The organism is Alistipes indistinctus YIT 12060 (assembly GCF_025144995.1).
GTDB classification, from domain to species: domain Bacteria; phylum Bacteroidota; class Bacteroidia; order Bacteroidales; family Rikenellaceae; genus Alistipes_A; species Alistipes_A indistinctus.
Window position 1 is genome coordinate 2,764,198 of sequence record NZ_CP102250.1, and the last position, 57,671, is coordinate 2,821,868.

Here is a 57,671-nt window from a genome sequence, read left to right on the forward strand (position 1 = left end):
GGATCGATGCGTCGGGAATTTCTTTTCCTTTCGGAAAGCAAAGATAACGAAACGAAACGAAATATGCGAGAGGGCGGGCCAAAAAGAAAGATGGCGCAGCAATCCTTCGTTTTTTGTGTGCAGCGCGGAAAAATTTCCTATATTTGCCCCGAATTGGTTTTCTCCGTCTCTCCCGGGACGGGGAATGAAGAGGGAATCGGGTGTGAATCCCGGACTGTCCCGCAGCTGTGATGCTCCGTAACGTCCTGAACGTCTTTACCACTGGCCGAATCCGGGCCGGGAAGGTATCGGGACGGGAGCGAGTCAGAAGACCTGCCGGTTCGTTTTACGTTTTGGCGCCTCGTGGGTTAGGTGCTTTGACGCCCGTAAAGTATGCGATTTTTATAGAGTTGAGCCTGTTGGGGTTTGGTATGCTGATTGCCGCAGTTTCATCTGCCGGGATCGGTATATGCTGCCGTGGACGGCTTGTGAATTAAACTGAAAGTTATGATCAGGAAGATATTGGTTGCCAATCGCGGGGAGATCGCTCTGCGGGTGATGCGTTCCTGCCGGGAAATGGGGATCGTTTCCGTAGCGGTCTTTTCCGAGGCGGACCGGGCTTCGCGGCATGTTTTCTATGCCGATGAGGCTTATTGTATAGGGGGCGCCGCTTCGCAGGAGAGCTACCTGAACGGGGACCGGATTCTGGAGGTGGCCCGCGGATGCGGTGCCGACGCGATCCATCCCGGTTACGGTTTTTTGTCCGAAAACGCCTCTTTCGCCCGCAAGTGCGGTGAAGCGGGAATAATTTTTATCGGCCCCGCGGCCGAAACGATCGAGTTGATGGGCGATAAGATTTCGGCGCGCCGCACGATGATCGAAGCCGGGGTTCCCGTAGTGCCCGGCACGCAGCAAAATCTTGTGTCGGCTGACGAGGCCGTCGAGGTGTGCCGCCGGATCGGTTTTCCGGTGATGCTGAAGGCGTCGCAGGGCGGAGGCGGAAAGGGTATGCGGCTGGTGAGGCGGGAAGCGGACGTGCGCGAAGCTTTTGAGGCTGCCCGTTCCGAGGCGATGGCTTCGTTCGGCGACGATACCGTCTACATCGAACGGTTTGTCGAAGAGCCGCACCACATCGAATTCCAGGTGTTGGGAGACCGGTTCGGTCGTGTGATCCACTTGTGCGAGCGGGAGTGCTCCGTGCAGCGCCGCCACCAGAAAATCATCGAAGAGAGTCCTTCGCCCCTGATGACTGCGGAGCTGCGGGAGCGTATGGGGCGTGATGCCGTTGCTGCGGCCCGTGCGGTCGGTTATCTCGGAGCCGGAACGGTCGAATTCCTGGTGGACCGGGAGCGCAATTACTATTTCCTCGAGATGAACACGCGCCTGCAGGTCGAGCATCCGATCACCGAAGAGGTGTGCGGGGTCGATCTGGTCAAGGAGCAGATTTTTGTCGCCGACGGGAGGCCTTTGCGCCTTACCCAGCGCGATATTGTCCAGCGGGGCCACGCCATCGAGTGCCGGATTTGTGCCGAAGATGCCTCGGCGGGTTTTATGCCTTCTCCGGGGGTGATTTCCCAACTGACCGAACCGGGCGGGATCGGAGTCCGCCTTGACAGCTATATCTATGAGAAGTATGAGATTCCGGTGCATTACGATCCGATGATCGGCAAGCTGATCGTTTGGGCCACGACGCGTGAATTTGCGGTCGAACGGATGCGGCGGGCGCTGGATGAATACAAAATTACCGGTGTCAAAACCAACATTGCCTACCTGGGATCGATACTGGAACTTCCCGAGCTGGTCGGAGGGGATTACAATACGTCCGTGCTGGAAAAGAATGCCGACTGGCTCGCTTTGCAACAGGAGAGAGGAGATAGGGAAGAGATTGAGAATATGGCCATGATTACTGCTCTTATCAATTACATGGTCTCACTGGAGGAGGGTGGCGCCGGATCGCCTGCCGGCGCCGCCCTTTCCGGTTTTACGAGCCGTTGGCGCGAATTCGGCAAACGCAACGGCGTCAAGGGCATTTAAAAGCAAGCGTTATGGAGATAGAAATAGGAAACAGGAAAGCCGAAGTCGAATGGCTCGGCAAAAACGGGAACGATGTCCAGGTGTCGATAGACGGCCGGACGATCGGGGCGAATGTCGTGTTGACCGACAACGGTATCTGTTCGATCCTCTATCAGGGACGTTCGTACAATATGGAGGCGGTGAGTTTCGAAGGGGGCAGGCGTTATAAGGTCAAGTGCGGCTACGACTCGTACGATGTCCGGGTCATCGATGCGCAGGCGCGTTATCAGCAGGCGCGCAACGGCGGGGAAGCCAGGCAGGACGACAACCTGAGCGCGCCGATGCCGGGCAAGGTGGTGCGCGTGATGGTGCAGCCTGGTGACCGGGTTGCGGCCGGCGATACGCTCCTTGTTTTCGAGGCGATGAAAATGCAGAGCAACCTGAAAGTGACCGGGGATTGCACCGTCCGCGAGATACTTGTGGCCGAGGGCGAAACGGTCGCCGGAGGGGCGCTGTTGGTCAAACTGGATGTTTTGCAAAACGAATCGGATAACCATGGAAAAGAATAACGAACGGATATATCAGGAATTTGAACGCCGTAACCGCCAGGCGGAACTTGGCGGCGGCGAGGACAAGCTGCGCAAGCGGCATGAAGCAGGCCGGATGACAGCGCGCGAGCGGATTGAAATGTTGCTGGATAAGGGGACGTTTGTCGAATTGGATAAATTCGTCACGCACCGTTGTACCAATTACGGCATGGACCGGCAGAAAATTCCCGGCGACGGGATCGTGTCGGGCTACGGTAAAATCGACGGTCGTCAGGTATTCGTCTATGCCTATGATTTTACGGTGTTCGGCGGTTCGCTCAGCATTACGAACGCCAGCAAGATCGTCAAGGTGCAGACGATGGCGCTGAAAAATGGCGCGCCCGTCATCGCGCTGAACGACTCGGGCGGAGCCCGCATCCAGGAAGGAGTTGAGAGCCTGACCGGCTATTCGAACATCTTTTTCCAAAACACGATCGCTTCGGGTGTGGTGCCGCAGTTCTCGGCCATTCTCGGGCCGTGCGCGGGCGGTGCGTGCTACTCGCCGGCGCTTACCGATTTTATCTTTATGGTCCGGGACAAAAGCCATATGTTCGTGACCGGGCCCGACGTGGTGAAGGCCGTGACGCACGAAGAGGTGGATAAGGAGGAGCTGGGCGGGGCTTATACCCACAGCAGCCGCAGCGGAGTGGCCCATTTTATGGGAGAGAGCGAGGAAGAGGTGCTGATGGGTATCCGGGAGTTGTTGAGTTTTCTGCCGTCCAATAACCTCGAGGACGCCCCGGTCGTACACACGACGGATGATATCCGCCGCGAGGACGAACGGCTGCAAACGCTGATCCCGGCCGATCCCAATGTGCCGTATGACGTGAAGGAGGTGATCGGATCGGTGGTCGACGACCACTACTTTCTGGAAGTGATGCCCCATTTTGCCAAAAATGTCGTGATCGGATTCGCCCGCCTGGGAGGGCGTTCGGTGGGCATCGTGGCGAACCAGCCCGCATTTCTGGCGGGAGTACTCGACATCGACGCTTCGGATAAGGCAGCCCGGTTTATCCGTTTCTGCGACTGTTTCAATATTCCCCTTATTACGCTCGAGGATGTGCCCGGTTTCCTGCCGGGGACGACTCAGGAGCACGGAGGCATTATCCGGCACGGGGCCAAAATCGTTTACGCCTATGTCGAGGCTACTGTTCCCAAGATCACGCTGATTTTGCGCAAGGCTTACGGAGGTGCTTATATCGTCATGTCGAGCAAACAGACGGGATCGGACGTGAACCTGGCCTATCCGACCGCTGAGATTGCCGTAATGGGTGCCGAAGGGGCTGTGAATATTTTGTGCCGCGGTGCGGGGAAAGAACAGCGGCGCGAGGCGGTCGAGGAGTATGAGGAGCGTTTTGCCAATCCCTACCGCGCGGCTGAACTGGGCTATATCGACGAGATCATTCTGCCGAAGCAGACCCGTTTCAAATTGATTCAGGCACTCGAGATGGCCCATAACAAAATCCGGAGCAATCCACCCAAGAAGCACGGTAATATGCCTTTGTAATTTCGGGGAATTGCCGTATGTTTGTGCACTTTTAAAATATGTACTTTTGATTCGTAAACGATGGAGTGGTTGAATAGTCTGTTTTTCGGCAATGAATCGTTCTGGGGCGGCGGCGTCGCCCATTCGGTGCTGATCCTCGCGCTGGTTATTGCACTGGGGATCATGCTGGGCAAAATCAAGGTAGCCGGTATCTCGCTGGGCGTTACCTGGATCCTTTTTGTCGGCATCATCTTCAGCCACTTCGGGATGCGGCTCAACGAGCACCTGATCCACTTCATGAAGGAATTCGGCCTGATCCTGTTTGTCTATTCGATCGGCCTGCAGGTAGGACCCGGCTTTTTCTCGTCTTTCAAAAAAGGGGGTGTCCGGCTCAATTTGCTCGCCACGATGGTGGTGTGCGCGGGTGTGCTCGTGACCTGCGGGTTGTACGTGATCACCGGGCTGCCGGTCACGACGATGGTCGGCATCCTGTCGGGTGCCGTCACCAATACCCCGGGACTCGGCGCCGCACAGCAGGCTTACAGCGATATGACCGGTATCGATTCGCCCGATATCGCGTTGGGGTATGCGGTGGCCTATCCGCTCGGCGTGATCGGTATTATCCTGTCGATGATGGTGTTGCGGCGGGTGTTCCGGATCGATTTTGCCAAAGAGGAGAAAAAAGCGCTCGATACGATGGATGTGCAGCACGATTCGGTAGCGCAACCCCATTCGCTCAGCGTCGTGAATCCGGCGCTGGAAGACAAAAGCATTCGTGAACTGCAGGGGTTGGTCAACCGCGATTTCGTCATTTCGCGCATTCGTCGCCAGGGTGGAGAGATCGAGATTGCCGACGACGATACGTTGCTGCATGTCGGCGACCAGATTCTGGTGGTGACCACGCCGCGCGATGCGGCGGCGATCACGGCTTTTATCGGCCGGGATGTCCAGGTGGAGTGGGAGCAACTCGACAAGCGGCTTATTTCGCGCCGGATTCTGATTACGAAACCCGAGCTGAACGGCAAGTCTCTGGCCCAGCTCAAACTGCATGCGGGATTCGGGGTGAGCATCACGCGTGTCAACCGCGCGGGTGTCGACCTGATTGCGCAACCGTCGTTGCAGTTGCAGATGGGCGACCGTGTGACGGTCGTCGGAACCGAAGTCTCGATCGCGAATGTCGAGAAGGTGCTCGGCAACTCGATGAAACGGCTCAATGCGCCGAACCTGATTCCAATTTTTATCGGTATCGTGCTTGGTGTGATGCTCGGTAGCCTGCCGTTCACTTTTCCCGGGATTCCGCAGCCCGTGAAGCTCGGTCTGGCCGGAGGACCGCTTATCGTGTCGATCCTCATCAGCCGTTTCGGGCCGAAATTCAAGCTCGTAACCTATACGACCATGAGCGCGAACCTGATGCTGCGCGAGGTGGGTATTGCATTGTTCCTCGCCTGTGTCGGGCTCGGTGCGGGTGAGGAGTTCGTCGAGACGATTATCGACGGAGGCGGCTATGCGTGGATCGGCTACGGGGCGATTATCACGATCCTCCCGCTGCTGATCGTCGGTGTTATCGGGCGCCTTTGGTTTAAGGTAGATTACTTTACGCTGATCGGCGTGATGGCCGGTGCGACGACCGATCCTCCCGCACTCGCTTATTCCAACGACCTGGCCGGCAACGATATTCCTTCCGTGGGCTATGCGACGGTCTATCCACTCACAATGTTCCTGCGGGTACTGAGCGCCCAGTTGCTGATCCTGTTTCTGGCATAAAGGAGATCGGGGTGCCGATCATGTTCTTTATTGTATCTTTTCCCGAACAGATTATCCGGTTGATTTTCGAGCGTGGGGCGTTCGGACCCGACTCTACGGCAATGACCGCCGAACTGTTGTCGGTCTATAACGCCGGAATCGGCTCGGCTCTTGTCGTGTTCATGCTGCCCCTGTGGATGTGCAGCCGTCGGTGGTTGCGGCGGACGGAGACCGGGACGGCATTCCCAATGTATTGCTCGAAGCGATGGCCTCCGGACTGCCGGTCGTCTCGACACCCGTTTCGGGTATCCCCGAGGTGCTGAACGACCGGAACAGCGAATTGGTTGCCCCCGGCGATCCCGGTGCGATTGCCGCTACGATCGGACGTTTGGCGGCCGACGAAACCCGGCGCATGGAAGTGATCCGGAATGCACGGGAAACGGTTTTACAGTTCGATATGGACGAGCATATCCGTTTTTTGTTATCTTTGTTTGGCCGTTATCTCGGTTTGGAACATGCCGGTACGGATGTCTCAGCCGGAAGCGGGGGCGAATATCCTGCAGGCGACGGGAGGCTGGCGGTATCGATGCACAGCGATGATGTCGGGAAATGAGGATTGTTTGTTAATAATTGATTATCCGTATGTAGGTGCGATAATGTGGCGCAAGGTGTGAAAAAACGGATTCCGGTATTGTTCGGCGTAGAGAGTTTCAGTGGCGGCGTGTTGAGGCATGTCGTCGATCTGGCGTTGGCGTTGGATCCGGAAGAGTTCGAAGTGCACCTGATCACCTCTTCGCTCCGGACCGATCAGGAGGCTTCCGACAGCATAAAATTGTTGGAGCAACACGGGATCCGTGTGGTTTTGCTGCCTATCCGGCACGGGGCCGCCTTCCCGGGTGATTGCATGCAGATCGTTCGGATTGCCCGGTATATCCGCTGTCACCGGATCGCCATCGTTCATGCCCACAGTACCAAAGCGGGACTGTTGTTCCGGTTGGCCGCGTGGTGGAGCGGTACCCGGACGATCTATACCCCGCATTGTTATTATTTTCATGCCCGGACCGGGATGTGCCGCAGGATCATTTTGTCGGCGGAACGATTCCTGGCACGAAAGACGGATGCGGTGATCCTGGCCGAAAACGAACGGTGTGCCGCATTGGATGCCTCGGCGGTTAACGTTGCGCGTATCCGGGTGATCAACAATGCGATGGCCACGTTTCGGTATCAGACCTATTCCCGGGAGGAAACCCAACGGGCGTGGGAACTCCCTCAGCAGAATTATATTATCGGCGGAGTAGGGCGCCTTTGCCGCCAGAAGCAGTGGAGAGTACTGATCGAGGCGGCCGCCGAAGTGTTCCGCCATCGTGATGACGTGACTTTTCTGATAGCCGGGGAGGGTGAAGAGCGTGCTTCGCTCGAGAGAGCGATCCGGAAACGGCACCTGGAAGGAAAAGTCCGGTTGCTGGGGCATGTTTCCGATGTTTCAAAAACTTACTCCTGCCTGGATGTATTCGTTTCCACTTCGCTGTGGGAAGGGTTGCCTTATGCCTATTTGGAGGCGGATTGTTTCGGCCTCCCGATGATTCTTCCCCGTCTTCCTTATCTGGACCGGTTGTTTCAGGGGGAATCCTACCGTTATTTTCCTCCGGGGGACAGTTATGCTTTTGCGAATCAATTGCTTCTGCAACTGGAGGCGATGTCTGTGAACGGGAAAAAACCGGAGAAAATTGCAAAAATGTCACAACCGGACAAAGAGGCGTTCGACCGGTTTGTCAGCGCTCACCGGCAATTGTATCTGGAGTTGGCGGAACGTATCTGAAGTGCCTGAAAATCTGAAATGCCAGTGGGATTGATGCGGCTGCTCCGTCCTTGGTCGCTCGTATAACATACAACAGGGCAAAGTCTGTCGTTGGAATGACCTTATTTCCAATGTTAATAATTGTTTGCAATGTGTGTATTTTCATTCATAAGATTGACTAATTGTTAATTGTGCTGAAGTGCATACGCTGCAAAATGGGATAAAAGGCGGTAGAGGTTTGTAATATGGACAACGGAATTTTCGAATGAGTGAAATCTTGAGTATTGCCGGAAAATGCATATATTTACCCCCTCCCCATAAAACTTATCCGTTTGAAAATGCGAATCATTGTTGTTACTTGCTGCTTGGCAGTTGCTCTTATGGAGAGCGGTTTTGCCGGGACTAAATCAGAGAACCTAGTTCCTTCGACTCCTGTGTCGATGTCCGAAACTGCAGGTTCCTTGTCGAATGCTATGTCCCGGACGGGAATTTCCTACCGTCTGCAGGACAATCGGCTGAGTCTTTCCGATGGCCCTATTGTAATTCGGGATGCCGCTTTCGGGGCCGTTATCCTCGAGAATGGCCGTTCCCGCGTAATCTGCCCCCAGGATGAACCGATTGTCGAATCCGTTGTTTGTGAAACTCCGCTGGGCCGTGGCCTCGAGACCGTTTACAGTTGGACAATGCCCGAAGGGTATGGATTTAAATACAAAGTGACCCGGGTCGGAAGTGACCGTCTTACTGTGGCGGCCGAATTTGTGAACGGTTCGTTGCATCCGGTCTATTTACAGCGCTTCCTGTTGTTGGATACGCCGCGTGGCGGTTTTACCGTGCGGGGTGCCGCAGCCGACTGGATGCTGGCCACGACCGATGTGGAGGCGCGCCGCATGGGAACGCTCGAGCGGACGCTTCCTTCGGAAGATGCGCTTCGGGTAGAAAAGGCTTTTAACCGCGAATACCTGACGGCGAGCGGTGATTCGGTGAAAATGGCCGACGGGGCATGGCGCGGTTACCGCGACGATATGACACTCTATGCCGCCGGTGGTGAAGGCGTTTCGATGGCGGCCGTCGGCCTGGTGTCGGATGTCTATTTCCATGTCCGCACCGAAGGGACTTCGATGAAACTCGAAGTCTTCGGCGATATGAGCGAAGTGTTGGTCGAGCCGGGCGAGGTACGTCCTTCGGACGAAGTTTTGCTGTCGTTCTGCCCTTGGGGAGCCGCCCAGGAGGGCAAAGACCGCTGGCTGGCCGAGGTTGCGGGTGTAAACCTGACGAAAAAACCGGTTTACGGCTGGTGTAGCTGGTATCGGAGCATGCGTAACATTATGCAGGAAGATATTCTCGCAATGACCGATTATCTGGGAAAAAACAGGAACAAGCTGCCTATGGAGGTGTTCCAGATCGACGATGGCTGGCAGAAACAATATTACGATTGGAATGAGGCCGGGAAATTTTCGTTGGGTATGGATTCGCTGGCGAGGAGTATCCGTCAGGCGGGGATGGTTCCCGGCGTCTGGCTTTCGCCGGTAGCGCCCAATCCCGGCTGGGACCGTGGCGGATGGTTGTTCCCTGTTTCCTGGTATGCCAAAACCCGGACCGGAGTGCCCGACTGGGAGCGGCTCGATCCGACCAATCCCGATGTGGCGGCTTTTATTACCACTTCGCTGCGCAATATGTACCGCAAGGGTTACCGCTATTTCAAAATCGATTTCAATAACCTGCCGCTGATGGGGGTGCGCCTTTTCAATCCGAAGATGACGCGCCTGCAGGCGCAGCGCGAACTGTTCCGTCTTTACCGGGAGGCAATCGGTCCGGAGAGCTACCTGATGGCCTGCAATCCCGACCAACGTCTCTTCGTGGGTTATGCCGACGCGAACCGTATCGGCCCGGACTGTCTGCCTTTCGACGGTTTCACGCAGAAATGGGCCTCGGATGACATGCCCACGAATGCCTGGGGACTCTATTATCCGATTATGGCAATGGCCGGCAGGGGGTACCAAAACCGCATCACGACGATGGGCGATCCGGATGTCACTTACCTCGGCCAGACGGGCAAGGCCCGCCCTGCACAGTTACTGACTTACCACAGTTTTATCGGCCTTTACGGAGGGTTTGCCATGACTTCCGACCATTTGTACAAGCCGGAATTCGGCGGAGAGCAGAGTGTTCGCATGATGGAACAGCTCTATCCGGTTTCGCGGGAGGCGGGTCACGCCTTTTCGGGCGGATACGATATCTTCGGACGGGAATTCGGTTATGTTGCGGACCGTCCTTATGGCCGCAGTATCGATCTCATCCTGTGGAATCCGCAACATGACCGCAATGCCGATCTGACGATGCGGCATGTGCCGGTCGATACGCTCGGCGGCAGGTTCCACGTCTGGTCTTTCTGGGACGAGCGTTACGAAGGGGTACAGGACGGCAGTTATACGGTCCGTGATGTAGCTCCCTTCGAGCATAAATTGCTGCGATTGACGGCACTGTCGGACGGGCCGTGCCTGATCGGCTCGAATTTGCACATCAGCATGGGGGCAACCGAAGTGATTTCCCTGCGATGCGACGGCGACCGGCTCGTAGTTGAACTCGATCCCAATGCGGGGGCGCGCGACGGCAAATTGTTCTTCTATTCCGAGCAGCCCGTCAGCAGCGTTTCGTCGACTAACTCCGACGTTTTCGTTTGTAAGATCCAGGAGCACGTTTATGCTGTCACGCTGTCGGATCGGGAACGCGATAAGCGCGAAATCCTGACTTTGCAATTGGGCGGCAAGGAGGCGCCTTCCGAAAAGGATATCCGGAAAGACAAGCGGCTTGCAGGACGTTACCGACACGCTTCGTTCGACAGGGCCTGGTTGCGTTCCTGGTAGCTGCGTTTCAGGATTATTCAGAATTGTAACCGTCATGCCGGAGGGGTGTTTTGTCCGGCATGACGGTTTTGCTGGAAATCGTTACACTGGTTTGGGAATGGCGGGTTTTGTTTTTTATTCCGGTTTCTTCGGGAAAATTATCCGGTATCGCAATAACCCTTTTTGTGAGCAATTGCCCATGATCGACAAAATTCACGGGTACCCCGGTTATTCGATTCGTTTCCATTACGGAGTATTTGAGGTAAAGGCTGCCGAATATTGGTGTACCTTTACCGGCGGTTGTATTAAAAATATCTCTATCTTTGTTCATTAGTAACCGAAACAACCGTCGATGATTAAGCCGGGATATCTTTGTTTTGCTCTTTTTGCATTGATTGCGAGTTGTTTGCATGCCCAGCAGGCGCCGGTAGCGTCGCCCGGCACGGTATCGCTGGCAGAAATCCGGATTCGGGATCCGTTCATTCTTCCCGATTCAGCACAACGCATATATTATCTGTTCGGGACGAACTATCCCGATGCGGCGCCCGGTAAGGGAGGGTTCGACGTTTATACCAGCCGCGACCTGATCTCCTGGCAAGGACCGGAAGCCGTGTATCGCCCGGCATCCGGCATTTGGGGATGGAAAAATTTCTGGGCTCCGGAATGCCACACTTACCGGGGAAAATCCTATCTTTTCGTCACGATGTGGGAGGAGGCCGCTTCGCAGCGCGGCACTACGATTCTGCGGGCAGAGCGGCCGGCAGGACCTTACCGTGAATATGCCAAAGGTCGGGTTACGCCGGAGGAGTGGGGGGCGCTCGACGGAACGCTTTATCTCGACGGGCAGGGCGATCCGTGGATGGTTTTCTGCCACGAATGGGTACAGGTCGGCGACGGGACGATCGAAGCGGTACCGTTGCGTAAAGACCTGAGGGGGCCGGCGGGAAAACCCGTAACCCTATTTGCCGCCTCAGAGGCTCCCTGGGTTCGGGCATATGTCCCCGGTAAGTATGTGACCGACGGACCGTTCCTGTACCGCAACTCGCGGGGAGAGCTGCTGATGCTTTGGTCGTCGTTCGGCCAAGAGGGTTATGCGCTGGGTGTGGCACGCTCTTTAAGCGGTGAAGTGACCGGCCCGTGGGAGCATGTGTCCGAGCCTCTTTTCGCTCGCGATGGCGGTCATGGCATGTTGTTCCGTACTTTTGACGGACAGTTGGTGTTGAGCCTGCATCAGCCCAATAAGGGCCCGCTGGAGCGGACGCGACTTTTCCTGGTCGGCGAGCGGCCCGACGGTCTGCCTTATGTGGTCGGACGACTGACAGAGGAGGCCGTACCGACTGCTTGCGACGGTTCATAAAATGGGGGTAAACGCCGGAACAACCGGTTTCGTAAGGTTCAGGCGATGCTCTCGAAAGAAGATTGATACTACAAACCCAGATTAATAATCAATAGTAAAGCATATGACACAGGATGAACTTTTCAAGAAACTGATCGCCCACTGCAAGGAGTACGGGTTTATCTTCCCGTCGAGTGAAATTTACGACGGGCTGAGCGCCGTTTACGATTACGGGCAGATGGGCGTCGAACTGAAAAATAACATCAAAAAATATTGGTGGGATGCGATGACCAAACTCAACGAGAACATCGTAGGCATCGATGCGGCCATCTTCATGCACCCCAAAACCTGGGAGGCTTCGGGCCATGTGGGCGCATTCAACGATCCGCTGATCGACAACCGCGACTCGAAGAAACGTTACCGTGCCGATGTGCTGCTCGAGGATTTCCTCGCCAAACAGGATGAGAAGATCGAGAAAGAGGTGGAGAAAGCGCGCAAACGTTTCGGAGAAAGTTTCGACGAAAAACTTTTCCGCGAGACGAATCCGCGCGTGGTCGAGCACCGGGCCAAGCGCGATGCTGTCCATGAAAGGATGGTCGCAGCTTTGAACGACAACGACCTTGAGGAACTGCGCCAGATCATCCTCGATGCCGAAATCGTCTGCCCTATTTCCGGTACGCGCAATTGGACCGAAGTGCGCCAGTTCAACCTGATGTTCGAAACCAAAATGGGTTCGGTGGCCGAAGGGGCCAGCACGATCTACCTGAGGCCCGAAACGGCGCAGGGGATTTTCGTGAATTTCCTCAATGTCCAGAAAACCGGCCGTATGAAGATTCCGTTCGGTATCGCGCAAATCGGCAAGGCTTTCCGCAACGAGATCGTTGCCCGGCAGTTCATTTTCCGCATGCGCGAGTTCGAACAGATGGAGATGCAGTTTTTCGTGCGCCCGGGCGAGGAGCTCAAATGGTTCGACCATTGGCGCCAGACCCGCATGAAATGGCACCGTGCGCTTGGGTTCGGCGACGAACATTACCGGTTCCACGATCACGACAAACTGGCCCATTATGCCAATGCGGCCACCGATGTCGAGTTCGAATTCCCGTTCGGCTTCAAGGAGGTCGAGGGGATCCATTCGCGTACGGACTTCGACCTGGGGAACCACGCCAAGTTCTCAGGCAAGAAAATTCAGTATTACGACACGGAAACCGGTGAAAGTTATGTTCCTTATGTGGTCGAAACCTCTATCGGCGTAGACCGCATGGTGTTGCAGGTGCTTTCGGCCGCCTACAAGGAGGAGCGGCTCGAGAACGGCGAGACGCGTACCGTCCTGAATATCCCGGCAGCCATCGCGCCGGTCAAGGCGGCGATTTTCCCGCTGGTCAAGAAGGACGGACTGCCCGAACTGGCCCACCAGATCAAGGATATGCTCAAGTTCGACTATAACATCCAATACGACGAGAAGGACAGCATCGGCAAGCGCTATCGCCGTCAGGATGCGATCGGCACGCCGCTGTGTATCACCGTCGACTACCAGTCGCTCGAGGACAAGACCGTTACGGTCCGCCACCGGGACTCGATGCAGCAGCATCGTGTAGCGATCGCCGATCTGGCGGCTATGGTCGGCGACGAAGTAAGCTTGCGCAAACTGTTCAGTAAGATCGTTTAAAACATTCCGTCATGGAACGCAGAGCCCTTTTCCCGGGATCGTTCGATCCCTTCACGCTCGGCCATAAAGTGGTGGTCGACCAGGCCCTCGAGTTGTTCGACCGCATTGTGATCGCGGTGGGAGTGAATAGCGAAAAACGCGGTTTGATGACCGCCGAAAACCGTGTGCGGCTGATCCGCGATTTGTACAAGGACAACCATCGCATCGAGGTGCGCACTTATACCGAGCTGACCGGAGCTTTTTGCCGGGAGTTGGGCATACGTTTTATCCTGCGCGGGTTGCGTAACAACGTGGATTTCGAATACGAGCGTAACATCGCTCAGGTGAACCAGACGCTGTTCCCCGAAGTAGAGACGATTCTGCTGTTCACTCCGGCCAAGTATGTGGCGATTTCGTCGAGTGTGATCCGTGAGCTGGTCACTTTCGGCGGAGATCCCACGCCGTTGATGCCGCAGAATATCAATATCAAAGATTACCTGTAATTCCCGGTATGGGCTGTGCCCGATTCCGGATAAACCGAAAACAAAGCAGACAAGCATGGAATTTTCAGCCGAAATGATCGCCGGGTTCCTCGGCGGCGAAATCGTGGGCGACCCGAAAGCGGCCGTCTGGACGCTGGCTAAAATTGAGGAGGGCGCGCCCGGTGCACTGTCGTTCCTCGCCAATCCCAAATACGAACACTACATTTACAACTCCCGTTCGTCGATCGTGATCGTCAACAAATCGTTCGAACCCACGGCACCTGTGCCGGCGACGATGATCAAAGTCGATGACGCTTACAGCTGTTTCGCCAAACTGCTTGAACTCTATGCGGCTAACAGACCGCAGAAAAAGGGGATCAGCGAGCGTGCCGCGATCGACGCTACCGCTGCGTTGGGGGAGGATGCCTATGTGGGTGAGTTCGCCGTCATCGGACAAAATGTCAAAATCGGTAAAAACGTTAAAATTTACCCGCAGGTTTGCATCGGCGACAACGTGCGCATCGGCGACAACGTGACGCTTTATTACGGGGTGAAAATCTACGAAGAATGCGTGTTGGGCGATAACGTTACGATTCATGCCGGTACGGTGATCGGTGCCGACGGTTTCGGTTTCGCACCGAACGGAAAGGGCGAATACAGCAAGATCCCGCAGTTGGGCAACGTCGTGATCGAGGATAACGTCGAGATCGGTGCGAACACCTGTATCGACCGTGCCACGATGGGATCGACGCGGATCGGAACCGGCACCAAGCTCGATAACCTGATCCAGATCGGCCACAACGTCGTAATCGGCAAAAATACCGTAGCTGCCGCACAACTCGGCGTCGCGGGTTCGACGCACATCGGGGACAGCTGCATGTTCGGCGGGCAGGTAGGTATCGCCGGACACCTTCACATTGCGGACAAGGTACAAATTGCTTCGCAGTCGGGTATTGCCAAGGACGTGACCGAGCCGGGAGGCTATATGGGCAGCCCGATCATGTCCGGGATCAAATTCCACCGTGCGAACGCAGTGTTTCACAAATTGCCCGAATTGAGTGCCCAGGTACGGCAGTTGGAGAAAAAAATCGAGCAGTTGCAGGCCCTACAGGCTGCCGAAGAGTAGTTTTCGCGCCAGCGATGGCTGGCGTCCATAAATCGCAGAAGAAGTGTTTCCGCATGGGCAAAGCCGGCGTAAAGATTATTCTCGGGATCGATCCCGGCACCAACACCACCGGTTACGGCGTAATCGAGGTGAGGGGCAGTGTCGTGCGCTGTGTCATCCTCGGGGTGATCGACCTGCATCAGTTGAAGGATCCTTACCGAAAATTACACCACATTTTCGAACGGGTTTGTGCACTGGTCGATGAATACGGCCCGCACGAAGTGGCGTTGGAATCGCCCTTCTTCGGCAATAACGTACAGAGTATGCTGAAACTGGGACGGGCGCAGGGAGTGGCTATGGCTGCCGCCCTGAGCAAGGGGTGCCCGGTGGCTGAGTATGCCCCGCGCCGGGTCAAGCAGGCGATTACGGGGCAGGGGGCGGCATCGAAGGAGCAGGTTGCCGCCATCCTCAAAAGCATGCTGAAATTGGAGGAGTTGCCCAAACGGCTCGATGCGACCGACGGACTGGCGGTTGCGGTATGCCACCACTTTCAATGTTCCGTCATTGCTCGAGTCGACCCTTCCCCGTTGAAAAAGGCGCTGGGCGGCGGCCGCACGGCAAGTAAAAGCTGGACGGAGTTCATTTCGTCGCATCCTGACCGGGTAAAAGGCGATAAATGAGCCGCAAGCGAGTGCCCGCAGGGAAATAAATAGAGTCCGCTGAACGTTGGTATTTTAAAAGATGTTTCGGACGGCTATTCCGGCCGTCCCGCATTTTTTTCGAAAGCACCGAACGAATAAACGATATAATAAGTATGAAAGCCAAATTGTTATTTGCCGGCGCACTAGCGCTGATCTTTCTTGCCTGCGGGCAAAAGCCGCAAAGCGAAGGGTATACGATCACCGGCGAGATCGCAGGAGTGACGGGAAAAGTATATTTGACACTCTTCGAAGGTAAAATGCCGCAACGTATCGACTCTACGGAGGTGGTTAACGGCACGTTCTCCTTTACCGGTAAACAACCGCTCCCGATGTTGGCTTCGATCGATACGCCCGAACACGGAGCGATCCTGCGTTTCTTCCTCGAGAACAGTCCCATTACGATCACCGGTTCGGCCGATGCCCCGGATCGGATCAGCGTATTGGGATCGGCCAGCGAAGAGATGGCCCGCAAATACCGGGCTGATATCGACTCCATCAGCGAGGTCTTTTATAGCGATTCCGCAGCCGTCTCGACACCTGCCGGCCGCGACTCGCTCGAAAAACTGATCAATGCCCGGCGCATGGAGTTCGTCAAAGCCAATCCGGGAAGCGTGGTAGCGGCCTATGTCCTTTACCGCGAACTCTCTTACTACATGCCTTATGATGAACTGTATCAGGCTGTGGCGGCTTTTGACGAACCGGTTAAACAGTCCGTGTATCTGAAACTGGTTGCCAGTATGGCCGATGCACAGAAAAAGACCTCGATCGGACAGCACTACACTGATGTATCGGCACCGGATAGGGATGGCAAAGAACTGGCGCTTTCGTCGGTAGTCGGTCCGGGTAAATACGTGTTGCTCGATTTTTGGGCTTCATGGTGCCCGCCGTGCCGTGCAGAATCTCCGTATATGGTAGCGGTTTACAAGGAATTCGCACCGAAAGGCTTTGAAATTTACGCCGTATCCCTCGACAAAACCAAAGAGGCCTGGCAAAAGGGTATTGCCGATTTAAATCTCGGATGGAAGCACGTCAGCGAACTAAAATTCTGGGATAGTAAGGCTGCCGAAATGTACGGGGTCCGCTCGATTCCTGCCAACATCCTGATCGGTCCTGACGGTACGATTCTCGCACGCAACCTGATGGGCAATGATCTTTATGCAAAACTTGCCGAACTGCTTAATAAGCCCTCAAAAAGCGGGAAAAACGAGTAAAGGTTCCGTATCTGTTGCACCTAACCATGCTGTTATCTGGAGCACGGTGTCGCAGGGAAGGGTTTTGGTACCGGGGATGGAAGGTGTGATTTGGTCCGGCGAATCGGGGACAATCGCATGCGGAGAGGTAAAACCTGAAAATTTCGGCGATTTTTATTTGCCGGTAAAGATTTTTTAACTTATATTTGCACTCGCAAAAGGGACGGCACCGTAGCTTAGCTGAATAGAGCATCTGACTACGGATCAGAAGGTCACAGGTTTGAATCCTGTCGGTGTCACAAAAACGATTTGCGTAAACGGTGCGGCTTGTCTAGCCGCACCGTTTTTTATTTTACTTCGGTATGCCATGCGGCAATTTGTTGATTTTCAGCTTATCTGATAGTTTTTTTATATGTCTTGAGAACAATGCCCCGCACAATATTTTTGAAGAAGCTGGATGATGGGTTTGGATATGCATCGATAGCTTACGGTAGTTTCTTTTCGAAGTGCATGTAATCCTTGAGCGAAGTCCAGTTGCCGCCCCATGTCCACCCCAGCCGAATAAATTCTTTTACGACGGGCGATGTGTCGGCTAGGGTGCCCGGGATGTCGCGATCGTAGGTTCCTCCCTGGGGGATGACCTTGCCGTTGGCCAGAACCGCCGGATTGTTGTAGGGATTGATATCGATAGCCATACCGTAAGAGTGCACCGATCTGCTACCGTTGCCGGAGGTCGAGATTCGGCGGTAGTGAAACGAATAAGAGTTGTTCAAGGTGTCCATGGAGGTCCCGTCGTTCGGTTTGTCGAATCGGATCGGAATCGCGCTTTCGATTGGGAACCGTTGGTTGCGCATAAACCGGAACAGGTGGATAACATCCTCCTTCAGGGTTTTGTGCATTACGATTTGTCCCCGGTGGAGTTTCCCGTCGAACGAATAATACTCAACATCGGCAATCGCCAGACTATCCAGTACCTCTTGCGGAGCCGAAGACCCCGCCAAAGCTTCGGCCAGCGTGACCTGCGAATCGATAACGACAGTTTGTGCCTGTACTGCCGGAAAAATTCCCGCCATTGCCAAACACAGTACGATCAGTTTTTTCATCGGGTGTATGATTCTTGGCTTTATTCGTTGCTTGAAATTAAGTTTTTTGGATCGAAAAAACACAGAAAAATGATATAACAAATGCGAGCTCCCGGGTTTGTAAATTTTATAAATGAAGGCATACTCCCAAAATAAGATCGGAATCGGGGAATACCCGATTCCGACCCATAATGATTGCCTAAGTCCGATTATCAGTCGGGTTTGACCCGATGAAACGGAACTCTGATTATCGCCTGTTGAATCCGCCGCGATTGTAACCGCCGCCGCCACGGTTGAAGCCACCTCCGCGATTGAACCCGCCGTTGCTCCTTTCGGTTTTCGGACGCGCAACATTCACGCCGATCACTTTGCCTTCGAACTCCGTATCGTTCAGCGCATCGATAGCCTGTTGGCCTTCCGCATCGTTGGCCATTTCGACAAAGCCGAATCCGCGTGAGCGTCCGGTTTCGCGATCCGTGATGATATTGGCCGAAGATACTTCTCCGTATGCCGCGAATAAATTCTGTAAACTGTCGTTCTTAGTGGCGAAGTTCAGATTTGAAATGTAAATGTTCATTTTTTGTTTTTGTTAAGTGAATCGTATTGTTATTTTGTCAATGTTATGCTTACCGCATTCATGCCCCGTGCGCTCTTTTCCGTTTCAAAAGTGACGGTATTGCCTTCCGCAATACCTGCGGGTGCGGACGAAACGTGGAAAAAATATTTCTCGGCCGATACCAGATCTTTAATGAATCCGTATCCTTTCGCCTCGTTGAAGTGTTCGACCCTGCCTTTCAGGATTTCGGGTTCCATCTCGTCTTTTTTAGGGGTGGCGATGGCGATATCCTCTAATTTGACTGTCTCTTTTTTGCGTTCTTCAGGCGGTATGTTCGTAAAATTACCGTTCTCGTCCACATAGGCGATCATGTCGTCGAACGAACTGGTGCCGGCTGCCTGGCGTTCTTCCTTGCGTTTCTGTTTCTCGAGGCGCTTAGCCTGCTTTTTCTTTTCGTTCTCTCTTTTTCCGAATGATTGTGATCCTGCCATTTAATATTTTATGATTAATAAATAATTACGCGGTGTACTGCACAGTGGCCAGTTTCCGGCCGGTCAGCTTCTGGATGTCTTTCACCATCACGTGTTCATCTTTGGAACAGAATGAAAGGGCTGTTCCCGAACGGCCTGCACGGCCGGTTCTTCCGATCCGGTGCACGTATGTCTCGGCTACATCGGGCAGATCGTAGTTGATCACCATGTTCAGTTCGTTGATGTCTATGCCGCGTGCTGCGATGTCCGTGGCCACCATAACTTGTATCTTTCCCGACTTAAAGTCGCCCAGAGCCCGCTGGCGTTGCCCCTGGGATTTATTCCCGTGGATCGCTTCGCTCCGGATGCCGGCCTTTCTCAGGATACGCGAAATGCTGTCGGCACCGTGCTTTGTCCGTGAAAATACGAGCACCGATTTATCGGATTCTTGCTTCAGTAGCGATATCAGCAGCCCCTTTTTTTCGGGTTTTTCGACGAAATAGATGCGCTGGTCGACCGTATCGACCGTCGATGAGACCGGGGTCACCTCGACCCGTGCCGGATCGTGCAGGATGGAGCCCGAAAGGGCGACGATATCCTTGGGCATGGTCGCTGAAAAGAAAAGCGTTTGCCGCTCTGCCGGAAGCATGGGCAGCAACCGCCTGATGTCGGCGATGAATCCCATGTCGAGCATTCGGTCGGCTTCGTCCAGTACGAAATGCGTCAGGCTTTCGAGTCTCACTTCGTCCTGTCCGATCAGGTCGAGCAACCGGCCCGGGGTCGCGATCAGAATATCCACGCCCTGGCGCAGCTTTTCTGTCTGGGGATGCTGTTTCACCCCGCCGAATATCGCCGTATGCCGCAGTCCCGTGTATTTGCCGTAGTCGGTAAAACAGTCGTTGATTTGCAGGGCGAGTTCCCTCGTGGGCGTCAGAATCAGTGCCCTGATGGCGCGGTACTCTTTTTTTCCGTGCGACCGGCCTCTCCGGTTGCGGCGGGCCCGACCCGGTTCATTGGTGGAAGCCGGTTCAGCAGCAATGTTTTGTTCGTTTTTTTTCAGCAGGTGTTGCAGGATAGGGATGGCGAATGCCGCCGTTTTACCCGTTCCTGTCTGCGCGATGCCGAAAATGTCTTTTCCCCGGAGAACTACCGGGATTGCCTGCTCCTGGATGGGAGTAGGTTCGTTATATCCTTTTTCGCAGACGGCCCTCAATATGGGTTCTGCAATGTTCAGTTCGTTAAATGTCATAATAATGTTTCCGCATGTGCGGATGTTTTTGATGATTTGAGCCGCTTGTACTTTATAAAAGGGCTTTGGAGAGGAAGAAATCGGCTTTCAGTTTTTCGATCACTTCCTTTACGCTCCTGATCCTGTCCGAGAGGTAGGCGTTGCCGCCGGCAAAGGCATAGCCTTTTTTCATGTCGCCTCTGGCGGCATTGTAGAGCGCTTTGATGATACAATAAGGACTTTTGGTATAGTCGCATGTTTTGATGCAGTGGAACGGGCAGGACCGGGGTTTTTCCTTGCCTTCGGCCACGTTCCGGATGAACTCCCCGTCGAAAGCGCGTCCGGGCATGCCTACCGGGCTTTGAATGATGCGGATATCCTCCCGGTGGGCGTTCAGGTACACTTGCTTGAATTCGACCGAAGCGTCGCACTCCTCGGTCGGGACGAAAATGGAACCCATTTGTACCGCCGATGCGCCCAGCGCCATAAACCGTGCGATATCTTCGCCGGTCGCTATGCCGCCCGCTGCGATGACCGGGATGCCTTTCCGCCCGGCGTAACTCCGGGCTACCTCGACCACCTCCGGAATCAGGTGTTCCAGCGAGTAGTGTTCGTCCTCGATCTGTTCGTTTTTGAAACCCAGGTGCCCTCCCGCTTTCGGGCCCTCCACGACGATCGCATCCGGAAGGTACCCGTAGTTGGCCGACCATTTTTCGCAAATCAGCCTCGCCGCACGGGAAGAGGAAACGATCGGAACGAGCTGCGTCTTGCTGTCGGTCGTCAAATAGGAGGGTAAATCGAGCGGAAGTCCTGCACCGGCGAATATCACGTCCGCTTTCTCTGCAATGGCCGTACGTACCATATCGGAGAAGTTGGAGAGTGCCACCATGATGTTGACGCCGATCACGCCGTACGTTTTTTCGCGGGCTTTGCGGATCTCCTGACCGAGTCCGTAAATGCACTTTTCGGGGTAACTTCCTCTGTATTCGGGATAAAGCAGCCCCAGTCCTGCCGCTGAAATAACCCCGACTCCCCCCTCGTTGGCGACGGCCGAAGCCAAGCCGTTGAGGGATACGCCTACACCCATACCGCCTTGTATGATAGGTAGTTTAATTTCGTACTTGCCGATAAAAAATGATTTCATATCCGTAACACCGTTGAAATTTGACACCTGCCGTCTTCAGTTTGCGTAACACACCTACTCGGGCAGCGGATTGCCGAAACAAAGGAAGCTTATAAAGGTCGATTTCAACGATGAAAGAGACCGGACGGACCCGTCCGGGACAATGCAAAGGAGATAAAGATCAGAATGAACCTACGTTGTTTACTTGACAAAGGTAATATTATTTTTCCATTTACCCTATTTTCTGTAAAAATAACGGAATTCCGCCCTTTTTATTTTTGAACGGGCGGAGGCCGCCGGTTTTCCGGAGCATCGCGCTCCCTTCCGGTGGCCGGGAGCAGCACGTTGTCAATATCCTGCGGTGAAGCGTTCCCGGTGGTGTGCGGGGTGTTCCATCTCGTCGATCATAGCTGCGGCGTAATCCTGGACGCTGATGCGGCTTTGTCCCTGTCCGTCGACGATCAGATCATCCTTCCCGAGGCGGAAATTACCCGTTCGTTTGCCGGAGAACAGCTCAGCAGACGGGGAAAAGAAGACCCAGTCGAGTTTCTTCTCGGGGATCAGCAACCGCGAATATACTTCGGCCTGCCCTTTGACCCCGGGCAGCAAAGATGCCGGAATCTGTCCCGATTCGATCAGACTCCTGCCCGGTGTGACGTTCAGGCTGCCGGCTCCCCCGACGACGAGCAGACGTCCGACACCGGCCCGTTTCGTCCCTGCGATGATGGCCGGGTAAGTGGCGAGTATCTCCTGGTAGATATTGGGGTTTTTCCAGCCGGGGTTGTACGCGCTGATCACGACGTCCATGCCTTTGGCCGTGCATGTGATTTCGTCCGCTGAAGAGGCGTTGCCGGAGACCGCGTTCAGGTTGGGATGCCTGATCGTCAATTTGGCCGGGTCGCGTATCAGGGCGGTGACGCTGTGCCCCCGCTCCAGCGCCTCTTTCAGGATGGCCGAACCGACGAATCCGCTGGCTCCGATAAATAGTATATTTTTCATGTTTTCAGTTTGTTATGTCGAAGTGGAGGTGCTCAAACGGAAGCTTCCCGGATGCTATCCGCAAAGATGCTGCCACCCCTGCGTTATTGTCCTTAATTTTGTTCGGAGAAAATAATCGCTCAAAAAGTAGCGTTATTTTTGTACCTTTGTTCCTCTCATACCGAAACCTGAAAACGATGGGCAGAATAGTGGCGATTGACTACGGACGCAAGCGGACGGGCCTCGCGGTTACCGATCCGTTGCAGATGATCGCCGGGGCGCTCGACACCGTGCCGACCCATACGCTGATGGATTTTCTGAAGAAATACCTGCCCGCGAACGGAGTGGAAACTGTGGTCGTGGGCATGCCGCGCCAAATGGACGGGACTCCTTCGGACTCCTACACGTATATCCGTCCGTTCGTCACCCGGCTGCAAAAGGAGTTCCCCGATCTGCGGATCGAGATGTTCGATGAACGGTTTACTTCGAAACTCGCGTTTCAGGCGATGATCGAAGGGGGAGTGAAGAAGAGCCGGCGGCGCGGGGACAAAGGATTGGTGGACCGGGTGAGCGCGACGATCATCCTGCAAGGGTATTTGGAGAGCCGCCACTGAGCCTGATGAGTGAGGAGGGGAAGGAGGCCGGATGAATCCGGCATCTCTGGGCTTTTCCCGGCATGCAGGCGATGGTGCCTGAAATTGGAACGGCAACGAATATTAAGAGAAACGTTTTATGATATTACCGATTTACATTTATGGTTCGCCCGTGCTGCGCAAGACAGCCGCAAACATTACCCCGGATTATCCCGGCCTGCAGCAATTCATCGCCGACATGTGGGAGACGATGTACGATGCCGATGGGGTAGGGCTTGCCGCACCGCAGGTGGGCAAGAGCATCCGCATGTTCGTGGTCGATGCTTCGCCTTGGGCCGAGGAAGAGCCTGAATTGGCCGATTTCAAGAAAACTTTTATCAACGCTGAGATTTACGAACGCTTCGGTGACGAATGGCGTTTCAGCGAAGGGTGTCTGAGCCTGCCCGGGATCCACGAGGACGTGATGCGTCCGTCCGGTATTAAAATCCGTTATGTGGATGAGAATTTCGTCGAGCACGACGAGGAGTACAGCGGTTATGCCGCCCGCGTCATCCAGCACGAGTACGATCACCTCGACGGCAAACTCTTCGTCGATCACCTTTCCCCCCTGCGCCGCACGCTGCTTAAGAGCAAGCTGGTCGGGATGACCAAGGGGAATTTCAAAGCGCATTATAAGTGTAAACTCGTTAAGAAGTAACGGCATGGAACTGCGTTGTGACGGTATTATTTTCGATTTCAACGGTACGCTCTTTTTCGATACTGAAAAGCAGGAGCAGGCGTGGAATACCGTGTCGTTCAGCCTGCGCGGCCATCCTTTCGATCCGGAAGAGATGGACGAACATGTACACGGGCGGAACGGCAAATCGATTTTCGAGTACCTGCTGGGCCGCGAGATCGATTTGGTCGAAGAGAGGCGCCTGGTCGAGCAGAAAGAGCAAATTTACCGTGCACTTTGCCTCGAAGACGATGTGAACTTCCATTTGGCGCCGGGAGTCCACGAATTGCTCGATTTTATTACCGAACATCATATTCCCACGACGATCGCCACGGCTTCTGGGCGGACGAATCTCGACTTTTTTATCCGTCAGTTCCGGCTCGACCGTTGGTTTAAGCCTGAGCGGATCGTCTATGACGACGGGACGCTCAAAGGCAAGCCCGATCCCGATATCTACCTGCGTGCCGCGCAGCGGATCGGAGTGGTACCCCAGTTTTGCATGGTGATCGAGGATGCTTTCTCGGGTATAGAATCGGCCCGGCAGGCCGGTATAGGCCGGATTATCGCCATTGCCCCTGCAGAGGAGCACGAATTTATGCTGAGTATTCCCGGCGTGCATGACGTGATTATCGATTTCGCAGAGTTCGACACCTCAGTCTTCAACCTGCCGAGTTGATCGGGGATCTCGGCCGGGAGCGGAACCTGTAACAATAGAAAAAGCAGGGAACCTCACGGTTGCCTGCTCTCCTTGGGGACTTTCACCCCTAAACTACTAACCCAAACTTAAATAAATGAAGAAACCTTTGCATGCGTGCTTCGTTTCCGAAGCGGCACCGTGTCCGTTTGCTGCAATGGCATTTCTTTTACTATAGAAACCTTCAAAATCTGTGCCACATTCTCCGGTTAAGGTATAGAGCCTTTTCCTATCCGGCATCCCGGAGTTCATTCTGGTAAGATAATAAGCAAATCCCGTGCCAAGGCAAAATAAACCCTTCCGGAAATAAGGTCCGGAAGGGTTTTATTGATTCTGACGCTGTGTTACAGCAATCGATAGCGCTGCGTGACGGCCGACCGTTCTACGGGTCCCGGGCCATTTATTGGCTGAGAACGCCAGAGGTTCAGACGAACAAGATCAGCAGCAATGCGATGGTATAGCCGCCTGCCAGTCCCGCCGCTATTTGTGCGAGGTTGTGGCTCCCGAGCCAGAGCCGGGCGCTGCCGAGCAATCCCGCCAGCAGGATGAACAATACCAGCGTGTACGGGAATTGTCCCAATCCCGATGCGTTCAGTGCGGTCAGTAGGGCGAGCAAGCCCCCGATCGAGGTCATGTGGAGGCTGATTTTCCAGAAAGGCGTTACGATCAGCGTCAGTACCACACAGCCCATCGCTGCGAAAAGGAACCTGCGGATCAGAAAAGCCATCATCACGTCCGAGAGCATCATCAGGCAGCTCACGTAACTCAACAGCACGATCAGGATCGGAATCAGCCGCTGCCGCGGTTCGGACAGCTGCAGGTCCGGAATAAGCCGGAAGGCTCTCAGCAATCCGATGCAGAGAGCCGGTGCGACCAGCGTATTGAGGGCGAGTACGGCCAGGAAAAACCATTTGATGCTGAGCGGCATCGTTGCCATCAGCGTATTGCCGAACAGCATCAGGATGCCGGCCCAGAGCGGAATGGTCAGCGGGTGCAGCAGCAGCGAGATCGCCTGACTCAGCCGGGTCAGGGATTGGGTGGGTGTCGATAGGGTTTGTGCGTGTTCCATCGGGGAGAAACGGTTAAATCTGTTTGCGCAGCCGGGCTACCGGAATACCGAGCATCTCGCGGTATTTCGCTACGGTGCGGCGCGCGATGCGGTAGCCTTTGCCGTTGAGGATATCCATCAGCACCTCGTCGGTCAGCGGTTTGCGTTTGTCCTCCTGGTCGATGCATTCGGTCAGGATGTTTTTGATTTCGTATGAGGAGACCTCTTCGCCGCTGTCGGTCTGCATCGCTTCGGAGAAGAGCTGTTTGAGCGGAAGGATGCCGAACTGCGTCTGGACGTATTTGCTGTTCACCACGCGCGAAATGGTCGAGACGTCGAGGCCCGTGCGGTCGGCGATGTCCTTAAGGATCATCGGACGCAGTTTCGACTGGTCGCCTTCGATGAAGTAGTCGCGCTGGTAGTCCAGGATCGCCTGCATCGTACGCATTAGCGTGTCGTGCCGTTGTTTGATCGCCGAGATGAACCATTTGGCCGAGTCGATCTTGTTTTTGACGAACTGGATCGCCTCCTTGTCCGAATCGTTGGTCGGCTTGCCGTCCCGGGTCACCATGCCGCGGATCATCTCCACATAGCGGCGGTTCACCTTCAGGTCGGGTACGTTCGCTCCGTTCAGGCTCAGTTCGAACATGCCGTTCTGGTAGTCGAGAATGAAGTCGGGCGTGATATAGGGCTGCATCTCGTTGCGTCCCCCGCTGTACAGGTTGCCCGGTTTGGGCGAAAGGCGGATGATCTCTTCGATTGCATTCCGGAACTGATCCTCGTCGACACCGAGGCGCGACATCAGTTTTTCGTAATGCTTCTTGGTAAATTCGTCGAAATAGTTGGTCAGGATCTTCATCGCCATCTGCTGTTCCGGGGTATGATCGGGGATCGAGCCCAACTGGAGCAGCAGGCACTCCTGCAGGTTGCGGGCGCCCACCCCCGCAGGTTCCAGTTCGTGGATGACCTTCAGGAGCTTTTCCAACTCCTGTTCGTCGGTTTCGATGCCGAGGCTGAACGCGATGTCGTCGGCGATGGAATTCAGGTCGCGGCGCAGGTAACCGTCTTCGTCGATACTCCCGATCAGGTATTTGGCCAGGGTCTGGTCGTGTTCGCCGAGGTTCTTGAATCCGAGTTGCTGGATGAGGCTTTCGTGAAACGAAACGCCTTCGGAGATATAGACCGGTCGTTTCTCATCGTCTTTCGAATAGTTGTTGATCCGGTATTTGTAGCTGGGCGTATCGTCTTCGGCAAAATATTCCTCAACAGACACCTCTTTGGCTTCCTGTTCTTCGTCTGCCGATTCCTCTTCTTCGAGTACAGGGTTCTCTTCGATCTCCTGTTTGATGCGCTGTTCGAGTTGAAGGGCCGGCAGTTCGAGTAGTTTTATCATTTGGATTTGCTGCGGGGAGAGTTTTTGCAGCATCTTTTGCACCTGTCGTTGGGATATGGCTGTCATAGTTTAGTTTTTGATAGGATGATTAGATAGTTTAGAGCTATTACAACAAAGATAGTAAATCCTCGGTATAAAAAAAGCCCACCTTCAAGGTGGGCTTTCAATAATTGTGCCACTCGTTAGAAATCAGCGTTTTTCGGGGTTCTCGGGAAGGGGATCACGTCCCGGATGTTGCCCATGCCGGTTACGAACAGCAGCAGCCGTTCGAAGCCCAGCCCGAAGCCGCTGTGCGGTGCGCTACCCCAGCGCCGCGTATCGAGGTACCACCAGATATCTTTTTCGGGAATGCCCAATTCGGCTACCCTTGTACGCAGTTTATTGTAATCTTCCTCACGTTGGGAACCGCCGATGATTTCGCCGATTTTCGGGAAGAGGACATCCATGGCCCGTACGGTTTTGCCGTCGGCGTTCTGTTTCATGTAGAAAGCCTTGATCTCCTTGGGGTAGTTGATCAGGATAACCGGTTTTTTGAAATGTTTTTCGACCAGGTAGCGTTCGTGTTCGCTTTGCAGGTCGAGGCCCCAGCTGACCGGGTATTCGAATTTTGCACCGCTTTCCATCAGTATCTTGATGCCTTCGGTGTAATCGAGACGGACGAAATCGTTTTCGACGACGAATTTCAGCCGGTCGATCAATTCCGCATCGAACATTTTGGTCAGGAATTCCAGATCGTCCTTACAGTTGTCGAGAGCATAACGGATCAGGTATTTGAGGAAATCCTCGGCCAGTTCCATGTTATCTTCCAGTTCGTAGAAGGCAACCTCCGGTTCGATCATCCAGAATTCGGCCAGGTGGCGCGGTGTGTTCGAGTTCTCGGCGCGGAACGTGGGGCCGAACGTGTAGATCTGCGAGAGCGCCAGCGCACCCAATTCGCCTTCGAGCTGGCCCGAAACGGTCAGGTTACACGGTTTGCCGAAGAAATCCTCCGAGTAGTCCACATGCCCTTCGCTGTCTTTGGGCACGTTGTTCAGGTCGAGCGTCGTCACCTGGAACATGGCTCCGGCGCCTTCGGCATCACTGCCGGTGATCAGCGGGGTGTGCAGGTAGTAGAACCCTCTGTCGTTGAAATATTTGTGGATCGCGTAAGCCATCGCGTGACGGATACGCAGCACGGCGCCGAAGGTGTTCGTGCGCGGGCGCAGGTAGGCGATCTCGCGCAGGAATTCCATCGAGTGCCCCTTTTTTTGCAAAGGATAGGTGTCGGGATCGGCGCTGCCGTACACTTCGATATCACCCGCCTGGATTTCGACCCGCTGGCCCGAACCCTGCGACTCGACGAGCGTACCCGTTACGCGGATGCAGGCGCCGGTGGTGATTCGTTTGAGCAATTCGTCGTCGAATTTGTTGACGTCGACGACGATCTGGATATTATGGATGATCGAGCCGTCGTTCAGCGCGATGAACGCTACGTTTTTGTTGCCGCGCTTGGTGCGGACCCAGCCTTTGGCCGTGACCTCGCTGCCTGCGGGCGTCGATTGCAACAGTTCTGCGATTTTGGTTCTGCCTCCTTGTGACATTGGTTTGCGGTTTTGATTTGCGAACTCACAAATATCGCGATTTTTTTCCAAAGTGGTTCATTCCGGCATGCTTTTCTGGCTGTTTGCCTGTATACAATCCCCGGTATGGTTGGGCCAGGGCATAAAAAAGGCGGGAGAAAAGCCTCCCGCCCGGTGAAAATAATGTGTTGTGGCGTTTGATTTTAATCGTTGGAACTATCGCCGCCGCTCGATACAGGAATGTCGACACCGTGGTAATCGAGGGCGATAGTCGGTTTGCAGTCTTCGGTTCCCGGCGTCCACTTGGCGTAGGCAAAATCGAGTAGGTCTTCGCTTTCTGCCAAGTGTATACTCATGCTCCCGTTGGTGATCATCTGTTTGCACTTGGGCGAGTAATACGTCAGCGGAGTAAGCGTCCGGACGGTAATTGCGTCCAGGAAGTAAGCCGTAGTCACTTTGGTGGTATTCGAAATCTCTACCGTGTAGGACGAGGTGGAAATACCGTTAAGCGTTTGGTCGCCGGGATTGTCGACCTGAACGATGGTCATGTTGCCGCTCCAGTTCGAACCTTCCGTGTTGCCCGACGTTCCCGATTCGCTTTTTGTCTTGCAGACCAGTCCGTTGAGATAGACTTTCCACTTGTTCTCCGCTTCGGCGGTGATCGAATAATCAGCAGCGCCGACCGATGCGAGGTATCCTTCGATCGATACCATATAAGGCTCGTCTTTGGGTAAAGACAGTGTCCAGGTATGTCCGTCTTTCAAGGTGCCGTCCGCGGTATTGATCCGGATCGTCCCCGAACGAATGTCGTCCGGTGCTACCGTAGCGAGGTTCAGCGTGTAGACGGGGCCCTCCTTGGTAATTGTAGTCGCACCGAAAAGTCTGGTTTTAAGTGCACTGCTATTCAGGTCGTCGAGCGATCCCCCTTCGTTTTGGGTTTCGGTAATCAGCGTGTTGAGGCGGAATGCCATGTCGAAGGGGTCGAGGTTATAAGCCAGCTGGTTCAGCGTTCCGAGATAAAACAAGGCGCCGATCTGTTTGTACCGGGTTATTAGCGGATCTTCGCCGCCGGTATTGGTATTGCATGCACTCAAAGTTGCAACACATGCCAGGAGGAGGAAAATTTTTTTCATATCGGTTGAGGTTTTGTATTTGGTGCGGTTGGAGTTTTTCGAAAAACGTACTCTTAAGAGATGTTATTGCCTGCGCGAATGTTGCACGGAAAAATATTTTTCGTTCTTTAGCGCGGTGATCGGGACAAAGGTAATGATTTAATTCGGATCGCTCCTATCCGGTTTGCAGGATAATTTATCGGCTTTTTAGAGATTAAATCGTAGATTTGTCGACACCCGCGGACAGTTCAGCAAAGAATATGTCCGGTTTATAAGGTCTTCGGGAAACACGCAAAAAGATGTACAGGAATTTACAGAATAGCGAAATTGCCGCGCTTAGTGCGCAGGGTTGTACGGCGGAGGATTGGAGCCGGATTACGGTGGCGGAAGGTTTCCACACCGACTGGATTCGCAATGTCGTTTTCAGCGGCGAAGTGAAGTTGGGCAGTAACGGTGCCGAAATAGCGTGCGGCGCAGGGGTAATCCGGCGTTCGGGCGTGTATAATGCGGCTTTGCATAATTGTACGGTGGGCGACGGTGTACTGATTTACAATGTCGGACGGTATATCGCCAATTATGATATTGCGGAGGGGGTGATGATCGAGAATGTCGGCCAGATTTCCTGCGAGGGCTCCGGTTCGTTCGGCAACGGGGTCGAGGTTTCGGCTATCAACGAGGCCGGCGGCCGGGAGGTTCCCATTTACGATGAGTTGACTGCCCAGGTCGCTTATGTGATGGCGATGTACCGCCACCGGACGGAGACGGTCGCATGGTTGCGAAACATGGTTGCCCGTAAGGTGCGGGAAAAAACCTCTTCAAGGGGATATATCGGAAAGTCTGCTTCGGTGGTGAACACCGTTTCGCTGGTCGATGTGCGCATCGGCGCTTACGCGACTGTGGATGGTGCTTCCACGTTGAGCAACGGAACCATCAACAGTTCGGCGGAATCCCCTTCCTGCATAGGTTCGGGGGTGGCGGCACGCGATTTCATCATCGCCCGTTCGGCCCGGGTTGATACCGGGGCGATGCTGCGGAGTTGTTTTGTGGGGGAAGGCGTGGTGATCGAAAACGGATTTTCGGCCGAGCATTCGCTTTTCTTCGCTAACAGCCATTGTACGCACGGCGAGGCCTGTGCCGTGTTTGCCGGGCCTTACACGGTTTCGCATCACCGGGCCACGCTGCTGATCGCCGGGTATTTCTCGTTTTTCAATGCAGGCAGCGGCGCGAACCAGAGCAACCACATGTATAAGTCCGGTCCGGTCCATCAGGGCATCCACCTGCGCGGTTGCAAGTTCAGCAGCGATGCCTATATTCTGTTGCCGGCCAGCACCGGGGTCTTTACGATTGTCAAAGGGCGGCACTATCAGCACCACGATACCGATTACATGCCTTTCTCCTACCTGATCGAAGAGCGGGGCGATTCCTACCTGCTGCCGGCGATGAACCTGCGCAGTTACGGTACGGCGCGCGACATTCGCAAATGGCCTGGCCGCGACCGGCGGCGCGGGGTGGCGAGCGACCTGATCCGCTATGAGTTGATGACTCCGTATACGGCGGGCAAAATTATCCGGGCGATACACGAATGCGAGTTCCTGCTCGCACGTTACCCGACAGCCGAAGAGGTGACCTGGAACCGGGTGAAGATCAAGACTCCCGCGTTGCGCAAAGGTTTGCTGCTCTATACGCAGTCTTTGAGGGGGTACCTATCGGAACTGTTGGAGCACGGAACCGTGCCTGGTCCCGGCTTGGCCGCTCTGCCCGACGATGCACCGGCCGGATTGGCAACCCCGCCCGATGGAGTGATCGAATGGATTGATCTGGCGGGTTTGATCGTACCTTCGGCAGCCATTGACCGATTGCTCGACGAGGTGGATGCGGGACGGCTTGCCGGGTTTGAAATATTGGAACAGCACTTGCGAAAGCTCGATACGGAATATTCCGGGATGGTCGCTTCGTGGGCGGTGTATGCACTGGAAAAATTGTTGAAGAAATCCGCCGTGCGCATTACTGCCGGGGATTTGCGGCAGGTGATCGCGCAGGGCGAAGCCGACCGTGCGGCACTTGCTGCGGGAGTGGAGATGGATGCCCGCCGCGATTTCGCTCCGCTGATGGCGGTCGGCTACGGCATCGATTCCGAGCAGTACCGCGATGCGGATTTCCGTGCCGTGCGCGGCGACGCGATTCGTGTTTTGAAAAAGTAATGCGTTGTCCGGTGCGGTTCGGTGCCGTGGTATGGGTATTTACGGCGGAATCGACACCGGGCAGAGAACCTTCAACCGTCTTTTTGATGGAGAGCGGATATCCGGATGGCGCGTCCGGAATGGGGTGTTTGCCGAATCGTACCTGCCGTGGATCGGTTTTTGCAGAAAATTTCCGTATCTTTGCGACGCGCGGAGATTCGCGCGCAAAAATCCTGATTCAGAGTTGATATGAGCATAGTAGCGATAGTGGGGCGCCCGAACGTAGGCAAGAGCACGTTGTTTAACCGGCTGGTAGGCATGCGCAAGGCGATCGTCGACGACACGGCGGGCACTACGCGCGACCGTCATTACGGTACTTCCGACTGGAACGGACGTGAATTTTCGGTCATCGATACCGGCGGATATGCCCTCGGCGGCGAGGATGTCTTCGAAGAGGAGATCCGCAAGCAGGTTCTGCTCGCTATCGATGAAAGCGACGTCGTGATTTTTATGGTAGAAGTCGCCACCGGAATTACCGATCTGGATATGGTGGTTGCCGACCTGTTGCGGCGCAGTGCGAAAAAGGTGCTGCTGGTGGTCAATAAGGTCGATAACAACGATCAGATTTACGGTTCGCATGAATTTTATGCGCTGGGTTTGGGGGATCCGTATTGCATCTCGACGATGAGCGGCAGCGGTACGGGCGATTTGCTGGATGCCGTGGTCGCCGCCCTGCCCGAGGATTCGGAGGCGGAGGGTTTCGAGGAGCTGCCTAAATTTGCCATCATCGGCCGCCCGAACGTGGGCAAGTCGTCGCTCACCAATGCGTTGCTCGATTCCGAGCGCAATATCGTCACGCCGGTGGCGGGTACGACCCGGGACTCGATCCTGACGCGGTACAACAAGTTCGGCATGGACTTTTACCTGATCGATACGGCCGGACTGCGCAAAAAGACCAAAGTGACCGAAGACCTCGAGTTTTATTCGGTACTCCGTTCCGTGCGTGCGATCGAATCTTCGGACGTCTGCATCCTGATGCTCGACGCTTCGCAGGGGATCGAATCTCAGGATATGAACATCTTTTCGTTGGTGGTGCGCAACAAGAAAGGGTGCGTGATCGTTGTGAACAAGTGGGACCTGATCGAGAAGGACAACAATACGATGAAGGAGTTCGCCGAAGCCATCCGCTACAGGCTTTCACCGTTCAGCGACGTGCCGATCGTCTTCACCTCGGTGCCGAATAAGCAACGTATCCTCGAGGTGTTGCAGACGGCCATGCAGGTGTATTATTCGCGAATCCGCAAAATCCCTACCTCTCAGTTGAACGAATACCTGCTGCCGATTATCGAGGAGACACCTCCCCCTGCGATCAAGGGGAAATATATACGGATCAAGTATGTGACACAGTTGGCATCGCCGACGCCGTCATTCGCCTTTTTTGTCAACCTTCCCCAATATATTAAAGAAGGATACCGCCGTTTTCTCGAGAATAAGATCCGCGAACGGTGGGATTTTACCGGGGTTCCACTCCAGATATTTTTCCGGCAAAAATAACGGACACTTTCGGATTATAGATCAGCGCGAAATTTTTCGCGCTTTTTTATTTTGTTGACATTAAGCCGATTGGGAAAATGAGTTGCGAGCCTCATTTCAACGGGAAAAATCTCCGTTGCGGATGTGCCGAAGGGGATGAAATCGGATGTTTTATGTGTATGTGTTTGATATAATGCTTGTTTTGGCGTTGTGTCAGTGAAAAAAGAAAATAATTCGCATAAATTTATGAACCGATATTGAACGTTTAAATTATTTATTCTATCTTTGGCATAGAGAAGATAAAGAAAGCGTTTTAGTTATCGTCCTCAGAAAGGCAGTCGGTCCGGTTTGCGTGGAGGGGAGAGAAGCATGGACGCTCATGTCGTGTAACTGAGTGTAACGTGTCCGTATTGAGAGGGCTTGTAGAAGCATAAGACATGAGTGGAGATGCCCCTTCAGGTGGTAATTCCGAATTTGACCTTCAGGTATTTTTGAGGTTTTAATTAAGCAGCCGCGCGCTTTTTTTGATTCCAGCTGTGAAAACTTTTTAATCTAAAATTAACTTACCGTCTGGTGGCTGGATGGTAACTAAACTTATTAATTATGAAGAGTAAATTTTTACTATTGGTGGGTGTACTCTTTGCTGTGGGAGCCGTGTTGTCCGGCTGTAAGGATGATCCCAACGAAAACCCCTATCCCGACACACTGACACAGTTCTCCGCTGAGGCCGCGTCGGGTGCCAATGCAATCAATTCCAACGGCGGTACGCGTACGATCGCGTTCTATTCTCCGGTGACCTGGACGGCTGCCGTTACCACCAGCGACGGTGGCGACTGGGTTAAGCTCGAACCTGCCAGCGGCCCCGTGGGTACCTGCTCGGTGACGGTGACTGCTGCGAAGAACGAGTCGAAAGACAAGACCCGTTCGGCTACCGTTACGATTACCGCCGGTTCCGAAACGCTGACCTACACGGTCGAGCAGCGTTATCAGCTCACTTTCGACGTGACGAATGCCGACAGCAAGGCCATCTACCTTCCGACCGAAGGCGAAACCTTTGTGCTGAATCTGGACAACAACGCCGGGACTATCGGTTACACGGTATCAATTTCTGAGGCCGATGCCAAATGGATCACTTACGACAAGGGGTCGAAAGCCGTTGACAATCTTTCTTTCACGGTCGCTGCCATCGATAACGATTATTTCGGTACGATCCGCACCGGTTCGATCGTAATCTCCGAAAACAACGGCGGTCCGGGCAACATCACCATTACTGTGAAACAGGCCGGTACCAAAACCATGATGATTTGGCCGACCGCGACCCAAAGCGTTGACGACATTATGACCGGTTTCGACAATACCAAGTATGAGACCCTGTACCTGGCCGGTAAACTGGCTGATGCTACGGCCGTTGGTGCCGTGGGTACCTATGTGGGCGGATCGGTTAACAAAGTCGACCTGACTGACGCTGTGGCCGAATCGATTCCGATGAACGCTTTCCAGGGGTGCAGTACGCTGAAAACCGTGACGATCAATACCAAGGTGACCAGCATCGAAGCCGGTGCATTCGCTGGTTCGGGCCTGACGTCGTTCACGTTCCCGCTGAATTCGGAGAAGGTGAAGGTTGACGGCAAGGATAAGACCGTCGATATGCCGAACAAAATTGCCACGATCGGCGACAACGCTTTCCAGGGTACCAAGCTGGCTTCGATCGAACTGCCGGGTGCTTTGACCACTCTGGGTGCCAACGCTTTCGAGGGTTGCCCTGCTCTGAAAGAAGTAACGTTTGCTTTCAGCGGTTGGAAAGACAATGAAAAGTACGATACCAAGCTCGACAATGCCGTAACTTCAATCGGTAATGCTGCGTTTATGACCTGCCCGAGCCTCACTTCGGTTAAGTTGCCGGTGAATGCCCTGACGACTTTGGGTGACGACGTATTCAATGGTGATTTTGCACTGGCCGGCGCATTCGACCTGCCGAAAACCGTGACGACTATCGGTGCCCGCGCTTTCCAGCAGACGATCATCTCTTCGATCACGCTGACTGCGGTAACGACTTTGGGTGACAACGTATTCGACGGTTGCAACTCGCTTGCTTCCATTACTTCGAAGACCGCAACTCCTCCCGCCGTACCTTCTACGCTGGGCGTAATGAGCAACGGTAACCTGGTTATCAAAGTGCCGTCTGCCGAGGCAGTAGCAGCATATCAGGCGGCTACAGGGTGGAGCACGTATTCGGCATCCATTACCAAATAGGGTATTTGCCGGATAAGTCAACTAACTGACAAAGAAAAACCCGCACGGAATCCGTGCGGGTTTTTATATTTCGATTGTAAAGGATGCTTCCATCTTCCTTAGCTGTAATTTATAGTACACGCTGTCCCGATTAGTGTGGGGCCTCGCGGAAGGGAGATGCTGTCCTGTCCTGTCCTGGGCCGTGATAATATCCGGACGGAGTCCGGTCTGAACTTCGCCGACACGGTTAGGAAAATACAAAACCGACCCGAATCATTGTTTCCGGGTCGGTTTGACAACTCTATTCGATTAACTATTTTCGGTTGTAAAACGGCATGTCCCCTGCACAAAGCCGGGAATCTTCGGGATGTTATGTGTGAAAATAGAACTTAGTTTGTCGGTATGTCCTCTGCCGTCAAGTCGACTTGCTGTGTGTACCAAAGCCAGATGGTAGCGAGTTGTTCGATGCGGATCGCCGCACCGGGTTTGATGACGAATTCGCTGACCCCGACCGAAGAGTAAGGGTTGCCCCAGTCGTAGGTGTAACCCAATTGCGTCCATGGATAAGGCGGGTCGGAAGTGTAAGTCGTACTGCGCAGGTGCTCGATCCATTGCTTGTGTCCGGGATCGACCTGTTGCGGAAATTTCACCGTCGAGAAATGGTTGTGCACGTCGGGATCCGGTGTCGGGCGCACCAATTGTGAGACTGGCACCCAGAACTGGACGATGTATCCGTAATCAGCCTGCGGCGGTAATCCTAATATTTGCTTAATGCGCATTGCGGCCGAGAGCGAATCGAGCAACGGTTGGTTGTGCATCACCATGCCCAACTCGGGAGAGAGGCTGACCCAGATCGCTTCGTCACGTGATGCAGGCGCCTGTTTGGCGGCTTTGCCCGTCCATTTCGGCAGGTCTTTCGTCTGGATGGCGGCTACCACCAGTACGAGGGAGTCTCCTCTGCGGTCCACCCACGGATCATCGACGCTCCACAGGCGGTCGGACATTTTACCCGGCGTGATTTCCTGGGCTTCTTTCACCGCTTTTTGATAGATATTTTGTAGCCGGGCATTTACCCTGCGGGCTTCTCGTACGGTCAGGCCGGAAAAAGGCAGGGACTCTCCACCCGGGATTTGTTCCTGTGCAAAACCGGGTTGGAGCAGCAACGAGACTCCCAAAACCAGTAGCGGCAGCTTTTTCATTTGCTTTGTTTTTAATTGTCCGTAGATACTTGTCAATACCTACAAAGAAAGGAAATATTTCGGTAGGGGCGTTCGTCCTTGGGAGATTCATTTGTTAAATTGATAAAAAAAATGGATTTTTGTACGATCCAAATCGCATACGTTCGCATGAAACATATCCTCAGCTATACTTTGCTTGCCTGTACCTTGCTGCCGGTTTCCCCGTTGGTTGCCCAAATGACTGTTAACGACATCGCTCCGGTATCGCCTGTTCCGGTTTCGGCGTTGCCATCCTGGGCGGATCCGTCGCATGCCTCTGAAGGAAAAGCTGCTCCGCGGCAGGAGTTTATCAGCTATTCGTCCCGGGAACTGGCTGAAAAGGACGATATGAACGATGCCCCGCACTACCTGCCGTTGGCCGGGAAATGGCGTGTGAATTATTCGACCACCGCCCAGGGAGGTGAAGCGGGTTTTTATCAGCCTCGGTTTTCGATTGCCGGGTGGGATGAAACCGACCTGCCCAATGCAGCCAAAGCCGCCGGAATCTCTCCGCTTGCCGGGTTGGTACCCCCGCAGTTGCCCGCAGAAAATCCGCTGGTGCAATACCGGGCGGCATTCGATGTGCCTTATTTGTGGCTCGACCGCGATATGTATATTCACATCGAAGGGGTTGGAAGCGCTTATGCCTTATATATCAACGGACAGCGTGTCGGTTACAGTAATGACAGCCGCACGCCGGCCGAGTATAATATTTCGGATGCCGTAACGGACGGGATCAATTCGATTGCGATCGAAGTGTACGGTTTCTCACAGGGGAGCTGGATGGAAACGTCGATTCCGCCGCTGGTTGCCGGTACCCTCGGCAATATTTATATCTATTCGCAGCCGAAACTGAGGATCGAGGATTTCGTCGTCCGGGCCAAACTCGATTCGGCCCGCGTCAACGGCATCGTTTGGATCACGGCCATCATGTCCAACAGCTACCGCAGTGCGGAGAAGATCACTTTCGGTTACGATATTTATTCGCCGGAAGGCAAGTTGTTAACCTACAATATGCTCGAAACCGAGGTGGAACCCGAAGGATACGACACGCTCCGCTTCAAAGAGTACATTTATCCGAGTGTAAAGAAAATGTGGTCGCCGCAAGCGCCGAACCTGTACCGTATGATGCTCTATGTCCGGCGCGACGGGCGTATTACCGAGTATATCCCTTTCAAGTTCGGATTTAACATTACCGAACTGGAAGACGGCGTGCTGGTGATTAACGGACGTAAGGCGGAGTTGAATATCGCCGCTTACAATGCCGCGGCCGATGAGGCTGCCACGGCAAGTGAGCTTCGCAGCCTCAAACAGCAGAAATACAATACGGTTTGCGTATCCTATCCGCAACCGCGCTGGTTCTACGAGCTTTGCGACAAGATCGGCATTTATGTGATCGACCAGGCCAATATCAACAGCGGTTACCGCAAGGACGACCGTAATGTGGGCGGTGCCGTGGCCAACGATCCGCGTTTCCTGCCCGATTTCATCGACCGGGTCGCATATATGCGCGGACGTTCTAAAAATTATACGTCGCTGATCGCGCTGTCGATGGGGGGCGAAAGCGGCAACGGCTACAACTTCTACAAGGCTTACCAGTGGCTTAAGGGGGCGGATACGCTGCATCCGGTTACCTACCGTGATGTGCAGGGTGAGTGGAACAGTGATTTCTCATTCCCCGGAGCCGAGGATGTACAGCGTTTCCTGAACGAGAACTCCGTGGTCAGGAAGAATCCCAAGAATGCCCGCCGCTGATGAACATCGACCTGATTGTCGTCGGCAAAACCGACTCGCCGCAAATCGAGGCGTTACTGGCAGACTACCTCAAACGACTGAATTATTACGCCAAAGTTACCTTGATCGTCCTGCCTGATCCGAAGAACCGCAAAACGGTCTCGGCTGAAAGCCAGAAGAGGCAGGAGGGCGAGGCGCTGTTGCGCCGTTTCGGCGACGGAGACGGGGTCGTGTTGTTGGACGAGCGCGGCGAACAGATGCGGTCAGTCGATTTCTCCGCCTGGGTGCAGAAACGGATGAACAGCGGCCTGAAACGGCTCTGCTTCGTGATCGGCGGACCTTATGGCTTTTCCAAAGAGGTATATGCCCGCGCCGATGCGAAGATTTCACTGTCAGCGATGACCTTTTCACACCAGATGATCCGCGTGTTGTTTGCGGAGCAGCTTTACAGGGCTTTTACCATCCTGAACAACGAACCGTACCACCACGAGTAATTTTGTCCGCCTTCCGGCTATGGGGCCTGACCGGCTCGCTGGAATCTGTTCTGGCAATATTTGCCGGGCATACCGAGTGTGCAATAATTTGGTGTACGATAATTAACCAGTGTAAGATAACTGAAAAGCCGGGATTGAAATCCCGGCTTTTAGTATACCTGTCGTTGGGAATTTTTTAAAGGGAAACTGCGTCGGCCGGTCCGAAACGGTGCGGTCGTTTTTCCTGTTTTATCTTTCTTGCTTGTCGGGTTCTGGGGATTAACGTTTTGCCGACGATTACATATCCGTTTCGGGATCCTCTTCGGGCGAAGGAACCGGTAATTTGCGGACATGTTTGGCCACATCCTGCTTTTGCTGGTTCTTTTCGATAATGAATTCCACCGGATCGCCTACGGCCAGGTCGGCGAAATTGCCCTCGACGTCCTGGCAATGGAAAAAGAGGTTGTTGTTGGGGTATTTGATGAAACCGAAACCGCTTTTAAGGCTGAGGATTTCGCTTACTTCTACCGTGTGTTCCGTCTCCGGGGGACACCCTTCGTTGCAGACGAACAAGTTGCGGACCACCGGGTTGTTTTGTTCCAGCCCCCGCTCAATCTCCTCGTGCATCGCAATAGGGTAGGTGGCCAGCGAGAGCAATTCGTGCGAAGTTTTGGTCACCATTTTGATCCCGTCGTCGGTGAGGTATTCGAACTCCCAGCTCAGCAGCATGATGGGTATGCCGGCAGCCCTGATTTTACGCATCAGCGGCGTGTAATCGGTATCCGAAACGATCAGTACGATGATGTCGATCGTCCCGCTCAGCACGAGTTCATAAGCTTCGAGCGCCAGCCAGACATCCACCCCGCGTTCTTCCCTGCGGCCCTGTACATTGCGCAGCGGCAGGTAGTGGGTATTGACTCCTTCGGACATCAGGATGTCGTCGAATACGCGGTCGTTGTACAGTTGGTTGCCTCGCATAGCTGCTTCAGAAGCATTGAGGCGCCCCCGGAAATAATGTGCGACCGAAATCTGGCATTTGACCGTTTCACAGCCCGCCTCTTCGGCTACACGGTGCCGGATGAACCGGTGCAGGCCATTCAGGCTCAGCCTTCGCCTTTCGGGGTGGATATAGTTATAGTAGTTGGAGGCGTGCAACAGGAAATTCCCGTCATAAAATACGCCGATACGGCAGGAGGTATTGATCGAATTCATTCTGACTAATCGCTAATATTGCATAAATCATGTGAAATAAACTCTTCTATGAACCTAGGAAACGCTATGCGCTATAAATTATACAAATATACAAATGAAATAGCTAAATATGCAACTTTAATCCGCTTTTTACTCTGTTTGGACATGAAATTCGCACAAAAACGCATGGAAATGTGCCTAAACCTTTTTTGCGGCCAAGCAGTATAAGGCTATTTGCATTAATCTTTAGAAAGATTAACTTTGAAAAAAATTAATTAACTTAGGATACAAGGATGGATTTGGATAAGTTGCTGGCGGAACTCGACGGCATCGGCCGCATCGCCCGGAGTTGGAAGGAACAGGATCGGGTAGCTGAAATTGAGCGGCAAATTATATTGGATAAGCTCCGGCATATTTATGAAAAGGTGATGTTTTCCGGTGGCGTTGAAGTTTGCGAAAGCCCTGCCGGGAAGCAGACGGCACCGCAAGCGGCAGATCGTGTCGGTGCTGCGGTTGGTGGAGCAGCCGGACCGTCTGAGTCATCTGTACCGATTGTTGAAGCGAATGAACCCCTCCCTGGCGTAGATGGGAAAATCGCATCCGAAATGTCTGCTGTGACGGATAGGTTTCCACACCCGGAAGTGTTAGATAGGACTGAGGATGCTCAACCGGTTTCAGAGCCCGAGGCGGAACAAGGCGAGTTTGTTCCGCAGCCGGAAGAACCTGAATCTGTTTCGGGAGAGGCCGAAGCAGGAAATATCGAGGTTTCCATGACGGTCGAAGAGCATAGCGTCGAACAAAAGCTCTTCAGCGATGAGCCGCTCGTGCGGACCCGGGTGGACAAGCGGGTGATCTTGTCGCTTTACGGCGATGACTCTTCTCCTCGCAAAACCGTTACCCAGGTTCCTTCCCAATACCGGACCGATGAGCCGCAATCATCCGTGCCGCAATTCCCGTTGCAACCGGACGCCGCCGCCCCGGAATCCGTTCCGGTACCAGATCCGGTGATCGAAACGGTCGGTTCTGTCGTGCTTGGGGGCGAAAGCGTTCCGCATGTCGAAATCCCGCACAAAAAGGTGCTCGGAGAAACCCTCGCCAACCAGACGGCGGCTGTCAACGAAGTGATCGGTAAAAAGGCCGCTCACACGGATGTCGCATCCCGCCTGCGGGCGAGCCAGATCACGGATTTGAGGCACAGCATCGGTATCAACGACCGCTTTTTACTGATTCGCGACCTGTTCGGCGGTAAAGCGGAAGAGTACGAGCGGGTGATTGATGAATTGGACGCCTTTACGGAGCTTGACGATGCGATGATCTATATTCAGGAAAATTTCGAGTGGAATCCCGACTGTGACGGTGCAACGCTGCTGGTGGAACTGCTTGAACGTAAACTCGACCGCTGATGGGCAAGCTTTTTCTGGTGCCTACGCCGATCGGCAATCTCGACGACATTACCTTGCGGGCGATCAAAGTGTTATCGTCGGCCGATATCGTGTTGGCCGAAGATACCCGCACTACGCAGGTGTTGCTGAAGCATTTGGGGTTGGACAAGAAGCTCTGGAGCCATCACAAATTCAACGAACATGCAGCGGTCGAATCCGTTGCTGCGACGATTGCCGCCGGAGAGACGGTGGCGTTGGTGTCGGATGCGGGGACACCGGGAATTTCCGATCCCGGGTTCCTGTTGGTGCGCACCTGTCTCGAACATGGCATCGAAGTGGAAACTCTTCCCGGTGCGACGGCTTTTGTCCCGGCGCTGGTCAACAGCGGTTTCCCCTGCGACCGGTTCTGTTTCGAAGGTTTCCTGCCCCCGAAAAAGGGGCGTTCGCGGCGGTTGCAGCAACTCGCCGATGAGGAGCGGACGATGATTTTTTATGAATCTCCCTACCGTTTGGTCAAAACGCTGGCCCAGTTTGCCGAGTTGTTCGGCCCGGACCGCGAAGCTTCCGTTTCGCGGGAGCTGACCAAAAAGTTCGAAGAGAATGTTCGTGGCACGTTGCGGGAACTGATCGTTCACTTTTCTGCCCGGGAGGTGAAAGGGGAGATTGTAATCGTCCTCGGAGGCAAACCCCGCAAAGCGAAACGGGAGGATGCCGATAATGGTGCGGTAGACGATGCGGAGGAGAACGGTTTACAGGAGGATTGACCGTGTTGACACGATTTATTATGGAACACGAAAGCAGCAATGACGGCGACAGAAGAAAAAAATACGACCGGAAATTCAGGAGGAAGCGGGGCTGAGGCCAACCCCACGTCCTCTCCCTCGTGGCGCGGCTTCCGCCGCTTCGTGCGCGGTCGCTTTGATTTGAGCGAGGACAAGGCATCCGAGAGCGAAGTGATCGAAAATATTCGCAAAGGGATCGAGTTTAAAGGAACGAACCTGTGGGTATTGGTGTTTGCGACCTTCATCGCATCGTTGGGACTGAACGTCAATTCGACCGCCGTGATTATCGGCGCGATGTTGATCTCGCCGTTGATGGGACCGATTATGGGGATCGGGCTCTCGGTCGGAATCAACGATTTCGAACTGATGAAGCGCTCGCTGCGCAACTTCGGGTTCATGGTGCTGGTCAGTATCGCTACATCGACTTTTTATTTTGTGATTTCACCGCTGAGTAATGCGCAAAGCGAACTGCTGGCCCGCACGGTGCCGACTACGTACGACGTATTGATCGCGCTGTTCGGCGGTTTGGCCGGGATCGTAGCCCAGTCGCGCAAGGACCGTACCTCGACGGTCATCCCGGGCGTTGCGATCGCAACGGCCTTGATGCCGCCGCTCTGTACGGCCGGGTTCGGACTGGCCACGCTCCAGTTCAAGTACTTTATCGGGGCGTTCTACCTCTTTTTTATCAATACCGTCTTCATTGCGATCGCTACCTACATGGTGGTTCGTTTCCTCAAATACGAGAAGCATAGTTTCCTCGACTCCAAAAAGGAACGGAAGGTACGCCGTTCGATGGTGCTGATCGTGTTGGTCACGTTGATCCCCAGTGTGGTAATCGGTTATCGCATTGTCAAGCGCAGCGTTTTCGAAGCTAATGCCGACCGTTATGTCGCCACGGTGATGAAGTTCCCGCAGGCGCAGGTGGTCGATTACAGCCGTATGCTGCGTGCCGACGGCAGCAGTTATATCGATGTGGTACTGGTCGGCGAACCTGTATCGGAGGATGCGATCGACAACGCCCGGCTGCAAATGTCCGGTTATGGGCTGCTCGGCACCGAATTGATCGTGCACCAGGCGGGCGAGCGCGGTACGGACGATCTCTCGATGCTTTCGTCGGGCTACCGCGACCTGCTGTCGGAGAAGAACCGGCGTATCGACGAACTTCTGCAACGGGTTTCTACACTGAAGAACGATTCGTTGCCTGCCCGTGAGATGAGCCGTGAGATCGCAGCATTGCTGCCCGGTACGACCCGGGCTTTTGTTTCCCGCGAAATGACTTACACGGCGGAAGGAGCCGTAGCCGATACCATTGTGGTCTGCCTGCTCCAAAACGACCGGAAGCTGACGGCGGATGAACGCGGCCGTATCGAGAAATGGTTGCAGACCCGCACGGGTACCCAAAAGATTAAACTATACCTGGAAAATGGATTATAAAGCGCTTTGCATGTCGGTATGCGAGATTGCCCGCGAGGCCGGAGAGTACATTACCCGGCAGCGGGAGACGTTCACATTTGCCGATGTCGAGTTCAAAGGGACGCAGAATATGGTCTCTTATGTGGATAAACAGACCGAGATGATGATCGTTTCGCGCCTCAGGGAGTTGACCCCCGAAGCGGGTTATATTACCGAGGAGGGCACGATCGAAGCATCGGAAGATGCATCCCTGCGGTGGATTGTCGATCCGCTGGACGGTACGACCAATTTTATTCACGGTCTGGCGCCCTATTGCGTCAGCATCGGTTTGTTGGAGGACGATGAACTGGTCGTCGGAGTGGTTTATGAAGTCAATTTGCGCGAGATGTTTTATGCGTGGAAGGGATCAGCGGCCTATCTGAACGGCCGCGAGATAACCGTGTCGAAAACCGACAGGATGGAAAATGCGCTGATCGGGATCGGATTTCCCTATTCGGCATTGGGGAATGAGGACGGTTTTATCGATAAAATGGTCTATTACCAGTTGCATACCAATGGCGTACGCCGGCTCGGATCGGCGGCGGCCGATATCGTTTATACGGCCTGCGGGCGCTTCGATGCGTTCACCCATCTGAAGCTCTCGCCGTGGGACGTGGCAGGGGGTGCCTTGATTGCCATGCAGGCCGGCGCACGGGTGACCGACTACTCCGGCGGAGATAATTTTCTGTTCGGACGCGAGATTATCGTCTCGAATCCGTATATTTACGAGGAATTTAAGCAACGGGTTTGATGAAACTTAACTCTTGGCAAAAAGTACAATACCGCCTGCTGTGGTGGAGTTGCCGTGCGGTAGGGCTGTTGCCCGAACGCGTGCTGTACTTTTGTCTCGGGGGATTGATCCGCTTGATCCTATACCGGCTTGTGCGTTACCGCCGGCAGGTCGTGCGTACCAACCTGGCCCATTCCTTCCCGGAGAAGAGCGAGGCTGAGCGCCGGGAAATCGAACGCAAGTTTTACCATCACCTTTCCGAAGTATTTGTCGATACGATTCTGTTGGCATCGATCAGCCGCAAGCGCATCTGTGAACGCATGGTCTACTCCAATGTGGAGGAAGTCGAGGCCGCCATGTCCGGACGCAGCTGGATCTCCGCCATGTCTCATTTCGGTTCCTGGGAGCTGACCATCAATTATGTCTGTCATACCGATCATAACGTATTGGCCGTTTATCGTCCGTTGCACAACCGGGTTTTCGACCGATTTTATCACGAGGCCCGTTCGCGTTTCGGGACGCAGCCCGTGGCGATGAACGATACTTTGCGCGAGGTGATCCGGGGGCATCGTCCGGGAGAACGTCCGGTCATTGTTGCGATGATCGCCGACCAGACGCCGCCGGTGGAGGAGATCAAGCATTGGTTCCGGTTTCTGAACCAGGATACACCGTTTTTCTCGGGTCTGGAAAAAATCTCCACGCGTTTCGGGATGCCGGTCTATTTCATGTATATCCGCAAGTGTGCACCGCATTGTTATGATGCTGAGCTGCAGCTGATCTATGACGGTAAGGAGCACCTTGAAGAGTATGAATTGACACGGCGCTATATCGACAAGCTCGAGATGATGATCCGGGAGTCTCCCGAATTGTGGATGTGGTCGCACAAGCGGTGGAAACATTCGCGCGAGAGCGTGGCTCGTCACCGCGAATCCGTAAGGAAAGCCGCTGCAGAGAAAAAACTTACTGCCGGACAAAAGATATCCACCAAGGGGATCTGATATAACACCCGATAGCATTTGGCATATTTGGCAATGCCGCACACAAGGCCTGCACAGTTAACTTTTCGATCAACTTGCACCTCATCTTATGGAAATTAAGATCGTCATCCTGAACTGGAACGGACGCGCCCACCTCGAGCGTTTCCTGCCCTCTGTCGTGTCGCACAGTACCGGAGCTTCGGTCGTGGTGGCCGACAACGGATCGGACGACGATTCGGCGGCGTTCCTGCGCAAGCACTATCCACAGGTGGAGTTGCTGCTGCTCGATAAGAATTACGGCTATGCCGAAGGGTATAACCGGGCGTTGGAGCAGGTCGCGGCCGACTGTTACGTACTGCTGAACTCCGATGTCGAAGTGGAAGAGGGATGGCTCGGTCCGCTGGCGGAACTGATGGCTTCCGATGAACGGATTGCGGCCCTCGCCCCGAAAATCCTTTCGTACGACCGCCCCGGCTATTTCGAGTATGCGGGAGCCAGCGGCGGATTTCTCGATGCATTCGGTTATCCGTTCTGCCGCGGGCGTATCCTCGATACGATCGAGCAGGACGACGGACAGTACGATACTTCCCGCGACGTGTTTTGGGCCTCGGGCGCCTGCATGATGGTGCGGGCCGATGTTTTCCGGAAGCTGGGCGGTTTCGACGGCGATTTCTTCGCGCATATGGAAGAGATCGACTTTTGCTGGCGCGCGCAGCTGGCCGGTTACCGGATCATGGTCGAGCCCCGCAGCCGGGTATTCCACCTCGGCGGCGGGACATTGCCCAATAACAGTCCGCGCAAGCTTTACCTCAATTACCGCAACAACCTGTCGATGCTCTATAAAAACCTGTCGAAGCGTACGTTATGGCCGCTGCTCTTTACGAGGATGGTGCTCGACGGGATGTCCGCATTCGTTTTTCTGATGCAGGGCAGGCGGGATTTTTTCAAGGTGGTGTTCCGTTCGCACATGGATTTTTACAAGATCCTCGGCATGCTTCGCGCCAAACGCCGTGCGATCCAGCGCGACCGGACGGGGTCGGCTGCCGGGAACATCTACCGCGGCAGCATCATCCTGCGGCATGCTCTGGGCCGCCGTACGTTCGGCCGGATGATGTGATCATCGCGTCTGCGCCCGGCTATCGTTGCGGCGGTTTTTCTGTGTTTTGTTGTGGTTCCGTTTCCGGCATTGCTCCGGGAACTGGCTTGTAAGGCGCGGAAGATTGTTCGGAAGGCTTCGGGAGCCCTTAATTTCCCAATTTCGTGCCCCAATAAACCATCAGGTAGCCGAAGAAAACCATCAGGATAAAAATCAGCGCAAAAAGCAGCATATTTTTGACGACGGTCGATTTTTTCTGTTCCGGATCCGGTGCGGTGTGTTCTCGGATCAGTTCTTCCTCTTCCGGGGTGAGTGGCTTAGGCATGGCTTTTCAGGATTGCGGCGAAATGACGGTGAAAGCGGGCGATCGTATCGATGCCCCGGTAGAAATTTTCGAGGGCATAGCTCTCATTGGGAGAATGGATCGCATCTTGGTCAAGGCCGAAGCCGAGCAGTACCGATTTAAGGCCCAATACTTTTTCAAATGTGCTGATGATCGGGATGCTGCCGCCTGAATAATAGGGCAGCGGCTCTTTGCCGAAAGTCTCCTCGACGGCTGCGGCTGCTGCCCGGTAGGCAGGCAGGTCGGTAGGGGTGAGGTAGGGGTATCCCCCGTGCAAGGCCCGTACATTTACGCTTACGCCCGCAGGTGCGAGCGCCTGCATGTACTCTTCGAACAGCCGGGCGATTTGCCGGTAATCCTGGTCGGGCACCAGTCGCATCGAGATTTTCGCGCAGGCTTTCGACGGGATGACCGTTTTGGTCCCTTCGCCGGTGTAGCCGCTCCAGATACCGTTGACGTCGAGCGACGGGCGGATTCCTGTGCGTTCCATCGTCGTGTAACCTGTCTCGCCCTGGGTTGAGCGGATGCCCAGTCCTTTGCGGTAGGCCGCTTCACAGAAAGGCGCTTTGCCGAAGGCTTCACGCTCGGCGGGTGTCAGTTCGCGCACGGTATCGTAAAAGTGCGGGATCGTGATGCGGCCCTCTTCGTCGGTCAGTGCGGCGATCAGCCTGGCCAGCACATTGGCCGGATTGGCCACGGCCCCGCCGTACAGTCCCGAATGCAGCTCTTTGTTCGGTCCGGTCACCTCGATTTCCATATAACACAGTCCGCGCAGGCCGCAGGTGATCGACGGGGTTTTCCACCCCAGCAGGCTCGTGTCCGAGACGAGGATCACATCTGCCTTGAGCAGTTCCTGGTGTTCGGTACACCATTTTCCAAGGCTGGCCGAACCGATCTCCTCTTCGCCTTCGAGCATGAATTTGAGGTTGCACGGGAGCGTGCCGGTGGCGAGCATCGCCTCCATCGCCTTGAGGTGCATGTAGGATTGCCCTTTATCGTCGTTCGCTCCACGGGCCCAGATACGCCCTTCCCGGATGACCGGATCGAACGGGCCGTTCGTCCATTCACCGGCAGGATCGACGGGCATGACATCGTAGTGACCGTATACGAGTACGGTCGGGGCTGCCGGGTCGGCCGTTTTTTCGGCATAGACGACCGGATTGCCGTCGGTGGACATCACTTCGGCCCGGTCGGCTCCCGAGCGAAGCAGTGCATCGCACAGCCACTCCGCGCAGCGGAGCATATCGGGGGCATGCGCACTTTCGGCGCTGATCGACGGGATGCGCAGCAGTTCGGAGAGCTCCTCGACGAAGCGCTGTCCGTTTTCACGGATGTATTGTTGTACGGCGTTTTCGGCGGACATGGCGTGACGGTTTGGTTTATGTGCGTAAGATAGCGATTTGCCGCCGGATTGCCAAACCGGCTTGTCCCGGGCGGGGCGACATGGCCGGTGTGCTATGCGGGCGTATGTATCGTAGGGTTGGCGGCGAAGTGTCTTAAAAATGGACACCCGTTGTTCGATTCTTGGACACTTAGTCCGGACAGAATGTCCGGTGGATGCTTGTTCTGAGTAAATTGGCGACTTTGGTACGATAATGGTATAACATTACAGCAAACTCCACTTTGCAGGTTTGATTCTGCTTCACAGTCGGATTTATATATAATTAATTGTTTTGGTTAAAACGAAGGCTTCTCCTGCTGGGCAGGGAAGCCTTCGTTGAATTTGTGACGGGAGGTTTGTTACTTGGCCACGATTGCACGGATTTCGCCGATGATCTTTTCGGCGAGTGCATCGGCTGCCGCCTTGTCGCGGCTTTCGCTGTAAATGCGGATAATCGGTTCGGTATTCGATTTGCGCAGGTGCACCCATTCGGCGGGGAAATCGATTTTCACGCCGTCGATGTCGGTTACCTGTTCTCCGGCATATTTCGCCTTCATCTGTGCCAGAACCTTGTCTACGTCGATATCGGGCGTCAGTTCGATCTTGTTCTTTGAAATGTGGTATGCGGGATAGGTGGCCCGCAGTTGGGAAGCCTTCAGGCCGCTTTTGGCCAGCAGCGTCAGGAAGAGTACCACACCTACCAGTGCGTCGCGTCCGTAATGCAGTTCGGGATAGATCACCCCACCGTTGCCCTCGCCGCCGATCACGGCGGCGACCTCTTTCATTTTGGTTACTACGTTTACTTCGCCGACTGCCGCCGCCGCATATTTGCAACCGTGCTTCTCGGTTACGTCCTTCAGGGCGCGTGACGAGCTGAGGTTCGAAACCGTCGCTCCTTTGGTGTGTGTCAGGACATAGTCGGCCACCGCCACCAGCGTGTATTCTTCTCCGAACATCGTCCCGTCTTCGCACACAAGCGCCAGCCGGTCGACGTCGGGATCGACGATGATGCCCAGATCGGCTTTTTCGGCCGGAACGCGTGCCGAAATTTCGGTCAGGTTTTCCGGGATCGGTTCGGGATTGTGGGCGAAATTACCGTCGGGCGTGCAGTTCAGCTCGACTACTTCGACGCCCATCTCGCGCAGCAGTTTCGGAATCACTACGCCGCCAACGGAGTTTACCGCATCGACTACCACCTTGAATTTGGCTTTGCGTACCGCATCGAGGTCAGCCAGCTTGAGTGCCAGCGCACCGCGGATGTGTTCGTCGTTGTAGCTGCTGCGTTCGATGACGCGACCGATCCGGTCGATTTCCGGATAGGCCGATACGCCTGCTTGGGCCAGTGCCAATACTTTTTTCCCTTCCGCATCGTTGAGGAATTCGCCGTGCGAATTGAGCAGTTTGAGCGCATTCCATTGTTTCGGGTTGTGGCTGGCGGTAAGAATAATGCCGCCGTCGGCCTGCTTGCCGGTAACGGCCAGTTCGACCGTGGGGGTGGTGGCCAGTCCGATATTGATGACATCCACCCCGCAGCCGCAGAGCGTACCTTCGACGATCGCGGCGGCCATTTCGCCCGAGAGGCGCGCATCGCGGCCGATTACGACCTTCAGCCGGCGTCCCGGATGCTCTCCTTTGAGCCATTCGGCATAAGCCGATGTGAATTTTACGAGATCCAGCGGGGTGAGGTTGTCGCCGGCCGCTCCGCCGATGGTTCCGCGAATACCGGAAATGGATTTAATCAGTGTCATACCGTATGAAATTTCGCGTAAATTAATTACTTTTATATCAATAAACAAAATGAAAATATCCCCATACATGAGACAAATAGCCCCCTCCGAGCTGATAATCAACAGCGACGGCTCGATCTTTCATCTGCACCTGCGTCCGGGCCAGTTGGCGACGACCATCATCCTGGTGGGCGACCCGGGCCGTGTGCGCCAGGTTTCGTCCCATTTCGAGCGGATTGAGGCCGAAGCGGCCAACCGGGAGTTCACAACCGTCACCGGGACCTATAAAGGCAAACGGATGAGCGTCGTTTCGACCGGGATCGGTACCGATAATATCGACATCGTCGTCAATGAAATCGACGCGTTGTTCAATATCGACTTCGGGACGCGTACCGTGAAGGAGGAGAAGACTTCTCTGACGTTGGTGCGTCTGGGCACCTGCGGTTCGATCACGCCCGATCTTCGGATCGGGGATTTGATTCTTTCCCGTATTTCGGTCGGTTTCGACGGACTCTTGAATTATTACCACGGCCGCAATGAAATCTGCGAACTGGAAATCGAACAGGCTTTCATGGAACACACGGGATGGGGACGCCTGCTGACAGCGCCCTATTTCATCCGTTGTTCTGAAATGCTGGCAAAACTTTTTGCCGACACGACCGTCGAAGGCATGACGATCTCCGCCCCGGGATTTTATGCTCCCCAGGGGCGCTACCTGCGCCTCCGGCCGGCCGATCCGGAACTGAACGGGAAGATCGAAAGGTTCGAGTACCAGGGGCACCGTTTTACCAATTTCGAAATGGAAGGCTCGGCCTTGGCGGGATTGTCGCGGTTGCTGGGGCACGAGGCGACGACCATCTGTACGGTGATAGCCCAGCGCGTCGCGCTCGGCATGGAGCCCGATTACCGTCCGTTTGTTGATAAGATGATTGCAATGTCTTTGGAAAAGCTTTCGCAAATTTGAAAAATTGATTTACCTTTGAACGAGGCCGGGACCGGATGGTGATGTGGCCGGAATATTCAGTTAAGCAATAACATAATCAATAGAAAATATGAAATTCGTAGTATCTTCATCGGCCTTGCTGGGCCTGCTCCAGACGACCAATAAGGTAATCAGCAGCAAGAATACGCTGCCCATTCTGGATTATTTTCTTTTCGACCTGAAAGAGGGCGTGCTGAAAATCACCGCTTCCGACCTCGAGACCACTTTGGTGGGAACGCTCGCGGTCGAAAACGTGGAGCGTGAAGGGCTGATCGCCGTACCGGTGAAGCTGATGCTCGATTCGCTCAAAGAGTTTTCCGAACAGCCGTTGACTATCGAGGCGAACGAATCCACCTGGGAGATCGTCGTAAGCTGGAAGAGTGGCAAGCTGACGCTCCCCGGCACTTCGGGGCTGAGTTATCCGAACCTGCCCGAGTTGAACGCCGAAACCAAACAGAGCCTTGCGTTGGATGTCGATACGCTGATGGTAGGGATCAACAAAACGATTTTCGCCACGGCCGATGACGAACTGCGTCCGGTGATGAACGGCGTTTATATCAATCTCGAACCGCAGTCGGTAACTTTCGTGGCGACCGATGCGCACAAACTGGTGAAATATGCGTCCGAAACGGCAGCCGAAGCGACCGCTTCGTTCATCCTGCCGAAGAAACCTGCCAACCTGCTGCGCGGACTGCTGCCCAAAGAGGATGGCGAGATCACGGTCGAATTCGATGATAAGAATGTGCTGTTCCGCCTGAAGAACCAGGTGCTGATCTGCCGCCTGATCGAGGGCAATTATCCCAATTACAACGCGGTGATCCCGGCCAATAACCCCAACAAAGTGTTCGTCGACCGCCTCGAACTGCTCAATGCGATCCGCCGTGTAGCGGTCTGCTCGAACCAGTCGACCAACCTGATTAAACTCGATATCTCGAAGGGGACGATCAACCTGACGGCCCAGGACCTTGATTTTTCGGTTTCGGCCCAGGAGTCGCTGCCCTGCGATTACGAGGGTGAGGATATCGTGATCGGGTTCAAATCGACCTTCCTGATCGAGATATTGTCGAACATCGAGACCACCACGGTGCTTGTCGAGTTGGCCGATTCGACCCGTGCGGGCGTTTTCAAACCGGTTTACGACCAGCAGCCGAGCAACGATACGCTGATGCTGCTGATGCCGATGATGATTAACGCATAGCGCATGAAGCTGAACCTGACAAAGCCGATTGTTTTCCTCGATTTGGAAACTACCGGAGTCGATCCGGCCAAAGACCGGATCGTCGAGATTTCGTTGGCCAAAATAATGCCCGACGGGACTCGGGAGGTGAAAACGCGCCGCCTCAATCCCGAAATGCACATTCCCGAGGCGGCCTCGGCTATTCACGGTATTTACGACAAGGATGTGGCCGATTGCCCGACTTTCCGAGAAGTCTCCAAATCATTGTGGAGTTATATCGAGGGGTGCGATTTCGGGGGCTATAACTCCAATAAGTTCGATATCCCGGTGCTGGTCGAGGAGTTTCTCCGCGCGGGCGTGGATATCGATCTGGACAAAAGCCGTTTTATCGACGTACAGAATATCTTCCATCGCATGGAGCAGCGCACGCTCGTGGCTGCCTACAAGTTCTATTGCGGTAAGGACCTCACAGAGGCGCATTCGGCCGAAGCCGATACGCTGGCTACTTATGAAGTGTTGCTTTCGCAGTTGGAGCGCTACGAAGAGTTGCAGAACGATGTCGATTTCCTGGCCGAGTTCTCTTCCAGGTCGCAGAATGTCGATTTTGCTGGCCGTATCGTCTATGACGACAAAGGCGTGGAAGTGTTCAGTTTCGGTAAGCACAAGGGACGCTCGGTAGCCGAGGTGTTCCGGACCGAGCCGAGCTACTATTCGTGGATGATGAACGGCGATTTTCCGCTCCATACCAAAAAAGTCATCACTGCGATTCGTCTGCGCGAACTGAGCAGCAAGGAGCATTGATCTTCGTTGCCGCTCCTGGTCAATCCGGAAATATGGTCGTAATCAAATGCCCCTTATGTAGGGGCATTTGATTACGACCAGTTTGGTCTTACGTTTAGGCGGAAAACATACCTCGTGGGATTGTCGTTTCACCTCATGCCGAGAAGGAGCACCGGAAGCAACGGAATGCCTCCCGTCGCTATTCCACACAACGGATGAAGCAGGCGTCCGAGCCGATGTCATGCAGTATGTTGGAAGCTTGTATCCCATTGAAATCTAATGTGAAATAGTTGAAGTCCCAACCTACGATGTCTGCTTTCGGACCTCCCTTTTCTTTTAACCAGTAGATGGCTCCCGGACGCATGTAAAGGTCGTAAAAAAGGGGACGGTTATCCTCGATCTTGAAGGGAGTATTGGAATACTTAAGTACGGCTGTTTTTCCGCCATTGGCGTTTTGACGCCGTCCGTATCCCGATGTTCCGATAGGAAAGAATAAACTGCGCCCTCCGTATTGCGATGTTTCTGAACTGTTGTATACGAATATCCCGCGCATGCCGTATCCCGAACCGGTCGAGTTTCCGTCTCCATGCCGATCATACCTGTGTCCGTACACAGCGTCGATCTCTGAGAGCGTTTCTGTAGCATCGTTGCCGTACATCACGCCGAAGCCTTGTTCGATATTCTTGTTGTTCTGAAGGGCCTGAAAGTCATCATAGGTGGCTACGGAAATTTTTTTCCCGTTTACTGTGGGATCGGTAAAACTTCCACTGATGTATGACGTTATTTCGCTCCACAACTTCGTGTCATTCGTCCCTGCGATTTTGAATGGAGTGGTGGAGTGGTCGAGGAAATCGTCCGGACTTACATTGATCCATACCGGTGTGTCATTCACGTTACTTGTCGCATCGATGGGTTGCTCCCAGTTACGAAATTTGAACTGAGAGCCTTCTTCCAGTGGACAATCCGTCTCTTGTGTGCTGGTGCGCATGTTGCAAGCATGCCATTTCCTGCCGTTTTCGGTCAGGGCCATGGGGGCCTCCCCCTGCCGTACGAAAATCAGGTGTTGGCAACTGTAGTTGTGATAGTCCACTCGGATGATCGCGCAACGGGATTCGTTTTCGTTGCAGGTTCCGTTGAATCTGATGGTGAAATCGATTGGGGTACCCGTGCTACCGCGTACGGTATCTGCTCCGAGATCGACAAGTGACCTGTCCCCTCGGATGACATAGGCTTTCCATAAGCCTTCGGATGTGAAGGTTTGAAAACATGTGGCCGATTCATACGGTAGACGCTTCAACACGACATGGAACGGTAGAGTGTTGTCGTGCTTGCGCCAGATACCCTTGGGGTTCACTACACGTCTGACTTGTAGGATTGTTGACTTTTTCTCTATGGTGCGCGTTTCATTCGTCGAGGTGTTTCTCAATACTGCAGTGAACCGTACGCGGGCTTTGCGTTGATAGGCTACGTACGGATTGTTACCTGTATATCCTGTCGTTATGATCATTTGCTTGGCGCGGGTGTACATCGGCAGGTTAAAAACATACGTATCTCCTTTCCGTGACATCGTGAAAGTGCCGTCTGTTTCGCTATTCGGATCGACCAACGCGCCGTTTTCATAATAGGTCCGGTTTCCCCGGTTGTGTTCGTTGTAATATGCCTCGTTCGTGGTATTGGACGGGATGACGGTCTCTTGCGTCTTTCTTAGAGAGAGAAAGCCGTTCCACGGGTTTACAGGGGCGCCTGGGGTTACCTCCGGATCTAATTGCCGCTGATAATCGAATCCGTTCACAATAGCGTTGTATGGCGCCCACGCATTCGAATCGATCACGGCTTTCAGACTCATGAGTTCATGTTCTTCGGCATTTATTTTCAGGGGCAGCGTCATGGCATGGTTATAGAGGTAGGAGATGTAATAAGGCTCGGGAACCAGAATGTCCGGGTTTTCCTCCTCGTATTCTATATGCCAGTCCGCGTCGTTGGCGAACCGGTTGAACTTCAGCGTCAGTTTATAATGATAGTTGCGTTCCGCGTCGTAGTTTGTCGAGGTGTTTTTACCCAGCATGAACCGGTATACGATAGGGCCGGTTCCCACCCGTTCCGCGTTGACGGAGCGGTAATACCCTTGCACCTCGATATAGGTGCCGTAAGGCATGTTATCCTTTTCTATGTATTCCAGGTCTTTGTTCTGCGCTTTGTCTTGTCCCTCTCCCTGCATGTTTTCGTAGAAAAAAAGCGCTTGTGCGATTTCCGAATGGGCTTCGCTGCTGGATGAATTTGTTTTTTCGTCATACGGATAATACGGGTGCCCTTTCGTGATACGTGCCGTCCAATTTTCATCGAAAGCTGCTCCCGCCGGACCGTACGTTATCGTTTCCCCCTCCTTGATGAGTCCACTCTTTTCCATAACCGTATTTTTGCTTCCCAACAGGCAGGTCGATGGAATGTCTTTGATTTGGACGGACTTGATGTAAACGAATACGCCTTCTTCGAGAAGGGAGCCGTCATAGGCGACCGTCACTTTTGATGCTGCGCGGCGTATCCAGGCATGTAGCGCCATCTCCTTTTGGTTGACGGTCAGTAAGGGGGCTTCGTTGCTTTGGGTGTTCGGCTTGTTGAAATGTCCGAACATCTGGTTGTTTGCCGTAACGGTGCTATTCCAGTTAAGAGGTATGTTCTTCAGTCCCGCGACTGTTCCGATTTTGTCGGAATAAGAAGCGAGATCGCCCATATTGGCCACGGTATAAATATAGTAACGCCCGTAAGGAACCTTCAGTTGAAACGTGGCGTGCTGCGTTTTCTGTTCCGTGGCGGATCCTTCCCGCTTTTCGTCGGTCACGGTATAGTCCGTAAAGTCTGTAAGCGCATATTTTTTAACGAGTTTTCCGTCCATATCGTACAATAGCACGCACAGGTTTTCGATATTTTTTATCGCATCGCCCGCCGTTCGGGTTCGTCCGAGCGCACTGACGGTCAGTGGCCTGAATTCTACGATAGCGCTTATGTTGCTTTCCCCTTCGCCCAGCTCTCCGTTGTATGGTAGATCGTCCTTTGTACAGGCGGTAATACCAACGAGCAACATACATAAAAGGCCATATACTATCTTGCGTTTCATATTGTGTCCGCTGTTTTCCGTTACAAATCCTTTTTCCTGCTTTGTCTTGTTTGTCGTTATAATCCGAAAATCGGCTCGAGAATCGCTTGTCCGTAAGGCACGACATCGACGGTCCAGCTTATTTCGCTGTTGCCCCGGATGATAGCATGAACCACCACATGCGTGTTGCGCGGCAGTTGAGGCAGGTTCGTGAGATATTCGTTCTTTTGCGGCTCTCCGCCGACTTCGGCCAGCGATATGTTCATCGAATAGTTGAGCGGAACGCCGTTCTCGCCGGTACCGGCCGTATGATCTGAATATTTGCCTTCCAGCAGGTAGATCGGGTCCAAATTTTTCTCCTCGCCGGCCATCAGCGTTACACCGTTGCCATAGGTCCGTTTAAAAGTGTAATATCCGTTGTTATCCCCTGTCGAGGGCACGTCGTACACGGTAATTTCGCGGACATTGCCTTCGCGTATCTCATACTGCGCGTTTTTCGGAAGGTAATACTCCTGCCGGAGCATCTTGTCGATGGCGAGGCCCGCGAGTGTCAGCGCCCGTCCGCTTTCGTTCGTGATTAGGACCGAGAACTTTACGGCAGCCCGTGTGATGAATAGATTGCATGAACTGTTTTCTGCGGGGACCCATACCCGGTGGCATTCGCTCATGGGCAGCGGGCCGTCCAACTCTTCCGATCCCCCGGTCAGGCCGATGGTCAGAGCGGCCACATCTTCCGCAGGGAAGAGCGAGCCTTCCGTGATGGCATTGAAATCGAAGTCCGGCAATCGCGGGGAAACGGCATCTTCGGACAATCCGTTCTTGACCGTTGTCAGGCCTTCGTTGGCGATTAAGTATATCCGTTTGGTTTCATTTGCCGTCACCCTGAAATTTTCATCCTGGTATAACTCGACCGCAGCTTTGAGATTCAGGAAACGGTTGTGCTCGACCTTGCCATTGGGACGTACGACGATAATGCGTAGCGTCCGCATCTTCTCCCTGTCGTTTGCCGCCGCCGTATAATTTCCGGAGGCACGCGTTACGGGGGAGGAGATGTCGAACAGGGAGACGCTGATACTGAAGTTGGTCAGAACAGAATCCCCCGGAATCGGTTCTTCGTCCGATGTCCGTCCGCATCCTGCAATAAGCAGGATCGCAAACCATGCTATGACATGATGTGCATGCCGTGTCATCTTACATATCCATATTGTTGACCCGGATCGTCCAGTCGTTGATCTTGATATAGGTTTTTATCCATGCACCATTTTCGTCGAGAAAGAAAAACAGTGACCATTCGCTTTCGCGGTCGAGGAATTCCTGAGGTTTCATCTGTTCGTAGAGCTCGCTTTTGAGTAGCAACAGGTAGTTGTTCAACGGGATGTTTATGACGGCGTTCCCGTCAGAGGCGCGGCGGATGATCAGTTTAGGACTGTTTTTGACCATGAGCCGCGAGGTCGAGAACTCGGCGTACGCAACGATGACCTCCTGTCCGTCGTCCGTTATGCCTGTCGAGGCTTGTCCCTGCGCCCAGGGCGTATAGGTAACCGTTCCGTTCGGAAGCAGGTCGTTGTTTGAGGCAGCGAACAGCGTGTTGTCGTCCGTGATACTGAAGTCGAAATCTTTGTCTTTTACCGGTTCGCCGTTCATTTGTTGGAGTACGATGCGGATGTTATTCGTGTTCTTCATCATTTCCACCGTCCCTTCGTTGTACAGGTCGGCCGTTTCGAGCGTTAGGCTTCCCCAGAACAGGTC

General features: G+C 54.1%; 49 protein-coding genes, 1 tRNA gene, 1 pseudogene and 1 riboswitch (1 of these 52 running past the window's edge). Of the genes and pseudogenes, 32 read left to right on the plus strand and 19 right to left on the minus strand.

Features of this window, described 5'->3' with window-relative positions:
- Positions 1–137 precede the first annotated feature (137 nt).
- Positions 138–334, plus strand: a riboswitch (cobalamin riboswitch).
- A gap of 152 nt (positions 335–486) precedes the next feature.
- From accC to NQ495_RS11405, 8 genes and pseudogenes are all read left to right on the plus strand, one after another.
- A complete protein-coding gene (accC, locus tag NQ495_RS11375; RefSeq protein ID WP_009135136.1) occupies positions 487–2,013 on the plus strand; it encodes an acetyl-CoA carboxylase biotin carboxylase subunit in 1,527 nt (508 codons plus the stop codon).
- A gap of 11 nt (positions 2,014–2,024) precedes the next feature.
- Complete coding sequence (locus tag NQ495_RS11380; protein ID WP_009135135.1) at positions 2,025–2,561, plus strand: acetyl-CoA carboxylase biotin carboxyl carrier protein subunit; 537 nt, start codon at positions 2,025–2,027, stop codon at positions 2,559–2,561.
- Positions 2,548–4,086, plus strand: a complete 1,539-nt coding sequence (locus tag NQ495_RS11385; RefSeq protein WP_009135134.1) for an acyl-CoA carboxylase subunit beta — start codon at positions 2,548–2,550, stop codon at positions 4,084–4,086. Before NQ495_RS11380 ends, NQ495_RS11385 begins: the two co-directional genes overlap by 14 nt.
- Before the next feature lie 60 nt (positions 4,087–4,146).
- Complete coding sequence (locus NQ495_RS11390; protein ID WP_009135133.1) at positions 4,147–5,829, plus strand: putative transporter; 1,683 nt, start codon at positions 4,147–4,149, stop codon at positions 5,827–5,829.
- A 20-nt stretch (positions 5,830–5,849) separates the two neighbouring features.
- Positions 5,850–5,927: pseudogene (locus tag NQ495_RS11865) on the plus strand (hypothetical protein); the annotation flags it as partial.
- 74 nt (positions 5,928–6,001) lie between these two features.
- Positions 6,002–6,421 (plus strand): glycosyltransferase, encoded by a 420-nt coding sequence (locus tag NQ495_RS11395; RefSeq protein WP_009135132.1) that lies wholly within the window; start codon positions 6,002–6,004, stop codon positions 6,419–6,421.
- A 57-nt stretch (positions 6,422–6,478) separates the two neighbouring features.
- Positions 6,479–7,627 carry a glycosyltransferase gene (locus tag NQ495_RS11400; RefSeq protein WP_187118336.1) on the plus strand — a complete coding sequence of 383 codons (1,149 nt, stop codon included), beginning with the start codon at positions 6,479–6,481 and terminating at the stop codon, positions 7,625–7,627.
- Between the two features lie 419 nt (positions 7,628–8,046).
- The gene (locus tag NQ495_RS11405; RefSeq protein ID WP_187118335.1) at positions 8,047–10,470 is read left to right on the plus strand and encodes a glycoside hydrolase family 36 protein; all 2,424 of its coding nucleotides are present in this window, start codon (positions 8,047–8,049) and stop codon (positions 10,468–10,470) included.
- A 13-nt stretch (positions 10,471–10,483) separates the two neighbouring features.
- On the opposite strand, the gene NQ495_RS11410 is transcribed toward NQ495_RS11405, so the two are convergent.
- On the minus strand, positions 10,484–10,780 hold the full coding sequence (locus NQ495_RS11410; protein ID WP_147337753.1) for a hypothetical protein: 297 nt from the start codon (positions 10,778–10,780) through the stop codon (positions 10,484–10,486).
- A gap of 21 nt (positions 10,781–10,801) precedes the next feature.
- On the opposite strand from NQ495_RS11410, the gene NQ495_RS11415 reads away from it, so the two are divergent.
- The 7 genes from NQ495_RS11415 to NQ495_RS11445 all read left to right on the plus strand — a co-directional run bounded on the left by NQ495_RS11415 (position 10,802) and on the right by NQ495_RS11445 (position 17,207).
- Positions 10,802–11,806, plus strand: a complete 1,005-nt coding sequence (locus tag NQ495_RS11415) for a glycoside hydrolase family 43 protein (protein WP_009135129.1) — start codon at positions 10,802–10,804, stop codon at positions 11,804–11,806.
- A 103-nt stretch (positions 11,807–11,909) separates the two neighbouring features.
- Positions 11,910–13,451 carry a glycine--tRNA ligase gene (locus NQ495_RS11420; protein ID WP_009135128.1) on the plus strand — a complete coding sequence of 514 codons (1,542 nt, stop codon included), beginning with the start codon at positions 11,910–11,912 and terminating at the stop codon, positions 13,449–13,451.
- An 11-nt stretch (positions 13,452–13,462) separates the two neighbouring features.
- Complete coding sequence (coaD, locus tag NQ495_RS11425; RefSeq protein ID WP_009135127.1) at positions 13,463–13,933, plus strand: pantetheine-phosphate adenylyltransferase; 471 nt, start codon at positions 13,463–13,465, stop codon at positions 13,931–13,933.
- 55 nt (positions 13,934–13,988) lie between these two features.
- Positions 13,989–15,038, plus strand: coding sequence for a UDP-3-O-(3-hydroxymyristoyl)glucosamine N-acyltransferase (gene lpxD / locus NQ495_RS11430; protein WP_009135126.1), 1,050 nt, complete (start codon positions 13,989–13,991; stop codon positions 15,036–15,038).
- A 53-nt stretch (positions 15,039–15,091) separates the two neighbouring features.
- Positions 15,092–15,697, plus strand: a complete 606-nt coding sequence (gene ruvC, locus NQ495_RS11435) for a crossover junction endodeoxyribonuclease RuvC (protein ID WP_009135125.1) — start codon at positions 15,092–15,094, stop codon at positions 15,695–15,697.
- 134 nt (positions 15,698–15,831) lie between these two features.
- Positions 15,832–16,929, plus strand: a complete 1,098-nt coding sequence (locus NQ495_RS11440) for a TlpA disulfide reductase family protein (protein ID WP_009135124.1) — start codon at positions 15,832–15,834, stop codon at positions 16,927–16,929.
- A gap of 204 nt (positions 16,930–17,133) precedes the next feature.
- Positions 17,134–17,207, plus strand: a tRNA-Arg gene (locus tag NQ495_RS11445).
- 186 nt (positions 17,208–17,393) lie between these two features.
- Here NQ495_RS11445 and NQ495_RS11450 read toward each other — a convergent pair.
- From NQ495_RS11450 to NQ495_RS11475, 6 genes are all read right to left on the minus strand, one after another.
- Entirely contained in the window at positions 17,394–18,011 is a 618-nt protein-coding gene (locus tag NQ495_RS11450) for a M15 family metallopeptidase (RefSeq protein ID WP_009135123.1), read from the minus strand.
- 226 nt (positions 18,012–18,237) lie between these two features.
- Positions 18,238–18,567 carry an RNA recognition motif domain-containing protein gene (locus NQ495_RS11455; protein WP_009135122.1) on the minus strand — a complete coding sequence of 110 codons (330 nt, stop codon included), beginning with the start codon at positions 18,565–18,567 and terminating at the stop codon, positions 18,238–18,240.
- A 29-nt stretch (positions 18,568–18,596) separates the two neighbouring features.
- On the minus strand, positions 18,597–19,037 hold the full coding sequence (locus tag NQ495_RS11460; protein WP_009135121.1) for a cold-shock protein: 441 nt from the start codon (positions 19,035–19,037) through the stop codon (positions 18,597–18,599).
- Positions 19,038–19,062: 25 nt separating this feature from the next.
- Positions 19,063–20,265 (minus strand): DEAD/DEAH box helicase, encoded by a 1,203-nt coding sequence (locus NQ495_RS11465; protein WP_009135120.1) that lies wholly within the window; start codon positions 20,263–20,265, stop codon positions 19,063–19,065.
- Between the two features lie 52 nt (positions 20,266–20,317).
- On the minus strand, positions 20,318–21,388 hold the full coding sequence (locus NQ495_RS11470; protein ID WP_009135119.1) for an NAD(P)H-dependent flavin oxidoreductase: 1,071 nt from the start codon (positions 21,386–21,388) through the stop codon (positions 20,318–20,320).
- A gap of 327 nt (positions 21,389–21,715) precedes the next feature.
- Positions 21,716–22,366, minus strand: a complete 651-nt coding sequence (locus tag NQ495_RS11475) for an NAD(P)-dependent oxidoreductase (RefSeq protein WP_009135118.1) — start codon at positions 22,364–22,366, stop codon at positions 21,716–21,718.
- A gap of 176 nt (positions 22,367–22,542) precedes the next feature.
- On the opposite strand from NQ495_RS11475, the gene ruvX reads away from it, so the two are divergent.
- The 3 genes from ruvX (at position 22,543) to NQ495_RS11490 (ending at position 24,329) form a co-directional block, all read left to right on the plus strand.
- Positions 22,543–22,959, plus strand: a complete 417-nt coding sequence (ruvX, locus tag NQ495_RS11480) for a Holliday junction resolvase RuvX (protein WP_009135117.1) — start codon at positions 22,543–22,545, stop codon at positions 22,957–22,959.
- A 118-nt stretch (positions 22,960–23,077) separates the two neighbouring features.
- Positions 23,078–23,635, plus strand: a complete 558-nt coding sequence (def, locus tag NQ495_RS11485) for a peptide deformylase (protein WP_009135116.1) — start codon at positions 23,078–23,080, stop codon at positions 23,633–23,635.
- A 4-nt stretch (positions 23,636–23,639) separates the two neighbouring features.
- On the plus strand, positions 23,640–24,329 hold the full coding sequence (locus NQ495_RS11490) for an HAD family hydrolase (protein WP_009135115.1): 690 nt from the start codon (positions 23,640–23,642) through the stop codon (positions 24,327–24,329).
- 442 nt (positions 24,330–24,771) lie between these two features.
- On the opposite strand, the gene NQ495_RS11495 is transcribed toward NQ495_RS11490, so the two are convergent.
- The 4 genes from NQ495_RS11495 to NQ495_RS11510 form a co-directional block, all read right to left on the minus strand.
- A complete protein-coding gene (locus NQ495_RS11495; RefSeq protein ID WP_009135114.1) occupies positions 24,772–25,416 on the minus strand; it encodes a hypothetical protein in 645 nt (214 codons plus the stop codon).
- 13 nt (positions 25,417–25,429) lie between these two features.
- Complete coding sequence (rpoN, locus tag NQ495_RS11500) at positions 25,430–26,854, minus strand: RNA polymerase factor sigma-54 (protein WP_009135113.1); 1,425 nt, start codon at positions 26,852–26,854, stop codon at positions 25,430–25,432.
- 116 nt (positions 26,855–26,970) lie between these two features.
- Positions 26,971–28,368 (minus strand): asparagine--tRNA ligase, encoded by a 1,398-nt coding sequence (gene asnS, locus NQ495_RS11505; protein WP_009135112.1) that lies wholly within the window; start codon positions 28,366–28,368, stop codon positions 26,971–26,973.
- 182 nt (positions 28,369–28,550) lie between these two features.
- A complete protein-coding gene (locus tag NQ495_RS11510; RefSeq protein WP_009135111.1) occupies positions 28,551–29,480 on the minus strand; it encodes a hypothetical protein in 930 nt (309 codons plus the stop codon).
- Between the two features lie 278 nt (positions 29,481–29,758).
- Between NQ495_RS11510 and NQ495_RS11515 the strand changes: the two genes are divergently transcribed.
- The 3 genes from NQ495_RS11515 (at position 29,759) to NQ495_RS11525 (ending at position 35,425) form a co-directional block, all read left to right on the plus strand.
- Complete coding sequence (locus NQ495_RS11515) at positions 29,759–31,660, plus strand: DUF4954 family protein (protein WP_009135110.1); 1,902 nt, start codon at positions 29,759–29,761, stop codon at positions 31,658–31,660.
- A gap of 228 nt (positions 31,661–31,888) precedes the next feature.
- Positions 31,889–33,193 (plus strand): ribosome biogenesis GTPase Der, encoded by a 1,305-nt coding sequence (gene der / locus NQ495_RS11520; protein WP_009135109.1) that lies wholly within the window; start codon positions 31,889–31,891, stop codon positions 33,191–33,193.
- A 582-nt stretch (positions 33,194–33,775) separates the two neighbouring features.
- Positions 33,776–35,425, plus strand: a complete 1,650-nt coding sequence (locus NQ495_RS11525; protein ID WP_009135108.1) for a leucine-rich repeat protein — start codon at positions 33,776–33,778, stop codon at positions 35,423–35,425.
- Between the two features lie 368 nt (positions 35,426–35,793).
- On the opposite strand, the gene NQ495_RS11530 is transcribed toward NQ495_RS11525, so the two are convergent.
- Positions 35,794–36,603, minus strand: a complete 810-nt coding sequence (locus NQ495_RS11530) for a hypothetical protein (protein ID WP_009135107.1) — start codon at positions 36,601–36,603, stop codon at positions 35,794–35,796.
- A 147-nt stretch (positions 36,604–36,750) separates the two neighbouring features.
- Here NQ495_RS11530 and NQ495_RS11535 point away from each other — a divergent pair, with 147 nt between their 5' ends.
- Both NQ495_RS11535 and rlmH read left to right on the plus strand, forming a co-directional pair.
- The gene (locus NQ495_RS11535) at positions 36,751–38,376 is read left to right on the plus strand and encodes a glycoside hydrolase family 2 TIM barrel-domain containing protein (RefSeq protein WP_232208927.1); all 1,626 of its coding nucleotides are present in this window, start codon (positions 36,751–36,753) and stop codon (positions 38,374–38,376) included.
- Positions 38,376–38,849, plus strand: coding sequence for a 23S rRNA (pseudouridine(1915)-N(3))-methyltransferase RlmH (gene rlmH, locus NQ495_RS11540; RefSeq protein WP_009135105.1), 474 nt, complete (start codon positions 38,376–38,378; stop codon positions 38,847–38,849). The genes NQ495_RS11535 and rlmH overlap by 1 nt, the downstream gene beginning before the upstream one ends.
- A gap of 276 nt (positions 38,850–39,125) precedes the next feature.
- Here rlmH and NQ495_RS11545 read toward each other — a convergent pair whose 3' ends face one another.
- On the minus strand, positions 39,126–40,040 hold the full coding sequence (locus NQ495_RS11545; RefSeq protein WP_009135104.1) for an NYN domain-containing protein: 915 nt from the start codon (positions 40,038–40,040) through the stop codon (positions 39,126–39,128).
- A gap of 272 nt (positions 40,041–40,312) precedes the next feature.
- Here NQ495_RS11545 and NQ495_RS11550 point away from each other — a divergent pair, with 272 nt between their 5' ends.
- From NQ495_RS11550 to NQ495_RS11575, 6 genes are all read left to right on the plus strand, one after another.
- Complete coding sequence (locus NQ495_RS11550; protein WP_009135102.1) at positions 40,313–41,422, plus strand: hypothetical protein; 1,110 nt, start codon at positions 40,313–40,315, stop codon at positions 41,420–41,422.
- Complete coding sequence (rsmI, locus tag NQ495_RS11555) at positions 41,422–42,165, plus strand: 16S rRNA (cytidine(1402)-2'-O)-methyltransferase (protein ID WP_009135101.1); 744 nt, start codon at positions 41,422–41,424, stop codon at positions 42,163–42,165. Before NQ495_RS11550 ends, rsmI begins: the two co-directional genes overlap by 1 nt.
- A gap of 39 nt (positions 42,166–42,204) precedes the next feature.
- Positions 42,205–43,617: a TIGR00341 family protein gene (locus NQ495_RS11560; protein WP_009135100.1), complete on the plus strand. Its 1,413-nt coding sequence runs from the start codon at positions 42,205–42,207 to the stop codon at positions 43,615–43,617.
- On the plus strand, positions 43,607–44,386 hold the full coding sequence (locus tag NQ495_RS11565) for an inositol monophosphatase family protein (RefSeq protein ID WP_009135099.1): 780 nt from the start codon (positions 43,607–43,609) through the stop codon (positions 44,384–44,386). Before NQ495_RS11560 ends, NQ495_RS11565 begins: the two co-directional genes overlap by 11 nt.
- Positions 44,386–45,363 (plus strand): lysophospholipid acyltransferase family protein, encoded by a 978-nt coding sequence (locus NQ495_RS11570; protein WP_009135098.1) that lies wholly within the window; start codon positions 44,386–44,388, stop codon positions 45,361–45,363. The genes NQ495_RS11565 and NQ495_RS11570 overlap by 1 nt, the downstream gene beginning before the upstream one ends.
- Positions 45,364–45,451: 88 nt before the next feature.
- Positions 45,452–46,459, plus strand: a complete 1,008-nt coding sequence (locus NQ495_RS11575; protein WP_009135097.1) for a glycosyltransferase family 2 protein — start codon at positions 45,452–45,454, stop codon at positions 46,457–46,459.
- 127 nt (positions 46,460–46,586) lie between these two features.
- Here the strand turns inward: NQ495_RS11575 and NQ495_RS11580 are convergent, their stop codons facing one another.
- From NQ495_RS11580 to glmM, 3 genes are all read right to left on the minus strand, one after another.
- Entirely contained in the window at positions 46,587–46,763 is a 177-nt protein-coding gene (locus NQ495_RS11580) for a hypothetical protein (RefSeq protein ID WP_009135096.1), read from the minus strand.
- A complete protein-coding gene (locus NQ495_RS11585) occupies positions 46,756–48,144 on the minus strand; it encodes a dipeptidase (protein ID WP_009135095.1) in 1,389 nt (462 codons plus the stop codon). The genes NQ495_RS11580 and NQ495_RS11585 overlap by 8 nt, the downstream gene beginning before the upstream one ends.
- A gap of 377 nt (positions 48,145–48,521) precedes the next feature.
- Complete coding sequence (glmM, locus tag NQ495_RS11590; RefSeq protein ID WP_009135094.1) at positions 48,522–49,910, minus strand: phosphoglucosamine mutase; 1,389 nt, start codon at positions 49,908–49,910, stop codon at positions 48,522–48,524.
- A 67-nt stretch (positions 49,911–49,977) separates the two neighbouring features.
- Between glmM and NQ495_RS11595 the strand changes: the two genes are divergently transcribed.
- From NQ495_RS11595 to NQ495_RS11605, 3 genes are all read left to right on the plus strand, one after another.
- A complete protein-coding gene (locus NQ495_RS11595; RefSeq protein ID WP_009135093.1) occupies positions 49,978–50,853 on the plus strand; it encodes a nucleoside phosphorylase in 876 nt (291 codons plus the stop codon).
- Between the two features lie 88 nt (positions 50,854–50,941).
- Positions 50,942–52,069, plus strand: coding sequence for a DNA polymerase III subunit beta (gene dnaN, locus NQ495_RS11600; protein ID WP_009135092.1), 1,128 nt, complete (start codon positions 50,942–50,944; stop codon positions 52,067–52,069).
- Positions 52,070–52,072: 3 nt separating this feature from the next.
- Positions 52,073–52,849 (plus strand): 3'-5' exonuclease, encoded by a 777-nt coding sequence (locus NQ495_RS11605; protein WP_009135091.1) that lies wholly within the window; start codon positions 52,073–52,075, stop codon positions 52,847–52,849.
- Between the two features lie 178 nt (positions 52,850–53,027).
- On the opposite strand, the gene NQ495_RS11610 is transcribed toward NQ495_RS11605, so the two are convergent.
- The 3 genes in view from NQ495_RS11610 to NQ495_RS11620 are tightly spaced (at most 56 nt apart) and all read right to left on the minus strand, a layout consistent with a single transcriptional unit that may run on beyond the window.
- On the minus strand, positions 53,028–55,943 hold the full coding sequence (locus tag NQ495_RS11610) for a DUF4906 domain-containing protein (protein ID WP_009135090.1): 2,916 nt from the start codon (positions 55,941–55,943) through the stop codon (positions 53,028–53,030).
- Positions 55,944–55,999: 56 nt separating this feature from the next.
- Positions 56,000–57,112 (minus strand): hypothetical protein, encoded by a 1,113-nt coding sequence (locus NQ495_RS11615; protein WP_009135089.1) that lies wholly within the window; start codon positions 57,110–57,112, stop codon positions 56,000–56,002.
- 1 nt (position 57,113) lies between these two features.
- Positions 57,114–57,671: the 3' portion of a FimB/Mfa2 family fimbrial subunit gene (locus NQ495_RS11620; protein ID WP_009135088.1), read on the minus strand. It continues 462 nt past the right edge of the window; 558 of the gene's 1,020 nt are visible here — the last part of the coding sequence; its start codon lies off the right edge, out of view — the gene reads right to left on this strand; its stop codon occupies positions 57,114–57,116.

What these genes read in the sequence shown, in the direction of transcription:
- accC (WP_009135136.1), top strand. Translation starts at nt 487, where the DNA reads ATGATCAGGAAGATATTGGTTGCCAATCGCGGGGAGATCGCTCTGCGG.
- NQ495_RS11380 (WP_009135135.1), top strand. Translation starts at nt 2,025, where the DNA reads ATGGAGATAGAAATAGGAAACAGGAAAGCCGAAGTCGAATGGCTCGGC.
- NQ495_RS11385 (WP_009135134.1), top strand. Translation starts at nt 2,548, where the DNA reads ATGGAAAAGAATAACGAACGGATATATCAGGAATTTGAACGCCGTAAC.
- NQ495_RS11390 (WP_009135133.1), top strand. Translation starts at nt 4,147, where the DNA reads ATGGAGTGGTTGAATAGTCTGTTTTTCGGCAATGAATCGTTCTGGGGC.
- NQ495_RS11405 (WP_187118335.1), top strand. Translation starts at nt 8,047, where the DNA reads ATGTCCGAAACTGCAGGTTCCTTGTCGAATGCTATGTCCCGGACGGGA.
- NQ495_RS11410 (WP_147337753.1), bottom strand. Translation starts at nt 10,780, where the DNA reads ATGAACAAAGATAGAGATATTTTTAATACAACCGCCGGTAAAGGTACA.
- NQ495_RS11415 (WP_009135129.1), top strand. Translation starts at nt 10,802, where the DNA reads ATGATTAAGCCGGGATATCTTTGTTTTGCTCTTTTTGCATTGATTGCG.
- NQ495_RS11420 (WP_009135128.1), top strand. Translation starts at nt 11,910, where the DNA reads ATGACACAGGATGAACTTTTCAAGAAACTGATCGCCCACTGCAAGGAG.
- coaD (WP_009135127.1), top strand. Translation starts at nt 13,463, where the DNA reads ATGGAACGCAGAGCCCTTTTCCCGGGATCGTTCGATCCCTTCACGCTC.
- lpxD (WP_009135126.1), top strand. Translation starts at nt 13,989, where the DNA reads ATGGAATTTTCAGCCGAAATGATCGCCGGGTTCCTCGGCGGCGAAATC.
- ruvC (WP_009135125.1), top strand. Translation starts at nt 15,092, where the DNA reads ATGGGCAAAGCCGGCGTAAAGATTATTCTCGGGATCGATCCCGGCACC.
- NQ495_RS11440 (WP_009135124.1), top strand. Translation starts at nt 15,832, where the DNA reads ATGAAAGCCAAATTGTTATTTGCCGGCGCACTAGCGCTGATCTTTCTT.
- NQ495_RS11450 (WP_009135123.1), bottom strand. Translation starts at nt 18,011, where the DNA reads ATGAAAAAACTGATCGTACTGTGTTTGGCAATGGCGGGAATTTTTCCG.
- NQ495_RS11455 (WP_009135122.1), bottom strand. Translation starts at nt 18,567, where the DNA reads ATGAACATTTACATTTCAAATCTGAACTTCGCCACTAAGAACGACAGT.
- NQ495_RS11460 (WP_009135121.1), bottom strand. Translation starts at nt 19,037, where the DNA reads ATGGCAGGATCACAATCATTCGGAAAAAGAGAGAACGAAAAGAAAAAG.
- NQ495_RS11465 (WP_009135120.1), bottom strand. Translation starts at nt 20,265, where the DNA reads ATGACATTTAACGAACTGAACATTGCAGAACCCATATTGAGGGCCGTC.
- NQ495_RS11470 (WP_009135119.1), bottom strand. Translation starts at nt 21,388, where the DNA reads ATGAAATCATTTTTTATCGGCAAGTACGAAATTAAACTACCTATCATA.
- NQ495_RS11475 (WP_009135118.1), bottom strand. Translation starts at nt 22,366, where the DNA reads ATGAAAAATATACTATTTATCGGAGCCAGCGGATTCGTCGGTTCGGCC.
- ruvX (WP_009135117.1), top strand. Translation starts at nt 22,543, where the DNA reads ATGGGCAGAATAGTGGCGATTGACTACGGACGCAAGCGGACGGGCCTC.
- def (WP_009135116.1), top strand. Translation starts at nt 23,078, where the DNA reads ATGATATTACCGATTTACATTTATGGTTCGCCCGTGCTGCGCAAGACA.
- NQ495_RS11490 (WP_009135115.1), top strand. Translation starts at nt 23,640, where the DNA reads ATGGAACTGCGTTGTGACGGTATTATTTTCGATTTCAACGGTACGCTC.
- NQ495_RS11495 (WP_009135114.1), bottom strand. Translation starts at nt 25,416, where the DNA reads ATGGAACACGCACAAACCCTATCGACACCCACCCAATCCCTGACCCGG.
- rpoN (WP_009135113.1), bottom strand. Translation starts at nt 26,854, where the DNA reads ATGACAGCCATATCCCAACGACAGGTGCAAAAGATGCTGCAAAAACTC.
- asnS (WP_009135112.1), bottom strand. Translation starts at nt 28,368, where the DNA reads ATGTCACAAGGAGGCAGAACCAAAATCGCAGAACTGTTGCAATCGACG.
- NQ495_RS11510 (WP_009135111.1), bottom strand. Translation starts at nt 29,480, where the DNA reads ATGAAAAAAATTTTCCTCCTCCTGGCATGTGTTGCAACTTTGAGTGCA.
- NQ495_RS11515 (WP_009135110.1), top strand. Translation starts at nt 29,759, where the DNA reads ATGTACAGGAATTTACAGAATAGCGAAATTGCCGCGCTTAGTGCGCAG.
- der (WP_009135109.1), top strand. Translation starts at nt 31,889, where the DNA reads ATGAGCATAGTAGCGATAGTGGGGCGCCCGAACGTAGGCAAGAGCACG.
- NQ495_RS11525 (WP_009135108.1), top strand. Translation starts at nt 33,776, where the DNA reads ATGAAGAGTAAATTTTTACTATTGGTGGGTGTACTCTTTGCTGTGGGA.
- NQ495_RS11530 (WP_009135107.1), bottom strand. Translation starts at nt 36,603, where the DNA reads ATGAAAAAGCTGCCGCTACTGGTTTTGGGAGTCTCGTTGCTGCTCCAA.
- NQ495_RS11535 (WP_232208927.1), top strand. Translation starts at nt 36,751, where the DNA reads ATGAAACATATCCTCAGCTATACTTTGCTTGCCTGTACCTTGCTGCCG.
- rlmH (WP_009135105.1), top strand. Translation starts at nt 38,376, where the DNA reads ATGAACATCGACCTGATTGTCGTCGGCAAAACCGACTCGCCGCAAATC.
- NQ495_RS11545 (WP_009135104.1), bottom strand. Translation starts at nt 40,040, where the DNA reads ATGAATTCGATCAATACCTCCTGCCGTATCGGCGTATTTTATGACGGG.
- NQ495_RS11550 (WP_009135102.1), top strand. Translation starts at nt 40,313, where the DNA reads ATGGATTTGGATAAGTTGCTGGCGGAACTCGACGGCATCGGCCGCATC.
- rsmI (WP_009135101.1), top strand. Translation starts at nt 41,422, where the DNA reads ATGGGCAAGCTTTTTCTGGTGCCTACGCCGATCGGCAATCTCGACGAC.
- NQ495_RS11560 (WP_009135100.1), top strand. Translation starts at nt 42,205, where the DNA reads ATGACGGCGACAGAAGAAAAAAATACGACCGGAAATTCAGGAGGAAGC.
- NQ495_RS11565 (WP_009135099.1), top strand. Translation starts at nt 43,607, where the DNA reads ATGGATTATAAAGCGCTTTGCATGTCGGTATGCGAGATTGCCCGCGAG.
- NQ495_RS11570 (WP_009135098.1), top strand. Translation starts at nt 44,386, where the DNA reads ATGAAACTTAACTCTTGGCAAAAAGTACAATACCGCCTGCTGTGGTGG.
- NQ495_RS11575 (WP_009135097.1), top strand. Translation starts at nt 45,452, where the DNA reads ATGGAAATTAAGATCGTCATCCTGAACTGGAACGGACGCGCCCACCTC.
- NQ495_RS11580 (WP_009135096.1), bottom strand. Translation starts at nt 46,763, where the DNA reads ATGCCTAAGCCACTCACCCCGGAAGAGGAAGAACTGATCCGAGAACAC.
- NQ495_RS11585 (WP_009135095.1), bottom strand. Translation starts at nt 48,144, where the DNA reads ATGTCCGCCGAAAACGCCGTACAACAATACATCCGTGAAAACGGACAG.
- glmM (WP_009135094.1), bottom strand. Translation starts at nt 49,910, where the DNA reads ATGACACTGATTAAATCCATTTCCGGTATTCGCGGAACCATCGGCGGA.
- NQ495_RS11595 (WP_009135093.1), top strand. Translation starts at nt 49,978, where the DNA reads ATGAGACAAATAGCCCCCTCCGAGCTGATAATCAACAGCGACGGCTCG.
- dnaN (WP_009135092.1), top strand. Translation starts at nt 50,942, where the DNA reads ATGAAATTCGTAGTATCTTCATCGGCCTTGCTGGGCCTGCTCCAGACG.
- NQ495_RS11605 (WP_009135091.1), top strand. Translation starts at nt 52,073, where the DNA reads ATGAAGCTGAACCTGACAAAGCCGATTGTTTTCCTCGATTTGGAAACT.
- NQ495_RS11610 (WP_009135090.1), bottom strand. Translation starts at nt 55,943, where the DNA reads ATGAAACGCAAGATAGTATATGGCCTTTTATGTATGTTGCTCGTTGGT.
- NQ495_RS11615 (WP_009135089.1), bottom strand. Translation starts at nt 57,112, where the DNA reads ATGACACGGCATGCACATCATGTCATAGCATGGTTTGCGATCCTGCTT.